The following is a 45,108-nucleotide window of genomic DNA, read 5'->3' on the forward strand; positions in this document are numbered from 1 at the left end:
ACTCCTCTTGAGATGTGCTGGGGTGTCTCCATTGTCGGACCTTTATCCCGGCCCTGCGACCCGACATATACGGTTACAGGATCATGCGTCTGTCCCCCGCCGCGTGGGCCGCCGGGCACGACGGCGCCGGCACCACCGTGGCCGTGCTCGACACCGGCGTCGACGCCACCCACCCCGACCTCACCGGCAAGGTGACCGGACAGCGCGACTTCACCGGCGAGAACGCCACCGGCGACCCCCACGGCCACGGCACCCACGTCGCGGACACGATCGCGGGCGCGGGCGTGGACGGCGGCAAGGGCGTCGCGCCGGGCGCGCGGCTGCTCAACGGCCGCGTCCTGGCCGCCGACGGCTACGGCCAGCTGTCCTGGATCATCGACGGCATGGAGTGGGCGGCCGGCGAGCAGCACGCCCAGATCGTCAACATGAGCCTCGGCAGCCCCGAGGCGGGGGGCCCGCTCACCGAGGCGCTGTCCACGCTCACGCAGGAGCACGGCACCCTGTTCGTGGTCGCGGCCGGCAACGACGGCTGCGAGTCCTGCGTCGGCTCGCCCGGCGACGCCCCCGAGGCGCTGACCGTCGGCGCCGTGGACAAGCAGGACAAGCTGGCCCCCTTCTCCAGCCGCGGCCCGATCATCGCCACCCAGGCGGTCAAGCCCGAGGTGACCGCGCCCGGCGTGGACATCATCGCCGCCAAGACCGGCGGCGGGCAGATCTCCATGTCCGGCACCTCGATGGCCACCCCGCACGTCGCGGGCGCGGCGGCGCTGCTGCGCCAGGCCCGTCCCGGTCTCACCGGCGGCGAGCTGAAGGCGCTGCTCACGGCCACCGCCAAGCCGGGCCAGGACATCCCCGTGGACGCCCAGGGCCTGGGCCGCATCGACGTGGCCGCCGCGCTGCAGAGCACGGTCGTCGCCTCGACCGGCACGCTCGACTTCGGCAGGAACGACGAGGGCGCGGCCAAGACGCTCACGATCGGCTACCGCAACCTCGGCGACCAGCCCGCCGGCCTCGACCTGAGCGCCGGTGACGCGTTCACCGTCGAACCCGCCAGGCTCACCGTCCCCGCGGGCGGCACCGCGGAGGCCAGGGTCACGCTCAAGGCCGACCGGCCCGGCGTGCTGCGCCAGGAGCTCGTCGCGGGCGGCGCCCGCACGCTGCTGACCGGCAGCGTCGAGGAGGAGAAGGTCGAGCTGCGGGTACGCGGCATCGCCAGGGACGGCAGGACAGGCCGCGGCGGCTTCACGGTGCTCAACCTGGACGAGGGCACCCTCGTCGGCCGCGTGCTGCCCGGCGACCCCGCCCAGCCCTGCACCGACGCCAAGTACGGCTCGGGCACCTGCCTGCTGGTCAAGCCCGGCACCTACTCCGTGCTCGGCCACATCTTCACCATGCCCGCCACGCAGGACAGCACCGCCGGCGGCGACCCGCTCAACGAGAGCCTGGTCGGCGACCCCGAGATGAAGATCACCAAGGACACCGAGGTCGTCCTGGACGCACGCAAGGCCATCGAGGTCAAGGTCGAGACCCCCGACCACGAGACCAAGCGCAACACCGGCGCCGCCGCCGCGATCAAGTGGTACCGGGCCGGCGAGCAGGGCACCGCGCTGCGCGGCGGCACCACGATCGCGCCCGGCGGCCAGATCGAGGAACGCCTGTTCATCCAGCCCACCAGGAAGGTCACCAAGGGCACGTTCGTCGTCGCCACCCGCTGGCGGCTCACCGCTCCCGAGATCACCTTCTCCACCCTCGGGCTGAAGCTCGACCCCCAGTACGTCGACCCCGTCCAGTTCAGCGACCACTCCACCGAGTACCCCCGGCTCGACGGCACCCGCCTGCTCCTCGCCGTGGACGCCGGGCGCGGCACCCCCGCCGAGATCAAAGCCCGCGACCTGCGCGGCAAGCTCGCCGTCATCCGCCGCACCGACGGCGTGCCGGTCTCCACGCAGGCCAACGCCGCCGCCACGGCCGGCGCCGCGATGGTCGCCGTCTACAGCGACCAGCCCGGCCCCGACGCCACCACCGGCGGCAACGGCGTCAAGCTGGCCGTCCCGACCGTGCGGCTCACCCACGAGGAGGGGCTGAAGCTCGTCCAGCGGGCGCGCCACCTGCCCGTGCTGATCGTCGCCAAGGGCATCGTGGCCAGCCCGTACGTGTACGACCTGTACCTGCGCGAGAAGGGGCGGGTGCCGGACGACCTCACGTACAAGGTGAGGTCGAAGTCGCTGGCCAGGATCGAGACCGGCTACCACAGCCAGCTCTCCGACGACGTGACCGTCAACGAGGCGCGCTTCGTCTTCGAGCCCTGGGACACCTCGTCCATCTCGACGAACCACCCCATGGCGAAGACGCCGCGCACCCGTACCGAGTACGTCACGCCGGACCCTGAGGTGGTGTGGACCTCGTCGGCGATCACGCCGGAGCGGGCGTACAACAACCTGTGGCCGCACCCCGACACGCCGCGGATCTCGCTGTCGTCGCCGGAGTTCCGGGCGTACAAGTCGGGGGAGCGGGTCAGCCGCACCGCGTTCAAGCAGCCGCTGCTGCCCGGCTTCAACCCGCGCAAACCGACGCGCAGGGAGGGCGACAAGCTGTACCTGTCGCCGCAGGGCTTCGTGGACGCCCAGGGCAACTTCGGCGACGCGTACACCAGCGACTTCGAGCACGGGCTGAAGACCGACTTCCGGCTCTACCAGGGCGACGAGCTGCTGTGGCAGACCAACTACCTGCCCTCGGGGTCGGGCACGCTGCCCGCCGGGAAGGAGACGTACCGGATCACGTACGACGTCGCCAACGAAGCCGAGTGGGCGAAGCTGGCCGTCCGGACGCGCGGCGAGTGGACGTTCGGCTCCGAGCACGCCGCCGAGCCGACCGTGGTGCCGCTGCTGCTGGCCTCCTTCGACGCACCGGTCGACCTGAAGAACCGGGCCGGGGCCCGCAAGCTCGGGCTCACCCTGCGCCACCAGGAGGGCGCCGAGCGGAGCGCGATCAAGGACGTGTCGCTGGAGGTGTCGTACGACGACGGCGCCACCTGGAAGAGCGCCCGGCTGCGCGCCAAGGGCGAGGGCCGCTACGAGACGTCGCTCACCCAGTCGCGGTCCGGGTTCGTCTCGCTGCGGCTGCGGGCCTCCGACGTCAAGGGCAACGCGGTGGCGCAGGAGGTGATCCGCGCCTACGCCCTGCGCTGATCCGCGGAAAGGGGAGCGCCTGACGGGCGCTCCCGGTCGAAGGGGGAGCGCCGCACCGGCGCTCCCCCTTTCGTCATCGCCGGCTCTTCCCGATGACCTCCTCCGTCGTCAGCGGCGACTTCGGGTGCCACGTCAGGCACATCGGGACGCGCGTCTTGGTGAACGCGCTCTCCTCGGACGCCACGGAGAACTGGCCCGCGCCGAGCCGGGAGATGTCCGGCACGTCGCCGCCCTTCTGCTTGGCCATCTCCTTGGCCGCCGTGATCTGGATCGGGGCGTTCAGCAGGCCGAAGAACTGCGTGGCCGCGTTGCCCGGGATGTGGTTGTGCAGGCCCTTCGGCGCCTGGGTGGCGAAGACCAGGCCGAGGCCGTACTTGCGGGCCTGCGAGGCCAGCAGCACCGTGCTGCGGGTGGAGGCCGCGGTGCCCGTCGCCGGGGCGAACGTCTGCGCCTCGTCCGTCACCGGCAGCGCGCCCAGCGGCCGGTCCTGCGCCGGGTGCCGCTTGAACCAGACGAACAGCTCCATCTGCAGCTGGCTCACGAAGCTCTGCCGCTGCTCCGGCGACGGCAGGCCGACCAGCGGCTGGAAGGCCAGCGGGCGGCCGCCCGCGCGGCCCGGCGTCCACACCACCACGTCGGTGTTCTCCAGGTACTCCCGCGCCCGCTCCCGGTCACCCGCCTCCCACCCCGGCGGCTCCTCCGGCCAGGGGTCGCCCAGCCTGGCCAGGTCGTTGTTCGGGTCGATCACGATGGCGGACACGCCGCGCAGCGCACATTCCTCGACCAGCCGCACGTCGCGGGCACGGTCGGCGGCGAACTTGGCGGCCTGCCGGTGGTCGTCGCCGTCGATCTCCACGACGCACCGCTCCCGCTCCCACACCAGGTCGAGCCGGATCGGCACGGCCAGCGGATGCGGCTGGTACCAGCCCGGCCGCCCGCACCTCGGGCCGTAACCTGCTGGGCCCGCCCGCCAGCGCCCGCTCGGCCAGTTCGGCCAGGAACGGTCCATAATGCTCGCTGGCGGCGGCCCTGCGCAGCGCCAGGGCGCGGACGGCGGGCAGGTGCGCGCCGCCCGGCCCCTCTATGCCCTCGGCGCCCGGTAACCAGGCGGGGAACAGCGCGACGGCCGCCGCGTCCAGCTCGCCGAGGACGGCGGCGACCAGCCCGGAGACGGAGGTCACCGGGCCTGGCCGGTAGGTGAGGATGGCGGGGGCGTCCGGCGGCAGCGGGTCGATGCTCACGGCGATCGCCTCGGCGTCGGCGTCGAGCCGGACCACCCGGCCGACCGGCAGCTCTGACCACGACCGCACAGGACACCACTCCATCGAGCATTCAGGGGGCAGCAGCGACCGTATCGGGCCGCCGGCCCGGCTGTCAGCCCCTGAGCGTCAGCGGAAGCCGCGGGCCGCGCGGTCGGAGCGGAAGGCGTCCAGGCGGGCGAAGTCCAGCTCGTGGACCGAGACGGGCGCGTCGGGCGGGCCGGTGAAGAACCCCTCGTGCGTCTCCGGGCAGGGGTTGGCCAGGCCGGTGACGCCCGCGCAGGGATGCCCGTGGTACGTGGTCTCGTGGTGCCAGTCGCTGACCGCCACGTACGTCATGAACTCGTACGCCCGTGCCACGCTCATGTGCTGCCACAGCTCCCTGGCGGGGGCGGGGCCGTCCCAGCGGGTGACGGAGAAGGCGGGCACCAGCACGGCGTCGAGGCCGTCGCGCCCGGCCAGGCCGGCGGAGTACCACAGGTCGGCGCAGAGCAGCACGTGCAGCCGGCGGCCGGCCAGCTCGAAGCCGGCGCTCGGGCGGCCCGGCCGGATGCCGGAGCGCAGCTCCAGCCCGTACGGGTGCACCTTGTCGTACTCCAGCAGCAGCGTGCCGCCCGCGTCGAAGACCGCGCCCCGGTTGACCGGGCCGTCGTAGTGCGAGCCGCCGACGACCGCCATGCCGGAGCCGGTGGCGAGGTCGCGGACCCTGGCCAGGTAGTCGGCGCGGGGCAGGCTGGAGCCGGCGAGCTCGGGCAGCAGCAGCACGTCGGCGGGGGAGCCGGAGGAGCCGATCAGGGTCTCGGCGGCGTCGAAGTTGGCGTGACCGTCGGGGGACCAGTGCGGGGGCTGGACTAAGAGGATCTTCACGTGACTACTGTGGCTCGTGCACGCGCAGCGCGGCCATCTCCTCGGCCCGCACCGGCTTGTCGCAGCTCGCGCAGACCGTGACGGGCTCCAGCACCTTGCCGCAGCTGTGGGTCCAGACGGTGGGCGGCGGGCCGTCGGTGACGTAGCGGTCGCCCCACGACATCAGCGTCAGCAGCACCTCGTGCAGCGCCCGGCCCGACTCGGTGAGCACGTACTCGTGGCGCGGCGGGCGCGACTCGTACGGCCGGCGTTCGAGCAGGCCGGCCTCCTCCAGCTTGCGCAGCCTGGCGGTCAGGATGTCGCGGCTGGCGCCGGTGTTGCGGGCGATCTGGTCGAAGCGGCGCACGCCGAGGAAGATCTCCCGCAGCGCCAGCAGGCTCCACCGCTCGCCGACGATCTCGAGCGCGTTGGCGATCGAGCATTGTCTGGGCATGACCACCCCTCCCACGTGTAAGTCTGAAATTCCAACTTACCTGCCGCCAGGGATCGCGGCGAGCAACTCCTGCGTGTAGCCGTCGGACGGGCGGTCGAAGATCTCGCCGGCCGTGCCGCTCTCCACGACGCGCCCGCCGCGCATGACGTGCACCCGGTGCGAGATCATCCGCACCACGGCCAGGTCGTGGCTGATGAACAGGTAGCTGAGCCCCAGCTCCCGCTGCAGCTCGGCGAGCAGCTCCAGGATCTGCGCCTGCACCAGCACGTCCAGCGCCGAGACGGCCTCGTCCAGCACGACCAGCTCGGGCGACAGGGCCAGGGCGCGGGCGATGGCCACCCGCTGGCGCTGGCCGCCGGACAGCTCGTGCGGCAGCCGCCCGGCCATGGAGGCGGGCAGCGACACCTTCTCCAGCAGCTCGGCGGCCGTCTTCTTCCGGTCGGCCGGGGTGCCGACGCGGTGCACGCGCAGCGGCTCGGTGATCGACTTCTCGACCGTGTAGCGGGGGTCGAGCGAGGCGTACGGGTTCTGGAAGACCGGCTGCACCCGCCTGCGGAAGGCGAACAGCTCACGCCGCCCGAGCCCGGCGAGGTCCGTGCCGTCGAAGCGGATGCTCCCGGCCGTGGGCTCGTCCAGGCCGAGCAGCAGGTTCGCGGTCGTGGACTTGCCGGAGCCCGACTCGCCGACGATCGAGACCGTCTGCCCGCGCGGGATCGTGAACGACACCTCGTCCACGGCGGTGAAGTCGGGGTCGCCGTCCCTGCCGGGGAACACCTTGCGCAGCCCGTCCACCACGACCAGGTCGGGCGCGTCGCGGGGCGGCTCCTGCACCCGTACGGACGACAGGCTCGGCACGGCGCCGAGCAGCCGCCGGGTGTACTCGTGCCCGGGATCGCCCAGGATGCCCGCGGCGGGCCCGGTCTCCACGATCTCGCCGTGGTACATCACGGCCACCACGTCGGCCCGCTCCGCGGCGAGCGCCAGGTCGTGCGTGATGAGGAAGACGGCGGTGCCCATCTCGGCGGTGAGCTGTTCGAGCTGGTCGAGGATGCGCCGCTGCACGGTCACGTCGAGCGCGGAGGTCGGCTCGTCGGCGATGAGCAGCTTGGGCCGGCAGGCCAGCCCCATGGCGATCAGCGCCCGCTGCCGCATGCCGCCGGAGAACTCGTGCGGGTACTGCCTGGCCCGCCGCCGCGCGTCCTGGATGCCCACCATGTCCAGCAGCTCGACCACCCGCTCGCGGGCCGCCTTGCCGGTGGCCACGCCGTGCACCTCCAGGGCCTCGGCGATCTGGTCGCCGATGCGCATGAGCGGGTTCAGGTTCGACATCGGGTCCTGCGGGACCAGCCCGATGCCGGCGCCGCGGATCGCGGTCATCTCCCGCGCCGACGCCTTGACCAGGTCGCGGCCGTCGAACACGACGCGCCCGCTCGTGATGCGGCCGTTGTCGGGCAGCAACCGGTTGACCGCCGCCGCCGTGGTGGACTTGCCCGAGCCCGACTCGCCCACGACGGCGACGGTCTGGCCGGGCAGGACGCTCATGGAGACGTTCTTGACGACGGTGACGTCCTGCTTGCGGGCGCGGAAGGCGACGGAGAGGTCGTCGATCTCCAGAAGCGGGGTCGTCATGCGGTCCTCGATCGCTGTTCGACGGCCTGCAGCAGGCCGGCCCAGAGGGCGTCCGTGGGGGTGGGGGTGCCCTCGACGAGCAGGCGGTTGCTCGCCAGGGCCAGCACGATGTCGCGGCCGGGCACGAACCCGACCGCGCAGCCGACGTAGCCGGGGTGCCCGAGCACGGTGACGGTCTCGCCGGGCAGGTCGAGCGCGTACCTGCGGAAGCCCAGCGCCTGCTCGGGGTCGGGGCCGGGGGAGAGGAACTCGCGCACGACCTCGGGCCGCCACAGGTGGTCGTGCTCCTCGTACCTGGCCAGGGCGGCGCCGTACTTCAGCAGGTCGGGCACCGTCGAGAACAGGCCCGCGTGGCCCGCCACGCCGCCGAAGGCGTGGTGGGCGTTGCCGTCGGCCACCTCGCCCAGCACCGGCCCGGTACGCCAGCCGGCGAAGTCGCCGCTGCGATACGGCACCGGGTACGGCCGGCCGGTGTCCAGCATGGTCATCTCGACCCGGTCGTCCAGCGCGCTCATGGCGACCTCGGAGCCGGCCGGGCGGGCGTACGTGGTGGAGGTCAGGCCGAGCGGCCTGGTGACCAGCTCGGCCAGCGCCCGGTCCAGGCGCAGCCCCGTGACGGCGGTGACGATCCGGCCGAGCAGGATGAAGCCCAGGTCGGAGTAGTGGCGGGCGCGGCCGGGACGGTAGCGCGGCGGCGGCAGCCGGTGCTGGACGTAAAGCGGCCACCACTCCCACAGGCCGCCCCGGTGCAGCAGCAGGTCGCGCACCGTCATGGCCTCGTACGAGTGCGGCAGGTACGCGCTGAGCGGCGCGTCCAGGTCCACCAGCCGATCGGAGACGAGCCGCATGAGCATCGTCGTCGTCGCCATGACCTTGGTCACCGAGGCCAGGTCGTGGTAGGTCTCCAGGGTCATCCTGGCCACCCCCTCAAGCCCGGCGTCGGTGGCGCGCACCGTGCGGTGACCGGTGACCTCGGCGAGCTCGAACCACGGCGTACGAGCCGCCATGATCAGGCCCGGTGGCGGCTGCGCGGTGACGGTCATCGGGTGAGCACCAGCGAGCGCGGTGCCGCCGCGAGCGGCGCGGGCAGCACCAGCGGGCCCGCGCCCGGGGTGAGCGTGCCGAGGACGCGGGCGGCGCTCGCGCCCGTGCCGCCGGGGACGGTGCCCGGCAGGCCGTGCGCGGTCAGCCAGCCGATCAGCGCGAACGCGATGGCCTCCTTGTCGTCGGCGGGGGCGCCGTACTCGTCGGACGGCGCCACCCGGACGCCGGGCAGCGCGGCGCGCAGCCCGTCCATGATCACCGGGTTGCGGGCGCCGCCGCCGGAGACGACCAGCGCGCCCACGCCCGCCGCGCGCACGTCCTGGGCGACGGTCCGCACGGTCAGCTCGGTCAGCGTGGCCACCAGGTCGGCGTCGCCGACCGGGGCGGCGGTCCGCGCCAGCGCCTGCTCGACGTAGCCGGGGTGGAACAGCTCCTTGCCGGTGCTCTTGGGCGGGCCGAGCCGGTAGTACGGCTCGTCGAGCAGCACCGCCAGCAGGCCCTCGTGCACCTGGCCGGAGGCGGCGATGCGGCCGTCCTCGTCGAAGCCGCCCGGGTGCAGGCCCCTGCCGGTCACCACGGCGTCGATCAGGGCGTTGGCGGGGCCGATGTCGTAGGCGTACAGGTCGCCGCCGCGTACCACGGTCATGTTGGAGATGCCGCCGAGGTTGAGCGCCGCCGCGCCGCCCTCGTGCGCGCCGAGCAGCAGGCCGTCCAGCACCGACACCAGCGGCGCGCCGTGCCCGCCGGCGGTGATGTCCCTGATGCGCACGTCCGACAGCACGGGCGCGCCGGTGCGCTCGGCGATCCAGGCGGGCTGGCCGATCTGCAGGGTGCCGCGCGCGTGCGCGCCCTCCACCCAGTGGTAGACGGTCTGCCCGTGCGAGACGATCAGGTCCACGGGCCCGCCCGCGGTGACGGCCGCCGCGGCGGCGTCGGCGAAGCGCTGCCCGATGAGCGTGTCCAGCTCGCACACCTCGGCCAGCGTGGTCGGCGCCGGCGGCAGCGCCGCGATCAGCCGCGCCCGCAGCTCCTCCGGGTACGGCGTGCTCGCGGTGTACCCGACCCTGCCTTCGAGCACGCCCCCGGTGAGCTCGAACTCCGCTGCGAAATCCACGATGGCGGCGTCGATCCCGTCGTGCGAGGTGCCGGAGATCATCCCGAGAACCCTCATGCCGTCTCCCCCAGAGCGATCCGCAGCCGTCCGCCGGCCGCGGCCAGCCGGGCCGCGGCGTCCTGCGGTGACAGGTCGAAGCGCGAGGCCACGACCGCCTGTTTGACGTTGAACCCGTTGGCGTCCAGCGCGGCCAGCGCCTCGTCGCGGCCGGCCCCGGTGATCGTCGCGACCATGCGCATGGCCCGCTCGCGCAGCTTGCCGTTGCTGGCCTTCACATCGACCATGAGGTTGCCGTACGTCTTGCCGAGCCGCACCATCACGATCGTCGAGAACATGTTGAGCACGAGCTTCTGCGCGGTGCCCGCCTTGAGCCGGGTGGAGCCGCTGATCACCTCGGGCCCGACGAGCACCTCGATGCCGTGCTCGGCCGCCGCGCTCAGCGGGGTGCCGGCGTTGCACGACAGCCCCACGGTCAGCGCGCCCAGCTCGCGGGCCCGCCGCACGGCGGCCAGCACGTACGGCGTCCGCCCGCTGGAGGCGATGCCCACCACGGTGTCCAGCGGCCCGATGGCCGCGGACTCGACGGCGGCGGCGCCGGCCGCCTCGTCGTCCTCGGCGCCCTCGCACGGCGAGACGATCGCGCTCTCACCGCCCGCGATGATCGCGAACACCTGGCCGGGCGGCGTGGAGAAGGTCGGCGGGCACTCGGAGGCGTCCAGCACGCCCAGCCTGCCGGGAGTGCCCGCGCCCACGTAGACCAGCCGCCCGCCGGTCTCCATGCGGGCCGCGGCGGCCTCGATGGCGGCGGTGATGCTGGGCAGCGCCGTCTGCACCGCGGCGGGCACGCTCGCGTCGGCCGCGTTCATGGTCGCCGCCAGCTCGCCCACGCTCATGGTGTCGATGCCGGCGAAGCGCGGGTCGGCCGACTCGGTCGTCAGTTCGGAGAGATTCACCGCTTTCCTCAGGTTCCTCGGTGTCCGCGGTTTCTGGGGTCGAGAGTGTCGCGCAGGCCGTCGCCGAGCAGGTTCAGCCCGACGACGAGCAGCACGACGACCGCGCCGGGCGCGATCAGCGTCCACGGGGCGATGAACACCAGGCTGCGCGCCTCGAAGATCATCGAACCGAGTGACGGTGCGGGGGGAGGGGTGCCGAGGCCCAGGAAGCTCAGCGACGCCTCGGTCAGCACCGCCCACGACAGCGAGAGCGCGACCTGGACGACGATGATCGAGGTGATGTTCGGCAGCACGTGGCGCAGCATGATCTGCCAGCGGCTCTGGCCGGTCGAGACGGCCGCCCTGACGTACTCGATCTCCCTGAGCGAGAGCACGGGCCCCCTGGTGACCCTGATGAAGATCGGCACGTAGACGATGGCGATGGCCACGGCGATGGTGAACCAGTTGCGGTTCAGCACCGAGGCCAGCGACAGCGCGAGCAGCAGCGGCGGGAACGCGAACAGCACGTTCGTCACCCCGCCGATCGCGCCGTCGGCGAAGCCCCGGTAGAAGCCCGACACCAGCCCGCCCAGCGTGCCCACCACGGTCGCGAACGCCACCGCGACCACCGCGATCAGCGCCGAGTTGCCCACGCCCGCGGCCACCCGGGAGAACACGTCGCGCCCGAACTGGTCGGTGCCGAAGAGATGCTCGCCCGACGGCCCCAGGAAGCGCGACGGCGGATGCTGCGCGATCGGGTCGTAGGGCAGCATCCCCAGGTACGACAGCACGGCCACGACCGCCAGCACCGCCAGGATCACGATGCCCGCGAGGGCGGCGGGACTGCGCCTCATGACGCCCTCACCCGCGGGTCGATCACCCGGTAGAGCAGGTCGGTCAGCAGGTTGACCAGCACGAACGCCAGCGCGATCACCAGCACGGTGCTCTGCACGACCGCGTACTCCTTCTGCTGGATGCCGAGCAGCACCTGCCGCCCGATGCCCGGCACGGAGAAGATCTGCTCCACCACGACCGCGCCGCCCAGCAGGTAGCCGAACTGCAGCCCGGTCATGGTCACGATCGGCACGAGCGCGTTGCCCAGCACGTGCCTGATCTGCAGCCGCCGCTCGGGCACGCCCTTGGCGCGGGCGGTGCGCACGAAGTCGTCCGAGCGCACCTCCAGCACCGCCGTACGCGTGGTGCGCAGGATCGGCGCCGCGATGCCGAAGCCCAGCACGAGCGCCGGCAGGAACATCTGCTGCAGGTTGAGCAGCGGGTTCTCGAAGAGGGTGGCGAAGCCCTGCCCGTTGGGGTTGAACCCGAACGACGCGGCGAAGACCGACAGCAGCGTGGTGGCCAGCAGGAACGCCGGGATGGACAGGCCCGCCAGGCTCACCACCTGGCCGGCGGCGTCGCGCACCGAGCTCGTCCGCGAGTTGGCCCGTGATGCCGCCAGCATGCCCAGCGGCACTCCGATCAGCAGCGCCAGCACGATCGAGAACACGGCCAGCTCGAACGTGACCGGCAGCGCGTTCATGGTCAGCTCCAGCACGCTCTGCTGGGAGCGGGCCGAGTAGCCGAAGTTGCCGGTGAACATGTTGCCGAGCCACGAGAAGAACTGCGTGACCAGCGGCTGGTCCAGGCCGTAGTACTGCTCAAGGGCCTGCCGCTGGGCCGGGGTGAGCGCGGCGGCCTCCGTGCCCAGCCCGGCCGTGATCTGGTCGCCGGGCAGCGCCCGCAGCATCACGAAGACGACCACGGCCACCCCGAACAGGATCCCGATCGTCTCCGCGACGCGGCGCAGCGCCCGGTTGCGTACGAACCTCATCCGGTGCCTCATCCGGTGCCTCAGCCGACGGACGTCGTCCGCAGGTACTGCAGGGAGCCGCTGGCCATCGGCACGAAGCCCTGCACGTTCTGGGTGGTCGCGGTGTAGGTGTAGCCGGCGAACAGCCAGATCCAGGCGGCGTTGTCCTCCAGCTCGGCGGCCACCTTGTCGTAGATCGCCTTGCGGGCGGCCTGGTCGTCGGTGGCCTTGCCCTCCGCGAACAGCTTGTCCAGCGCGGGCGAGCTGTAGCCGGCGACCTTGTTGAGGTTGCCGTCGCTGGTGAAGTAGCGGCCGTAGGAGCCGTCGGGGTCGGGCCTGCCGCCGTTCAGCGCCACGGCCGCGTCGAAGTCGGCGGCGACCCAGCGGTCCACGAACGCGCCGGACTCCAGCACCTCCAGGTCCAGGTTGATCTTGGCCTCGGCGAGCTGGGCCTTGAGGTTCTGGGCCTCGTTGACGGAGGTGGCGTACTCGCCCTGGGAGACGATCGTCTTGACCGTCACGCCGCCCGGCTTGCCGGCCTTGGCGAGGTAGTCGGCGGCCTTGGCCAGGTCGCGGGTGGGGCAGGGGCGCTTGTCCGGGTCGGACTTGAACGCGGGCGCGGTCATCGGCCCGGTCACCTCGCCCTCGCCGAGCGCGGCGGTGTCGAGCACCTGCTTGCGGTCGATCGCGCACTGCATGGCCAGGCGCACGTTGACGTCCTTGAGCTCGCCGCGCTGCGCGTTGAGCTGCAGGACGTGGTAGTTGAGCTGCGGCGTCTTGGCCACGCTGATCGTGCCGCCGCCCTCGGCGGTCTGCGCGACGAGCGGGTCGTTGAAGACCGCGAGCTGGACGTTGCCCGACTGCATGGCCGAGACGATGGACGACTCGTCGGGGATGACCCGGAACTCGACCGAGCCCACCTTCGCCTTCTCCGCGCCCCAGTACTTGTCGTTCCTGGTCAGCGTGAGCGACTGGCTGGGCACCCGCTTGCCGAGGGTGAACGGGCCGGTGCCGTTGGGCGTGGCGGTCAGCTTCTCCTCGGTGTCGTCGGAGGAGAGCATGGCCATGTTGACGGTGGCCAGGTTGGCCGGCAGCGCGGCGTCGGGGCCGCTCAGCTCCAGCACCACGGTGTTCTTGTCGGGCGCCTTCACCGACTTCACCGACGACAGGGAGGCGCGGGCGACCGCGGCCGTCTTCTCGTCCATGATCTTGTCGAGCGACGCCTTGACGTCCTCGGAGTCGAACGCGCTGCCGTCGGCGAACGTCACGCCCTGGCGCAGCTTGAACGTCAGCTCCTTGCCGTCCTTGCCGGTCTCCCAGGATTCGGCCAGGCCAGGGACCACGTTGAGGTCCTTGTCGAACTCGGTCAGCGTGCCGTAGAGGTTCTGCAGCACGTTGACGGCGGTGAACTGGGTGGCCTTCCAGGGGAAGAGCGTGTCAGGGTCGGAGGTGACGCCGACGACGAGGGAGCCGCCGCCCTGGGCGGTGGCGCCCGGGTCGGAGGCGGGGGCTCCGCCGGAGGACGAGCAGGCGGTCAATGCGACGGACAGCGCAGCGGCGACGCCGACCGCGGAGAAGGCGCCACGGGGCATGTGCTCTCCTTGGGGCAGTAGGTCATAAAATTACACAGACCCTACCACCTGGGTATTTATTTTCCTTCGACGGGGATGAGTGATGACGGGCGAGGACGCGGAGACCCTGCTGATCCGGATCCGCGCGGCCATGCCCGCGCTGCGTCCCTCCGAGCGGCGCATCGCCGAGGAGTTCACCGGAGAGCCCGCCGCCGCGGCCAACCTGTCGATCGCCGAGCTGGCCGCCCGCTGCCAAACCTCCACGACCTCCGTCGTCCGCTTCTACCGCCGCATGGGCTACAGCCACTACCGCGACTTCAGGATCGACCTCACCCGGGCCGTCGCCAGGGAGGAGCTGGCCACGGCCAGCCTGCCCGAGGTCTCCGGCGACATCGACAGGAACGACAGCCTGGCCGGCATCGTCTCCAAGGTCGCCATGAACGAGACGCTCTCCATCGCCGACACCGCGCGCTACCTCGACATGGACGCCCTCGGCCGGGCGGTCGAGCTGCTGCTCGGGGCCCGCAGGATCGACACCTTCGGCGTCGGCGCGAGCGCGCTCGTGGGGCTCGACCTGCAGCAGAAGCTGTCGCGCATCGGGCGTACCGCGATCAACTGGCACGACTCCCACTCCGCGTGGACCTCCGCCGCCACGCTCGGCCCCGGCTGCGTGGCGGTGGCCGTCTCCCACACCGGCGCCACCGTGGACACCGTCGAGTTCCTCGCCATCGCCCGCAAGCCGGGGGCCGCCACGATCGCGATCACCAACTTCGGCGACTCGCCGCTGGCCCGCGCGGCGGACGTGACGCTCACGACGGCCGCGCGGGAGACCAGGTTCCGCTCCGGCGCGCTGGGCAGCCGCATCGCCCAGCTCATGGTGGTGGACTGCCTGTTCACCGGGGTCGCGCAGGCCTCCTACGACGCGTCGATGGAGGCGCTGCGCAACACGTACGCGGTGGTGCACGACCGGCGCGTCACCCGCGAGTGAGCCACTCATGCCGGACGCTCTCGCAGTCCACGCCCACCCGGTCGCGCGCCCCGGGGCCGATCAGCGCGACGTCCTGGCCGTCGCCGCAGAACGACAGGTGGTCGCCGGTGGTGTCGCGCAGGTCGATCAGGTCCGCGCCGCGCACAGGTGCACGGATGAGCTGTCATCTCGGCGACACCTTCACAGCCCCGATTCACCTGCGGTTCACGGGAGGCCCCTACCTTGTGGGGCCATGAACTGGAGGTATCGGGCCAACGCCACGCTCGAAGGGCTGACGGGATACACGCTCACGCGCCGGCCGCGCAGGCAGCCGCAGAAACCGCCGCCCAAGACGCCGCCCAAGACGCCGCTGGAGCTGCAGCGCCTGCCGGGCGACCAGGTGCGGGCCCCGGCGGACCCGGCGCACGACCGGCTGCTGCGCGCGCCGGTCTTCCTGCTGTCGTCCGTACGCTCGGGCTCCACGCTGCTGCGCGTCATGCTGAACAGCCACTCCCAGGTGCACGCGCCCATCGAGACCCACTTCAGGCGGGTGAGCGTGGGCCTCGGCACCGACCCCGTACGCCAGGCCATGGAGCTGCTCGGCCACACCCACAGCGACATCGAGCACCTCGTCTGGGACCGGCTGCTCCACCGCGAGCTGACCCGCAGCGGCAAGCGGGTGCTGGCCGAGAAGACGCCGAGCAACGTCTTCGCCTGGCGGCGCATCGCCGCCTGCTGGCCGGACGCCCGCTTCGTCTTCCTGCTGCGCCACCCCATGTCGATCGTGCAGTCCTGGCACGAGGCCGACCCCGGCAAGCGGCCCATGGAGGAGGCGGTGCCGCGCACGCTCAGCTACATGACCTACCTCCAGGAGGCCCGCACCCACCTGGAGGGACTCACCCTGCGCTACGAGGACCTGGTCGCGGGCCCCGAGGCCGAGCTGCGCCGCCTGTGCGCGTTCCTCGGCCTGGAGTACGAGCCCGCCATGCTCGACTACGGCCGGCAGGACCACGGCGGCTTCGTCAAGGGCATCGGCGACTGGCGCGACAAGATCCGCGCGGGCACCGTCGTCGAGGGCCGCCCGCTGCCCGAGCCGGAGGAGATCCCCGAGGAGTTGCACGGCATCTGCCGGACATGGGGATACCTTTCGTGATGGTGTGACAGAGTTCGCCGGTCATTCGCCCACCATTCGCCATGGCCTCCGATATGTTGCCCCTCGTGATCAACGGGCCTTCGCGCCGTGCCTTACTCGCCGGTACCTTCGCCGGCCTCGCCCTGCCCGCGGCCGCCTCCGCGGGCGCACCGGCGAGCGCCGAATCGTCCATCAGCCGCGGCACCCTGCCCGAGCGGCCGAACATCCTGCTCATCCTGGCCGACGACCTGGGATGGGGAGAGATCGGCAGCAACGGGCAGCGCTCCATCCGCACCCCCAACCTCGACCGGCTCGCCGCCGAGGGGGTCAAGTTCGCGACCGCGTACTCGGGGGCGCCGCTGTGCGCGCCGTCCCGCTGCGCCCTGCTCACCGGCCTGCACGCCGGGCACGGCACCGTACGCGAGAACCCGGAGGGCGGGCCGCAGCACGCGCTGACCGACGCCGACCTCACCTTCGCCGAGCTGCTGCGGCTGGCGGGCTACCGGACGGCGTGCATCGGCAAGTGGGGGTTCGGCCCCGAGGAGCCTGACCACGTCTCGCACCCGAACGCCCGCGGCTTCGACGAGTTCTACGGCTACATCGGCCACAAGCACGCCCACCAGTACTTTCCCCAGTACCTGTGGCACAACGGCAAGAAGGTGCAGCTCGGCGGCAAGTCGTACGCGCCGCACCTGTTCCGTGAGCGCGCCGTCGAGTTCATCAACGACGACAGCGACAAGCCGTTCCTGCTGTACTTCGCCACCAACCTCCCGCACGCGCCCAGTGTCATCCCCGGCGACGCCGGCCCCTACGAGAGCCGCCCGTGGAGCGGTCCGAACCGGCGGCACGCCGCCCAGGTGGCCCGCCTCGACACCGACGTGGCCGCACTCATCAGGGCGCTGCGCGACGCGGGCGTGGCAGAGCGCACGCTGGTGCTGTTCACCAGCGACAACGGCCCGCACCACGAGAAGGGCGTGACGCCCGAGCTGTTCGACTCCAACGGCCCCTTCCGCGGCGACAAGCGCGACGTGTACGAGGGCGGCATCCGCGTCCCCATGATCGCCTGGTCGCCCGGCCTGCGGCACCGCGTGGTCAGGCAGCCGGTCGCGTTCTGGGACGTGCTGCCCACCCTCGCCGACCTGGCCGAGGTGCCGGTGCCCGCCCGCATCGACGGCCTGTCCTTCCGCGGCCTGTTCACCGGCGGCAGCGCGCCCAAGCACGACCACCTGGTGTGGAACCGCCCGCGCAAGGCCCAGGCCATCCGCAGGGGCCGGTGGAAGGCGGTCAGGTTCAGCCCGCACATCGCGGGGGCGGGCCCGCAGGGCAGGATCGAGCTGTACGACCTCGGCACCGACCCGTACGAGCGCCGCGACCTGGCCGAGGCCCGCCCCGAGCTGGCCGAGCAGCTGCTGGCCAGGCTCGACCGGTCGATCGGCCCCGACCCGCGCCTGCCGTACGGGCTGCGCACGGAGGTGACGGGGGACCAGGTCGTGGTGACCCTGCACAACGGCTCCGCCGAGCCCTGGAGGGACGTGCGGCTCAGCCTCGACGGCGAGCGGGGCGCGCGGGCGCGCAAGGTGGCCTCGGTGGCCCCCGGCATGGCGATCTCGGTGGGCTTCCCCGTGCCGTCCGGCCGGATCACCGCGCGCGCCGACTTCAGGGCCGCCGGCAGGAAGCAGGTCTTCCGGCACGCCCACAGGGCGCTCACGCCCGGCTGACCACCCTCACCTGGACGGCAGCCCACTCTAGTCACGAAGAGTGATGGCACAACTACAGAAAGTTGACATTCTGGTGACCAGGACATTCCTGCGAAGAGAGGCCCGCATGAACCTGGTCACCAGAGCCGAATGGAACGCCAAGAAGCCGAGCAGCCCCTACACCCGCCTGCGCTCCACCAAAGGCGTGAAGATCCACTACACCGGCGGCGAGGTGCCCGCCGACCTCGCCGACGCCGGCAACCATGACCGCTGCGCCGACCTCGTCCGCGACATCCAGCGCATGCACATGGCGGGCGGGCGCGGCGAACGCTACATCGACCTCGGTTACAACATGGTCTGCTGCCCCCACCGGCAGGTCTTCGTCGGGCGCGGCCCGCACCACCTGCCGGCCGCCAACGGCGCCGGCCTCAACTCTGACCACTACGCGGTGCTCGCGCTGCTCGGCAGCTCGGGCCTGACCGAGCCCAACGACGACCTGCTGCACGCCCTGGTCGACGCCATCGAATACCTGCGCGAGCACGGCGACGCCGGCCGCGAGGTCAAGGGACACCGCGACGGTTACGACACCTCCTGCCCCGGCGACCCGCTCTACCGCTGGGTCGAAGCCGGGGCGGAGCGTCCCTGACCTCAGACCAGCCGGCCCACGTGGGCCAGCGCCTGCTTGAGCAGCACGCCCTGACCGTTGGCCATCTCCTGCTGCACCACCGGCGAGGCCGCCTCCTCCGGCGTGAACCACACCAGGTCGAGCGCGTCCTGACGGGGCCGGCAGTCACCGGCCACCGGCACGATGTAGGCCAGCGAGACGGCGTGCTGGCGCGGGTCGTGGTAGGGGGTGACGCCGGGCGTCGGGAAGTATTCGGCCACCGTGAACGGCTGCGGCGAGGCCGGGATGCGGGGAAGGGCCACGGGGCCGAGGTCCTTCTCCAGGTGACGCATGAGGGCGTCGCGGATCCGCTCGTGGTGCAGCACCCGGCCGGAGACCAGTGCCCGGCTGACCGTGCCGTCCGACGAGATGCGCAGCAGCAGCCCGACGTGGGTCACCACGCCGGTGTCATCGACGCGCACCGGCACGGCGTCGATGTAGAGGATCGGCATCCGGCCCCGCACCGACTCCAGGTCCTCGGGTGCGAGCCAGGCGGGCGTCGTTTCGGTCTTTTCGGTCATCTGCTGATCGTAAGGCCAGCGGGCTCAGCGCCGTACCCTGGCCTTGCCCCATGGGACGCCCCACGGGACGCCCTCCGGCTGCGTACGGCCCGCCAGCCACGACGCCGTGCAGACGACGAACACGATGCCGAGGAACGGCAGATATTCCGCGACTTTCCGCTTCATGTGAGATCACGCTCCGCTCTCGCCTTGGCCAGCCGCCTGCGCTGCGGCTGGACGGTGTAGCGGGGGTCGCGGGCCGACTCCATCCCCGCCTGGAAGATCCCGAACCGGGTGCACGCCGACCCCGCCAGCAGCGCCGCGCCCGCCGCCATCGCGGCGACCCTGCTGCGCCGGCCCACGGTGGCCCCCGCGACCGCCCCCGCCACCGACAGCGCCTCGCCCAGCCGCAGCAGCCTGCTGCGCTTGAGCGGCTCGGCCAGCGGCCCCAGCCTGCGCTCCATGCGCAGCGCGGCCACGCACTCCACCGCCGCGCCCAGCACCGCCGCCCGCCGTGCCGGCCCCGCCTCGTCCAGCGGCGCGGCGAACATGCCGAGCCCGCCCGCCGAGGCCGTCGCCGACCCGGCGAACAGGAACGGCATCTCCCGGTAGCCCTCGTGCCAGGCCGGCACCGCCGTGTCGCTGATCAGCGCCGCCGTGTACGTCGCCACCGCCGGCCCCACCAGCCCCGCCCCCACGGTCGCCGCCCGGCCCACGCCCGGCGCCACCCCCGTGAGGCTCGCCGCCGCCGCGAGCCCGGCCTGCGGCCCGTACGCGCTCAGGAGCCACGTGCCGACGCTCATCGGCGAGGTCACCTTGAACACCCGCAGCATGTTGACGAACCGCTCGGGCCTGCCCAGGTCGTGGATGAGCGTGTACAGCGAGCCGCCCAGAGCGCACACCGCCCCCACCTTGCCCGCTCTGGCCAGGCGCGGCCTGCCGGTCAGCTCGGCGGCGGCGGCCAGCGTGGACGACGCGCCCGCCAGGCCGCCGAGGAACAGGTAGCCGGCGATGTCCGGCGCCTGCCAGGTCGGCTCGTTCAGCACCGGCCGCCCGTAGTAGGAGTCGAACTCCGCCTTCGGCACCAGCAGCCGCTCGCGCCTGCGGCCCGCCGAGCCCGGCGTCGCCTCGCGCTCGCCGCGCAGCTCCGCCGAGCCGTCCATCCGCACGTCGGTCTGGCTCATCAGCGCCGCCCTCCCCATGTCACCGCCGCGAGGCCGGCGACCAGGCCAAGCGCCGCCACGGCCGCGTGCCGCCACATCGACGGCAGGTCCCTGGTCGTCACCACCGGGTCCGGCGGCAGGCCGTACACCTCGGGCTCGTCCAGCAGCAGGAAGAACGCGCCCGTGCCGCCCACGCCGTCGTCCGGGTCGTGGCCGTACAGACGGGCCGACGTCGTGCCCGCCTCCCGCAGCTGCGCGAGCCGCCGATCGGCGCGCTCGCGCAGCTCGTCGAGGTCGCCGAACTGGATCGAGTCGGTCGGGCACGTCTTCGCGCAGGCCGGCTCCTCACCGGCGCCCAGCCGGTCGTAGCACATCGTGCACTTGGCCGCCGTGCCGCTCGTCTCGCGCTTGCCGATCACCCCGAACGGGCACGCCGGCACGCAGTAGCCGCAGCCGTTGCAGACGTCCTCCTGCACCACCACGGTGCCGAACTCGGTGCGGAACAACGACCCCGTCGGGCACACGTCGAGGCAGGCCGCGTGCGTGCAGTGCTTGCACACGTCGGAGGACATCAGCCAGCGGAAGTCCATGTCGCCGACGCCGGGCTCCTGGTGGCCGAGCGGCCTGCGCTGCTCCACGAACGCCACGTGCCGCCAGGTGTCGGCGCTCAGCCCCACCGTGTTGTCGTAGGACATGCCGGTGAACTCCATGCCGTCGTCCGGCACGCCGTTCCACTCCTTGCAGGCCACCTCGCACGCCTTGCAGCCGATGCAGATGCTGGTGTCGGTGAAGAAGCCGACCCTGCGCCCGTCGAGCTGCTCCCTCAGGTCGAAGGACACGGCTCACACCTCCGTTCCTGTGCGCTCGTCGATGCCGGCCCGCCGCTGGTACGCCTTCACCAGCTCGGGCAGCGCCGGACCCCGGGGACGGCGGCCCGGCCTGATGTCCGCCGACAGCGCCTTGACCTCCTGGATGTGCGAGTTGGGGTCGAGCGAGATCGACGACAGCTCGTTGGCCGCGTCACCCGTGACCACCCCGTTGGGCCCGAAGTGGAACGGCAGCCCGATCTGGTGCAGCACCCTCCCGTTCAGGTGCAGCGACGGGATGCGGTCGGTGACCAGCACCCGCGCCTCGATGGCATTGCGCGCCGTGATGATCGTCGCCCAGTCGCCGTGCACCAGCCCCCGCTCGGCCGCCAGCGCCGGCGACACCTCACAGAACATCGCCGGCTGCAGCTCCGACAGGTACGGCGTGAACCGGCTCATCCCGCCCGCCGTGAAGTGCTCGGTCAGCCGGTACGTCGTCACCACGTACGGATAGACCGACGCCCCCGGCTCGTCCCCGCTCGGCTGGTAGCGGTTGTGCTCGTGCGGATAGACCTTGCGCACCGGGCTGCGCTGCCGGCCGTACAGCGGGTTGACCACCGGAGAGTCCTGCGGCTCGTAGTGGGTGGGCAGCGGCCCGTCCACCACCCCGGTCGGCGCGAACAGCCAGCCCTTGCCGTCGGCCTGCATGATGAACGGGTCGATGCCCGACAGCGCCTCCACGCCCTGCGCGCCCGGCGGCGGCCGGTAGCCGGGGCTCTTGCCGGCCTCGAAGTCCGGCACGTCGTGGCCGGTCCAGCGCCGCGCCTCGTCGTCCCACCACACCAGCCGCTTGCGCTCGCTCCACGGGCTGCCGTCCGGCCGTGCCGAGGCCCGGTTGTAGAGGATGCGGCGGTTGGCCGGCCAGGCCCACGCCCACTCGGCGGAGATCCAGTCCTGCTCGGACGCCGGCTTGCGGCGGGCCGCCTGGTTGACGCCGTCGGCGTACACGCCGCAGTAGATCCAGCAGCCGCACGCGGTGGAGCCGTCGTCCTTGAGCGCGTGGTAGCCGGGCAGCGGGCCGCCCTGGGCGTCCCAGCCGTTGATCTCGGCCAGCACCGCCTCGGCCGACGGCTCCGCCGTCTCGCCCTCCACCGGGTAGTCCCAGGTGAGGTCGAGGACGGGCTGGTCCATCGGGTCCTGCGAGCCGGCCAGCTTGCGGCGGATGATGCGGCCGAGGTGGTACATGAACCACAGGTCGCTGCGGGCGTCGCCGTGCGGCTCGACCGCCTGGTGGTGCCACTGCAGCAGCCGGTTGGTGTTGGTGAAGCTGCCGCTCTTCTCGGTGTGGCTGGCCGCCGGCAGGAAGAACACCTCCGTACCGATGTCCTCCGTCTTCAGCTCGCCCGTCTCGATCTCCGGGCCGTCCTTCCACCAGGTGGCGCTCTCGATCAGGCTGAAGTCGCGCACCACCAGCCAGTCGAGGTTCGCCATGCCGAGCCGCTGCATCTTGGAGTTGGCCGACCCCACCGCCGGGTTCTCGCCCAGCAGGATGTAGCCCTTGCAGGCGCCCTCCAGCTGCGCCAGCACCGTGTCGTACGTGCTGTGCGAGCCGGTCAGCCTGGGCAGCCAGCCGAAGCGGTAGTCGTTGTCCGGCTGCGCCGACTCGCCCCACCACGCCTTGAGCAGGCTGATGAGGTAGGAGGGCATGTTGGCCCAGAAGCCCTTGTGCGGCGCGTCGGCCAGCAGGAAGTCGTGCAGCCGCTCGTTCTCGTGGGCGTGCGGCATCGGGATGTAGCCGGGCAGCAGGTTGAACAGCGTCGGCACGTCGCTGGAGCCCTGGATGCTGGCGTGCCCGCGCAGCGCCTGGATGCCGCCGCCCGGCCGGCCGATGTTGCCGAGCAGCAGTTGCAGGATGCTCGCCGCCCGGATGAACTGCGAGCCGTCGCTGTGCTGCGTCCAGCCCACCGCGTAGACGAACTCCGCCGTCTTGTCGGGCCCCGAGTTCTCGGTCAGGTGGCGGCAGACCTCCTCGAACAGGTGGCGCGGCACCCCGCACACCCGCTCCACCATCTCCGGCGTGTAGCGGGCGAAGTGGCGGCGCAGCACCTGCAGCACGCAGCGCGGGTGCCGCATCGTCTCGTCGCGCTGCGGCGACCCGTCCAGCGGCATCCCGGCGGAGCCCTGCACCTCGGGCCGGCCCGGCGGGGTGCGGCCCTCGCGCCGCTCGAAGTCGGCGTCCCGATCGCCCGACGCGGCGACCGTGGACATGCCCTCGTACTGCCAGGAGTCGGTGTCGTAGGTGCGGCTCTCCTCACCGAAGCCGGAGAACAGGCCGTCGAGGTCCTCGGCGTCGCGGAAGTCCTCGCGCAGGATGGTCGCGGCGTTGGTGTAGTTGACCACGTACTCGTGGAAGTACAGCTCGTTCTCCAGGACGTGGTTGATGATCGCGCCGAGGAAGGCCACGTCGGAGCCGGCCCTGATGGGCACGTGCACGTCGGCGACGGCGCTCGTCCTGGTGAAGCGGGGATCGACGTGGATGACGACCGCGCCGCGCGCCTTGGCCTCCATCACCCACTGAAAGCCCACGGGATGGCACTCGGCGAAGTTCGAGCCCTGGATGACCACGCAGTCGGAGTGCTGAAGGTCCTGCATGAACGTGGTGGCGCCGCCGCGCCCGAACGACGTGCCGAGCCCCACCACGGTCGAGCTGTGGCAGACGCGGGCCTGGTTCTCGATCTGCACCACGCCGAGCGCCGTCAGCAGCTTCTTGATGAGGTAGTTCTCCTCGTTGTCCAGCGTCGCGCCGCCCAGGCTGGCGATGCCCATGGTCCGCGCGGTGCGCCGCCCGCCGTGCTCCCACTCCCACGTCTCGCGGCGGGTCGCGATGATCCGGTCGGCGATCATCTCCATCGCCGTGCCCAGGTCGATCTCCTGCCAGCCGGCCCCGCCCGGCGGCCGGTAGAGCGCCTTGTGCATGCGGCCTTCGCCGGTGGTGAGCTGGAGACTGGCCGCGCCCTTCGGGCACAGCCGGCCCAGGCTGATGGGGGAGTCGGGGTCGCCCTCGATCTGGATGACCTTCTCGTCCCGCACGTACACGTTCTGGCCGCAGCCCACCGCGCAGTACGGGCAGACCGACTTCACCACCCGGTCGGCCGTCGTCGTACGGGCCCGCAGCGCCTCCGTCTTGGCCGACCTGGCCGCCGGACCCCGTGCCGTGCGGTCCGCCCTCGTGAGCTGCCGCAGCAGCGGCCACGCGAGATCCATGGCATCCCCCCGATGTCCCCGGCCCGAGTCCTGCCCTGGACAGGCCGGAGGAAAACCGGCAGGTCAGGACAGCCGGGAGGCCGCCTCGTCCCAGGCGCGCAGGTCGCCGGACGGCTCGTAGCGGCGCAGCGGCTGCGTCCCGGCGATCAGCGCGCGCATCTCGCCGAGGTCGGAGACGAGCCCGGCCGCGCGCGCCTGCACCAGCACGTTGCCGAACGTGGTCGCCTCGGCGGGCCCGGCCACCACGGGCAGCCCGCAGGCGTCGGCGGTGAACCGGCACAGCAGCTCGTTCCGCGACCCGCCGCCCACGAGGTGCACCACCTCGACGTCGCGGCCGGACAGCTCCATCGCCTGCCGCACCGCCGTCCTGTGCCCGATCGCCAGGCTCTCCAGCACGCACCGCACGTAGCCGGCGGGGGAGAAGGGCGGCCGCTGGCCGGTGCGGCGGCACTCGGCGGCGATCCTGGCCGGCATGTCGCCCGGCGGCAGGAAGACCGGCTCGTCCGGGTTGACCACGGCGGCGAACGGCGGCTCCTGAGCCGCGGCGGCCAGCAGCTCGCCCAGGTCGGAGCCGGGCCAGGCGCGCAGGCACTCCTGCAACAGCCACAAACCCATGACGTTGCGCAGGTAGCGGACGGTGCCGTCGATGCCGGCCTCGTTGGTGAAGTTCGCCGCCCGGCTCTCGGGGGTCAGCACCGGGCCGGGCAGCTCGACGCCGGCCAGCGACCAGGTGCCGCAGGAGACGTACGCGAAGGCGGAGCCGGCGGCGGGCACAGCGGCGGGCACAGCGGCGACGGCGGATGCGGTGTCGTGCGAGCCGACCGCCCTGACCGGCGCCGACCAGCCGATCTCGGCGGCCACGTCACGCCGCAGCCCGCCCACCGCGTCGCCGGGGTCGCGCAGCGGCGGCAGGATGCCCGCGGGCAGCCCGAGCTGCTTGACCAGCGGTAACGCCCACGACCTCGTGCGGACGTCGAGCAGCCCCGTGGTGGAGGCGTTGGTCACCTCGGCGCCGATCTCGCCGGTCAGCCAGTAGCCGATCAGATCGGGGATCAGCAGCATCGTGGCGGCGTCGTCGAGCCGGTCGGCCAGCAGCTGGTAGAGGGTGTTGAACGGCAGCACCTGCAGGCCGTTCACGTCGTACAGGGCCTCGGCGCCGACCGCCCGCGCCACCTGCTCGGGCACGCCGCGTGTGCGGTCGTCGCGGTAGTGCACCGGGTTGCCCAGCATGTTTCCCGACGCGTCGAGCAGCGCGTAGTCGACGGCCCACGAGTCGACCCCGATGGAGGAGACGGGCCCCGCCGCGCGCAGCCCGGTCAGGATCTCCCGGTAGAGGCCGAGCACGTCCCAGTAGAGGCGGTCCGCCACGCGTACGGGACCGTTGGGGAAGCGGTGGGCCTCGGTCAGAGTCAGCCCGTCGGACAGGTCGGCGAGCATCACCCGCCCGCTGCTTGCCCCCAGGTCGACGGCGGCGAAACGGCGGCTCGTCCTGCTCATTGCGTGGACTCCCTGGCGACGAGCTCAGGCTGGAACATGATGTGCTGGTGCGCGTGCGTGTCGGGGTTGTCGCACTCGTCCAGCAGCAGCTCGGTGGCGATGCGCCCGAGCTGGTACGTCGGCTGCCGCATCGAGGTGAGCGACACCGTCGAGGCGGCGGCGAAGTCGATGTCGTCGTAGCCCATGAGCACGACGTCCTCGGGCACCCGCACCCCTGAGCGCAGCAGCGCGCGCAGCACGCCGAGCGCGAGCAGGTCGTTGGCGCAGAAGACGGCCTCGGGCAGCCCGGCGGCGGCCAGCTCGCCGGCCGCCTTCTCGCCGGCCTTGGCGGTCATCGTGGCCGCCTCGACCACCCGCAGCGCGGCGGGGTCGAGCCCGGCGCCGGTCATGGCCATCTTGGCGCCCTCGCGGCGCTCCACGCACTGGCGGATGGTCAGCGGCCCCGTCACGTACGCGAGGCTGCGCGCGCCCTTGCCGAGCAGGTGGGCCACGGCCGCGCGGCCGCCCGCGACGTCGTCCACGGCCACCGCGCACTGGTCGGGCCGGTGGGCGGGATGGTCGACCAGCACCACGCTGATGCCGTGCTCGCGCAGCCGGTCGAGCCTGGCAGGGTCCTCGCCCGAGGGGGTGATGAGCACGCCGCGCACCCGGTGCTCGGCCAGCACGCGCAGGTTGCGGTCCTCCTTGTCGGTGGAGCCCGCCGAGTTGCCGAGGATCACCGCGTAGCCGAGCTCGCTGGCGACGTCCTCGACGCCGGCGGCGACCTCGGTGAAGAACGGGTTGCCGATGTCGATCACGCTCAGGCCGATCGTCCTGCTGTGCCCGGCGCGCAGCGTGGAGGCCGAGCCGTGCCGGACGAACCCCAGCTCGCTGATGGCGGCCTCCACCCGCTCCCGGGTGGCGGGCGCGACTTTGCCCGGCCGGTTCAGTACGTTGGAGACCGTGCCCGGGGAGACGCCGGCGAGTGCGGCGACGTCCTTGATGCTGACCATGGCCATGAAGAGCAATTAAAACGTACAAACGTGCGCTTGGCCAGTCGCGCCCCCGCTAGGAGCGCCAGTCTCCGCCACAAGTCGCCGCCGATTGAGCGGTGAGACGAAAAACGTTCAACCAAAATCGCCCCGCGAGGCGACGCGCCGCGCCCGCGCGCGTGGACACCACCGCCCGACGAGGACCGCCACCCGGCCTGAGCAGCGGCGACCATCGCAAGGCGCTTGACGGGACTTGTGCCTCGCGCTGTGGAAACGTTTTAATCCCCAGGTACACCACCCATCGAAAGGCAGGCTTCATGCCGGATGTCATCGCGTACGGCGGCGACTGGAACCCCGAGCAGTGGCCCGAGGAGATCTGGGAACAGGACGTCGCGCTGATGCGTGAGGCCGGCGTCAACAGGGTCAGCCTCGGCATCTTCTCCTGGTCCCTGCTCGAACCCGTCGAAGGCGTCTTCGACTTCGGCCGGCTCGACCGGGCGATGGACCTGCTGGCCGCGAACGGCATCCGGGCCAACCTGGCCACCCCCACCGCCTCGCCGCCGCCCTGGTTCGGCGACGCCTACCCCGAGGCGCTGCCGGTGGACGCCGACGGCCGGCGGCTGCACCACGGCAGCAGGCAGGGCTTCTGCCCCAGTTCGCCGATCTACCGGGAGAAGGCGCTGCGCATCGCCGAGCAGGTGGCCTTGCGCTACCGCGAGCACCCCGCGCTGGCCCTGTGGCACGTGCACAACGAGTACGGCTGTCACAACGCCCGCTGCTACTGCGACGCCTCCGCCGCCGCCTTCCGCGCCTGGCTGCGCTCCCGCTACGCCACGCTCGACGAGCTCAACGACGCCTGGGGCACCGCGTTCTGGTCGCAGCACTACAGCGACTGGGCGCAGATCCTGCCGCCGCGCGCCACCCCCAGCCTCCCCAACCCCGGCCAGCTGCTCGACTTCCGCAGGTTCAGCTCCGACGCCCTGGTCGAGCTCTACCTGGCCGAGCGCGACCTGCTCAGGCAGCTCACCCCCGGCGTGCCCGCCACCACCAACCTCATGGCCGGCGCCCACTGGGACATGGACTGCTGGGCCTTCGCCGCCGAGCTGGACGTCGTCTCCACCGACCACTACCTCATCGGCGCCCGCCCCGAGCCGCACATCGACCTGGCCTTCGCCGCCGACTACGCCCGCTCGCTCAACGGCGGCCGGCCCTGGCTGCTCATGGAGCACTCCACCAGCGCCGTCAACTGGCAGCAGCCGCGCAACCTCGCCAAGACGCCCGGCGAGCTGCGCCGCAACTCACTCGCCCACCTCGCGCGGGGCGCCGACGGCATCATGTTCTTCCAGTGGCGCCAGTCCAGGGCGGGCGCCGAGAAGTGGCACTCGGCGATGCTGCCGCACGCCGGTCCCGACACCAAGGTCTTCCGCGCGGTGAAGGCGCTCGGCGCCGAGCTGGACGGGCTCGCCGAGGTGGCGGGCAGCCGGGTCGAGGCCGAGGTGGCGCTGCTCGTCGACCACTCCAGCGTGTGGGCCCAGGACCACCCCGCCCAGCCCAGCTCGGAGCTCGACCCGGTGGAGGAGGCCAAGCGCTGGCACGCGGCACTCTGGCGGGCCGGAGTGACCTGCGACATCGCGCACCCCGAGGGCGATCTCAGCGCGTACCGGCTGGTGCTGGTGCCGCAGCTCTACCTGGTGAGCGACGCGGGGGCGGCCAACCTGGAGGCGTTCGTACGGCGGGGCGGGGTCGTGCTGGTGGGGCCGTACAGCGGGGTCGTGGACGAGCACGACCGGGTGCGGCTCGGCGGCTACCCGGGCGCCTGGCGGGAACTGCTCGGCGTGAGCGTCGAGGAGTTCTTCCCGCTGGCCGCGCCGATCCGGCTGGCGTCGGGCGCGACGGGCCGGGCCTGGAGCGAGGCGGCGCGGGTCACGACGGCGAAGGTGCTGGACACGTACGCGAGCGGGGAGCCCGCCTGGACCCGCAACGAGTTCGGTGACGGCGCCGCCCACTACCTGACGACCCTGCTCGACGACGCCGCGCTGGCCGAGGTCGTCGCCACCGTGTGCGGCGAGTCGGGCGTCACGCCCGCCGCCACGGCGGAGCCGGGCGTCGAGGTGGTCCGCCGCGCGCACGAGGACGGCCGCTCGTTCCTGTTCGCGATCAACCACACCGCCGCCGACGCCACGGTGACCACCCGCGACGGCCGCACCGTGACGGTCGCGGCCGGCGACGTCGCCGTGATGCGGGGTTGATGCGGGTTGATGGGGGGTTGAAACGTGTCAGCGCCCTGGTCGGGCCTGGTCGGGCCTGGTCGGGCCCTGCCTTCCGAGGCCGGGGCCTGACCGCGCATTGACAGCGGGCAACGGGAATCATAGTTTCCTGCACAGAGAATTAAAACGTTTTGAAAGGAGTGTCAGTGCAACGCGTCTGCTTCCTGCTGAAAGTCCGCCCGGAGCGGCTGGCGGAATATCGCGAGCGGCACCGCGACGTCTGGCCGGAGATGCGCGCGGCGCTGTCACGCACCGGCTGGCACAACTACTCGCTCTTCCTCAGGGACGACGGCCTGCTCGTCGGCTACCTGGAGACCGACGACTTCGAGGCCGCCAAGAAGGCGATGGCCGAGACCGAGGTCAACGCCCGCTGGCAGGCGGAGATGGCGCCGTTCTTCGAGGACCTCGACGGCCGGCCCGACGAGGGCATGACACCGCTGACCGAAGTGTTCCACCTGGACTGATCGGGGAGTAATGACTGACATCAAGGCCGTGCTGCGGGCGCAGCACATCGAGACGCCGTCCTGGGCCTACGGCAACAGCGGCACCCGGTTCAAGGTGTTCGCGCAGCAGGGCGTGCCGCGCGACCCGTACGAGAAGCTCGCCGACGCCGCCCAGGTGCACGCCCACACCGGCATCGCCCCCACGGTCGCCCTGCACATCCCGTGGGACAAGGTGGACGACTACGCCGACCTGGCCAGGCACGCCCGCGAGCTGGGCGTCGGCATCGGCGCCATCAACTCCAACGTCTTCCAGGACGACGACTACATGCTGGGCAGCGTCACCAACCCCGACGCCCGCGTCCGCCGCAAGGCCACCGACCACCTGCTCGAGTGCGTCGACATCATGGACGCCACCGGCTCCGGCACGCTCAAGCTGTGGTTCTCCGACGGCATCAACTACCCGGGCCAGGACGACATCAGGGCCCGCCAGGACCGCCTGGCCGAGTCGCTCGCCGAGGTCTACGACCGGCTCGGCGACGGCCAGCGCTTCCTGCTGGAGTACAAGCTGTTCGAGCCCGCCTTCTACGCCACCGACGTGCCCGACTGGGGCACCGCGTACGCCCACTGCGTCAGGCTCGGCCCGAAGGCCCAGGTCGTCGTGGACACCGGCCACCACGCGCCGGGCACCAACATCGAGTTCATCGTGGCGTTCCTGCTGCGCGAGGGCAAGCTCGGCGGCTTCGACTTCAACTCCCGCTTCTACGCCGACGACGACCTGATGGTCGGCGCCGCCGACCCGTTCCAGCTCTTCCGCATCATGTATGAGGTCGTGCGCGGCGGCGGGCTCGGCCCCGAGGCGGGCGTGGCGTTCATGCTCGACCAGTGCCACAACATCGAGCCCAAGATCCCGGGCCAGATCCGCTCGGTCATGAACGTGCAGGAGGCCACCGCCAAGGCGCTGCTGGTCGACCGCGACGCGCTGACCGCCGCCCAGGCCGCGGGCGACGTGCTGGGCGCCAACGCCGTCTTCATGGACGCCTTCAACACCGACGTACGGCCGCTGCTCGCGGAGCTGCGCGAGGAGATGGGCCTGGCGCCCGACCCGATGGCCGCCTACGCGAAGTCCGGATACTTCGAGAAGATCGCCGCCGAGCGCATCGGCGGCCAGCAGGCCGGCTGGGGGGCCTGAACCGTCATGTCCAACGTCATCAACGAGCTGCTCGACCGCTCGCACCGCCTGGGCTCCGACCCGCGCAACACCAACTACGCCGGCGGCAACACCTCCGCCAAGGGCGCCGCGCCCGACCCGGTCACCGGGGCCGACGTCGAGCTGCTGTGGGTCAAGGGCTCCGGCGGCGACCTCGGCACGCTCAAGGAGTCCGGCCTCGCCGTGCTCCGCCTCGACCGGCTGCGCGCGCTCAAGGACGTCTACCCGGGCGTCGAGCGCGAGGACGAGATGGTCGCCGCGTTCGACTACTGCCTGCACGGCAGGGGCGGCGCCGCCCCGTCGATCGACACCGCCATGCACGGCCTGGTCGAGGCCGCCCACGTCGACCACCTGCACCCCGACGCGGGCATCGCGCTGGCCGCCGCCGCCGACGGCGAGGAGCTGACCGGGCGCGTCTTCGGCGACCGCGTGGTGTGGGTGCCGTGGCGCCGGCCCGGCTTCCAGCTCGGCCTCGACATCGCCGCCATCAAGGACGCCAACCCGCAGGCCATCGGCTGCATCCTCGGCGGGCACGGCATCACCGCGTGGGGCTCGACCTCGCAGGAGTGCGAGGAGCGCTCGCTGGAGATCATCCGCACGGCTGAGGCGTACCTGGCCGAGCACGGCCGCCCCGACCCGTTCGGCCCGGTCGTCCACGACACGCTGCCCGAGGCCGAGCGGCACGCGCGGGCCGCCGCGCTGTTCCCGATCGTGCGCGGCCTGGCCTCCACCGACGTGCGCGTGGTCGGCCACTACACCGACACGCCCGAGGTGCTCGACTTCGTGGCGCGGGCCGAGCACCCGAGGCTGGCGGCGCTGGGCACGTCCTGCCCCGACCACTTCCTGCGCACGAAGGTCGCGCCGCTGGTGCTCGACCTGCCGCCGGAGGCGCCGCTGGAGCAGGCCGCCGAGCGGCTGCGCGAGCTGCACGCCGCCTACCGCGCCGACTACACCGCCTACTACGAGCGGCACGCCGAGCCGAACTCGCCGCCCATGCGCGGCGCCGACCCGGCGATCGTGCTGGTGCCCGGCGTCGGCATGTTCTCCTTCGGCAAGGACAAGCAGACCGCCCGGGTGGCCGGCGAGTTCTACGTCAACGCCATCAACGTCATGCGCGGCGCCGAGTCCGTCTCCAGCTACGCCCCCATACCCGAGTCGGAGAAGTTCCGCATCGAGTACTGGGAGCTGGAGGAGGCCAAGCTCCGCCGCATGCCCAAGCCGAAGCCGCTGGCCACCAGGGTCGCGCTGGTCACCGGCGGCGGCTCGGGCATCGGCGCGGCCACCGCGCGCCGGCTGGCCGCCGAGGGCGCCTGCGTGATCGTGGCCGACCGCGACCTCGCCGCCGCCGAGAAGGTGGCCGCCGAGATCGGCGGGCACGCCCACCGGGCCTCCGACGTCGCCGTGGCGGTCGGCGTGGACGTCACCTCCGAGGAGCAGATCGCCGCCGCCGTACGCGCGGGCGTGCTCGCCTTCGGCGGCGTGGACCTGGTCGTCAACAACGCCGGCCTGTCGCTGTCGCGCTCGCTGCTGGAGACCACGGTCTCCGACTGGGACCTGCAGCACGACGTCATGGCGCGGGGCTCGTTCCTGGTCTCCAGGGAGACCGCCAAGGTCATGATCGACCAGGGCATGGGCGGCGACGTCGTCTACATCTCCTCCAAGAACTCCGTCTTCGCCGGCCCCAACAACGTCGCGTACGGCGCCGCCAAGGCCGATCAGGCCCACCAGGTCCGGCTGCTCGCGGCCGAGCTGGGCGCCCACGGCATCCGGGTCAACGGCGTCAACCCCGACGGCGTTGTGCGCGGCTCCGGCATCTTCGCCTCAGGGTGGGGCGCGAACCGGGCGGCCGTGTACGGCGTGGAGGAGGAGAGGCTGGGCGAGTTCTACGCCCAGCGCACGCTGCTCAAGCGCGAGGTGCTGCCCGAGCACGTGGCGGCGGCCGTCTTCGCGCTCACGGGCGGCGAGCTGACCCACACCACCGGCCTGCACATCCCGGTGGACGCCGGCGTCGCCGCCGCGTTCCTGCGCTGATCAGCGCTGATTCCGGTGGGGTGAGCGAAGCCCCGGGCCGTACGGCTCGGGGCTTTTTACGTGTGGCCAACCGGAAAACGGACAAGAACTGGTGCATGGCTTGCATCGGGCCCGCATGTTTTCGGCACCCAAAGGCGGGGTGACAAGTCTCACGATACGGTCAATAGTCCCAGCCTGGCTTGCATGCTCATCCTCTAGAGTGCATCATCTTCACAAGCAAGGTCATAAGCTATGATGCATATTCATGCAGCAGGAGGAAGTTGAATGAGGGCAGCGATCGCGGGAGCCAGTGGCTACGCGGGAGGGGAGCTGCTCCGCCTCCTCCTCGCTCATCCCGAGTTCGAGATCGGCGCGCTCACCGCCGCCTCCAGCGCCGGCACCAGGCTCGGCGCCCATCACCCCCACCTCGCCCCGCTGGCCGACCGCGTCATCTCCGAGACCACGGCCGAGGAGCTCGGGGCGCACGACGTGGTCTTCCTGGCCCTGCCGCACGGCCATTCCGCCGCCGTCGCCGCCCAGCTCGGCGACGAGACGCTGGTGGTCGACTGCGGCGCCGACCACCGTCTCGCCGACCCCGCCGCCTGGCAGGAGTTCTACGGCGGCGAGCACGCCGGCACCTGGCCCTACGGCCTGCCCGAGCTGCCCGGCCAGCGCAAGGTGCTCATGGGCGCCACCCGCATCGCGGTCCCCGGCTGCTACCCGACCTCCGTGCTGCTCGCCCTCGCCCCCGCCTACGCCGCCGGCCTGGCCGGACCCGACGTCGTCGTGGTCGCCGCCAGCGGCACCAGCGGAGCCGGCAAGTCGCTCAAGCCCCACCTGCTCGGCAGCGAGGTCATGGGCTCGGTCAGCGCCTACGGCGTGGGCGGCGTCCACCGCCACACCCCCGAGATGGAGCAGGGCCTGTCGGCCGTCGCCGGGCAGCAGGTCCGCGTCTCGTTCACGCCGACGCTGGCCCCCATGAGCCGCGGCATCCTCGCCACCTGCACCGCGCCGGCCGCCCCTGGGCTCACCAAGGAGGCGCTGCGCACCGCGTACGAGGTCGCGCTCAAGGACGAGCCCTTCGTCCGCCTGCTGCCCGAGGGCACCTGGCCGGCCACCTCCATGACCTACGGCGCCAACACCGCCGCACTCCAGGTGACGCTCGACGAGCGCGCGGGCCGCGTGGTCGCCGTCATCGCCATCGACAACCTCACCAAGGGCACGGCCGGAGGCGCGATCCAGAGCGTCAACCTCGCCCTCGGCCTGCCGGAAGAGCTCGGCCTCCCCACGACAGGAGTTGCTCCGTGAGAGAGCGCAGCGAAGCAAGCAGCAAGCACGGGTGCCCGGCATCCCTGCCGAAGGCAGGGGAGGAGGCATGAGCGTGACCGCCCCTCTGGGCTTCAGAGCCGCCGGCGTCGCCGCCGGCATCAAGTCCGGCGGCTCCCGTGACCTGGCACTCGTCGTCAACGACGGGCCGAGCCGCGCCGCCGCGGGCGTCTTCACCGCCAACCGCGTGCAGGCCGCCCCCGTGCTGTGGTCGCGCCAGGTCCTGTCCGGCGGCCGGCTGCGCGCCGTCGTGCTCAACTCCGGCGGCGCCAACGCCTGCACCGGTCCCGAGGGCTTCCAGGACACCCACGCCACCGCCGAGAAGGTGGCCGAGGTGCTCGACGACTCCGCGGGCGAGGTGGCCGTGTGCTCCACCGGCCTCATCGGCGAGCGGCTGCCCATGGACGCGCTGCTGTCCGGCGTCGAGACCGCGGCGGGCCAGCTCTCCCGCGACGGCGGCCTGGCCGCCGCCGACGCCATCCGCACCACCGACACCGTCTCCAAGATCTCCTTCAAGCGCGGCAGCGGCTACATGGTCGGCGGCATGGCCAAGGGCGCCGGCATGCTCGCCCCCGCCCTGGCCACCATGCTCTGCGTGATCACCACCGACGCCGAGGTCAGCGCGGAAGAGCTCGACACCGTGCTGCGCGCGGCCACCTCCAAGACCTTCGACCGGCTCGACACCGACGGCTGCATGTCCACCAACGACACCATGCTGCTGCTGGCCAGCGGCGCCGCCGAGGTGCGTCCCGACCTCGCCGAGTTCGAGGAGCGGGTCACCGAGGTCTGCGCCGACCTCGCCAGGCAGCTGCTCGTGGACGCCGAGGGCGCGTCCAAGGCGATCGCCATCGAGGTGGTCGGCGCCGCCGACGAGGACGACGCCGTCAAGGTCGGCCGGGCGGTCGCCCGTTCCAACCTGCTGAAGTGCGCCATCCACGGCGAGGACCCCAACTGGGGCCGCGTGCTCGCCGCCGTCGGCACCACCGACGCCGAGTTCGAGCCCGACCGGCTCAACGTCGCCATCAACGGCATCTGGATCTGCCGCGGCGGCGCCGTCGGCGACGACCGCTCCAAGGTGGACATGCGTCCCCGCGACGTCACCATCACCATCGACCTGTCGGCGGGGCCGCACACCGCGACCGTGCACACCACCGACCTGACCGCCGACTACGTCCACGAGAACTCGGCGTACTCCTCATGAGACTCACCACCGCGCAGAGCAAGGCCCAGGCGCTCATCGAGGCACTGCCCTGGCTCACCCGCTTCCACGGCGCCACCATCGTCGTCAAGTACGGCGGCAACGCCATGACCGACGAGTCGCTCAAGCACCGCTTCGCCGAGGACGTCGTCTTCCTGCACCACGCCGGCCTGCGCCCGGTCGTGGTGCACGGCGGCGGCCCGCAGATCAGCAGCGCCCTCGACAAGCTCGGCATCGAGTCCACCTTCACCGCCGGGCTGCGGGTCACCACCCCCGAGGCCATGCAGGTCGTCAGGATGGTGCTCACCGGCCAGGTCAACCGCGAGATCGTCGGCATGGTCAACCACCACGGCCCGTTCGCCGTCGGCATGTCCGGCGAGGACGCCCATCTGTTCACCGCCGTGCGCAAGCACGCCCTCGTCGACGGCGAGCCCGTCGACATCGGCCAGGTCGGCGAGATCATCAAGGTCGAGCCGGGCGCCGTGCGCGCGCTGCTCGACGACGGGCGCATCCCCGTCGTCTCCAGCGTCGCCAGAGGCGACGACGGCGAGATCTACAACGTCAACGCCGACACCGCAGCCGCCGCGCTCGCCGTGGCGCTCGAAGCGCACAAGCTGATCGTGCTGACCGACGTCGAGGGCCTCTACGCCAACTGGCCCGACGACACCGACGTCATCGACCAGCTCACCGCCGACGAGCTGGCCACCCTGATGCCCACCCTGTCCAGCGGCATGGTCCCGAAGATGGAGGCGTGCCTGACGGCCGTCCAGGGCGGGGTGCCGCAGGCCCACGTCCTCGACGGCCGCGTGCCCCACTCGCTGCTGCTGGAGATCTTCACCAATGAAGGAATCGGAACGATGGTGATCCCGTCATGAACCTGCACGAGCGCTTCGGCAACGCCTTCATGCCCAACTACGGCGTCCCGCCGATCGCGCTGGCCCGCGGCGAGGGCACCCGCGTCTGGGACGCCGACGGCAGGCCCTATCTCGACTTCATCGCCGGCATCGCCACCAGCTCGCTCGGCCACGCCCACCCGGCGCTGGTCGAGGCGGTCTCCCGGCAGGTCGCCACCATCGCCCACACCAGCAACCTCTTCCTGCACGAGCCCGAGGTGCGCCTGGCCGAGAAGCTGCTCGACCTGCTCAACGCGCCCGCCCGCGTCTTCTTCGCCAACTCCGGCACCGAGGCCAACGAGGCCGCCTACAAGCTGGCGCTCAAGTACGGCCGCCGCGAGGGCCGCTCCTACTTCGTGGCCGCCGAGAACGGCTTCCACGGCCGAACCATCGGCGCCCTGTCGCTGACCGGCAAGCCCTCCATCCGCGACCAATTCGGACCGTTCCCGGTGGACGTGCGCTTCGTCCCGTACGGCGACGCCGCAGCACTCAAGGAGGCCGTCACCGGCGACTGCATCGCGGTCTTCCTGGAGCCCACCCAGGGCGAGGCCGGCGTCGTGCCGCCGCCCGAGGGCTACTTCGAGGCCGCCCGCGAGATCTGCGACTCCACCGGCGCGCTGCTGGTCGCCGACGAGATCCAGTCGGCCATCGGCCGCACCGGCCACTGGTTCGCCCACCAGGCCGAAGGCGTCACCCCCGACATCGTCACCCTCGCCAAGGGCCTCGGCGGCGGGCTGCCCATCGGCGCCTGCATCGGCTTCGGCGAGATCGGCAGCCTGTTCGAGAAGGGCGACCACGGCTCCACGTTCGGCGGCAACCCGGTCTCGTGCGCCGCCGCGCTGGCCGTGCTCGACACCCTCGACCTCGACCACGTCAAGTCCGTCGCCGCCCGGCTGCGCACCGGCCTCGAGTCCGCTAGCCACCCGCTGCTCAAGGGCGTCCGCGGCCGCGGCCTGTGGCTGGCCGCCGTGCTCGCCGAGCCGCGCTCGGCGCAGGTGCAGCAGGCCGCCGCCGACGCCGGCTTCCTGGTCAACGCGCTGCAGCCGGACGCCGTACGCATCGCGCCGCCCCTCGTGGTGAGCGCGGACGAGGTCGACGCGTTCGTCGCCGCGTTCCCGTCGATCCTCGCGGAGGCGGCGAAGTGAGCACCAGGCACTTCCTGCGCGACGACGACCTGAGCCCCGCCGAGCAGGCCGAGGTCCTCGACCTGGCCGCCGCGATGAAGAAGGACCGCTTCGGTTACCGCCCCTTCGAGGGGCCGCGGACCGTCGCCGTGCTGTTCGACAAGCCGTCGGCCAGGACCCGCGTCTCCTTCCACACCGGCATCGGCGAGCTGGGCGGCCTGCCGCTGGTCGTCGACAACGTCTCGGTCCTCATGGGCCGCGGCGAGCCGGCCGCCGACATCGCCCGCGTGCTCGACCGCCAGGTGGCCGCCATCGTCTGGCGCACCACCGGCCAGGAGCTCATCGAGGAGATGGCCGCGCACTCCAGGGTGCCCGTCGTCAACGCGCTCACCGACGACTTCCACCCCTGCCAGATCCTCGCCGACCTGCAGACCGTGCGCGAGCGGCTCGGCCGCACCGCCGGCCTCACCTTCACCTACCTCGGCGACGGCGCCAACAACATGGCGCACTCCTACCTGCTCGGCGGCGCCACGGCCGGCATGCACGTCCGCATCGCCGCGCCCGCCGGCTACCAGCCCGACGCCGTCATCCTCGACCAGGCCGCGGCCATCGCCGCCAAGACCGGCGGATCGGTCATCGCGCTGACCGACACCGAGGCCGCGGTCCAGGGCGCCCACGTCGTCGCCACCGACACCTGGGTCTCGATGGGCCAGGACGGCAAGGAGCAGCGCGTCGCCGCGCTCAAGCCGTACCAGGTGAACGACGAGCTGCTCGAACACGCCGCGTCCGACGCGATCGTGCTGCACTGCCTGCCCGCCTACCGCGGGCTGGAGATCACCGAAGAGGTGCTCGAAGGACCCCGCAGCGTCGTGTGGGACCAGGCCGAGAACCGCCTGCACGCCCAGAAGGCGCTGCTGCACTGGCTGGTGTCCCGGCGATGATCCCGATGACCAAGGCGGCCCGGCAGGCGAAGATCACCGAGCTGCTGCAGCGCAAGGCCGTACGCTCCCAGCCCGAGCTGGCCAAGCTGCTGTCCGAGAGCGGGGTCGAGGTCACCCAGGCCACGCTCTCCCGCGACCTCGACGAGCTCGGCGCGCTCAAGCTGCGCGCCGACGACGGCTCGCTCGTCTACGCGCTGCCCGGCGAGGGCGGCGGCCGCATCCCGCTCGCCCGCCTCGGCACCGGCGAGACACCCGCCGCCCGGCTGCACCGCATCGCCGAAGAGCTGCTGGTCGGCGCCGAGGCGTCGGCCAACCTGGTCATCGTGCGCACGCCGCCGGGCGCCGCGCAGTTCCTCGCCTCCGCCATCGACCACGCCGACTGGGAGTCCATCCTCGGCACGGTGGCGGGCGACGACACCATCCTGGTCATCAGCCGCGACCCCAGCGGCGGGCAGGCCGTCGCCGACGCACTGCTCAAGGTCGCCGACCGGCGCGCCTAACCCCCGGACGCCCGCCCGCGGCTAGGATCGCGGCGGCCCACGAGGCGACCCGACGCCAAGCTGGACCGACTTGCACTAAGGTCGCGCAGGAGCTCGGGGGGAGCGCGCGAGGGCACGCCCGGCCACCGATGCCGGGACCACCGGCGCGGGCGCGTCCAGCGAAAACGTATATGGAGGACACAACGGTGAGTGATGGCAAGCCGATGCGGCTGTGGGGCGGACGCTTCGAGAGCGGCCCGTCCGACGCGCTGGCCCGGCTGTCGGTGAGCGTGCACTTCGACTGGCGGCTGGTGCCGTACGACCTGGCGGCGTCCAGGGCGCACGCCCGCGTGCTGCACCGGGCGCAGCTCCTGACCCACGAGGAGCTCGAGCGCATGATCGGCGCGCTCGACGACCTCGAGCAGGCCTGCAAGGACGGTGAGTTCCGCCCGACGGTCGCCGACGAGGACGTGCACACCGCGCTCGAACGCGGCCTGCTCGAACGGCTCGGCTCGCTCGGCGGCAAGCTGCGCGCCGGCCGTTCGCGCAACGACCAGATCGCCACCGACCTGCGGCTCTACCTCCGCGACCACGCCCGCTCGATCGTCTCCCGCCTGGTCGAGCTGGAGACCGCGCTCATGGCGCAGGCCGAGCAGCACGCCGAGACCGCCGCGCCCGGCATGACCCACCTGCAGCACGCGCAGCCCGTCTCGTTCGGCCACCAGCTGCTGGCCCACGTGCACGCCTTCGCCCGCGACATCGACCGGCTCACCGACTGGGACAAGCGCGCCGCGATCTCCCCGCTCGGCTCCGGCGCCCTGGCCGGCTCGTCGCTGCCGCTCGACCCGCAGGCCGTGGCCGAGGAGCTGGGCTTCTCCGCCGCCGCGCCCAACTCGATGGACGCCGTCGCCGACCGCGACTTCGCCGCCGAGTTCCTCTTCGACGCCGCCATGATCGGCGTGCACCTGTCGCGGCTGGGCGAGGAGATCGTCCTGTGGGCCTCGCAGGAGTTCCGCTGGATCGAGATGGACGACGCCTACTCCACCGGCTCGTCGATCATGCCGCAGAAGAAGAACCCCGACGTGGCCGAGCTGGCCCGCGGCAAGTCGGGCCGCCTCATCGGCAACCTGATGTCGCTGCTCACCACGCTCAAGGGCCTGCCGCTGACCTACAACCGCGACCTGCAGGAGGACAAGGAGCCGGTCTTCGACGCCGTCGACACCCTGCTGCTGGTGCTGCCCGCCATGGCCGGCCTGGTCGCCACCATGCGCGTCAACACCGCCCGCATGGAGGCCTCCGCCCCCGACGGCTACGCCCTCGCCACCGACCTGGCCGAGCTGCTGGTGCGGCGCGGGGTGCCGTTCCGCGAGGCGCACGAGGCCGTCGGCCATCTTGTCGTCTGGTGCCAGGTCAACGACAAGGACCTCGGCGAGTTGACCGACGACGAGCTCGGCAAGGTCTCGCCCCACCTGACCCCCGACGTGCGCGACGTGCTCAGCGTGCCCGGCGCCCTCGCGGCCCGCAAGGCCCACGGCGGCACCGCGCCCGACCGCGTACGCGACCAGCTCATCGCCCTCCGCGAGGCGGTCGACGCTCAGGCGGCATGGGCAGCGGGCAGCTGAGCTCCGCACCGCTGCCGCGGAGCTTCTTCGACCGGCCGTCCCACGAGGTCGCGCCCGACCTGCTCGGGCGCGTGCTCGTGCACGGATCGGTCGCCGTACGCCTGACCGAGGTCGAGGCGTACGGCGGCCCCGGTGAGGATCCGGCCGCCCACACCTACCGCGGCAAGACCCCGCGCAACGCCGTCATGTTCGGCCCGCCCGGCCACATCTACGTCTACTTCACCTACGGCATGCACTTCTGCGCCAACCTCGTGTGCCTGCCCGAGGGCTCCGGCTCGGCGGTGCTGCTGCGCGCGGGCGAGGTGGTCGAAGGGGTGGCCGAGGCCCGCGCCCGGCGCTCGTCCGGCCGGCCGGTGCCCGATCGCGACCTGGCCCGCGGTCCCGCCAGGCTGGCCGTCGCCCTCGGCCTGCTGCGCGAGCACAACGGCCTCGACGCCGTGCTCGACGGCTCGCCCGCGGGCCGCCCCCGTCAGTCGGCCACCGTGCTCGCCGGCCGGCCCGCCGACCCCGCGACGATCAGGTCAGGCCCCCGCACCGGCGTCTCGACCGCCAAGGAGACCCCATGGCGGTTCTGGATCGACGGCGACCCGACCGTCTCCCCCTACCGCGCTCACGTGCCACGGCGCCGCAACGCCGCGGCCACCTCCGTCGGCGAGGCACCCAAGTCGTGAGGGCTGAAGATGTGCAGGTAGTCGCCGGTGTCGATCTCCAGCATCTCGCTGCGCAGCCCCCACCGCCTGCGCACGTCCACCTTGATGTCCCAGATCGACTCCCACGGCACGTGCCGCCGCCCCGCGAACCCGTGCACCACCGTGATGCCGCTCTCGTCGGCCGCCAGCCGCACCGGTGCCAGCACGTCACGCAGCCCCATCGCGCCCAGCAGAACCGCCGCGGGAACCGCCAGGATCACGCCGCGGAAATCGTCCCCCGCCCACCAGTGAACGCCGAGCCCGGCACACACCAGAGCCCCTAAGATCTTGAAAACGGCCAGCTCGCGACGGACCCTCCACATGGGCACCCAGCGTATCCAAGTGGCGCGCATCCGCACCGATCGGGCAGGCTAAAGGCACCGACATCCGACAGGAAAGCCAGATCACCGTGACCGACTTCCTTGACGACCTCGCGTGGCGAGGCCTGATCGCCCAGTCCACCGACCTCGACGCGCTGCGCGCGTCCATGGCCAAGGGACCGATCACGCTCTATTGCGGTTTCGACCCGACCGCGCCGTCCCTGCATGTCGGTCACTTCGTGCCGCTGCTGACGCTGCGCCGCTTCCAGCAGGCGGGCCACCGCCCGATCGGCCTGGTCGGCGGCGCCACCGGGCTCATCGGCGACCCCAGCGGCCGCAACACCGAGCGCTCGCTCAACGCCGCCGAGGTCGTCGAAGGTTGGGTCGAGCGGCTGCGCGGCCAGGTCGGGCGCTTCCTCGACTTCGACGCCCCGTCCAACCCCGCCCTCATGGTCAGCAACCTCGACTGGACCGGCGAGCTGAGCGCCATCGGCTTCCTGCGCGACATCGGCAAGCACTTCCCGGTCAACCGCATGCTCGCCAGAGAGTCCGTCTCGGCGCGGCTGGCCGGCGAGGGCCTCAGCTACACCGAGTTCAGCTACCAGATCCTGCAGTCCAACGACTTCCTCGAGCTCTACCGCCGCTACGACTGCACGCTGCAGATCGGCGGCAGCGACCAGTGGGGCAACATCACCGCGGGCGCCGACCTGATCCGCCGCGTCGAGGGCGGCCACGTGCACGTGCTGACGCTGCCGCTCATCACCAAGGCCGACGGCACCAAGTTCGGCAAGACCGCCGGCGGCGCGCTCTGGCTCGACCCCGAGATGACCTCGCCGTACGCCTTCTACCAGTACTTCCTCAACTCCGACGACCGCGACGTGATCCACTACCTCAAGGTGTTCACGTTCCGCGGCCGCGAGGAGATCGACGCGCTGGAGAAGGCCGTCGCCGAGCGGCCCTTCGCCCGCGAGGCCCAGCGCGCGCTCGCCGAGGACCTCACCGAGCTGCTGCACGGCAAGGAGGAGCTCGACGCCGTGGTCGCCGCCTCCAAGGCGCTGTTCGGTCAGGGCTCACTGGAGGAGCTGCCGGCCGCCACGCTCGGCGCCGCGCTGGCCGAGGTGCCCAAGGCCGACATCCCGGCGCTCGGGGTGCCCTTCGTCGACCTGCTCACCGACAGCGGCCTCGTCGAGACCAAGTCGGCGGCCCGCCGGGCGGTCAAGGAGGGCGGCGCCTACCTCAACAACCGCAAGATCACCGACGAGGCGTACGTGCCGGGCGCCGAGGACCTGCTCGCCGGGCGCTACATGGTGCTGCGGCGCGGCAAGAAGTCGATCGGCGGCGTCGAGGTCGGCTGACCTCTACGTCTCCGGGGCGGGCGCTTCATCGGGAGCGCCCGCCTGGCTCCCGGCCTTGCCTGCGCTGTTCCGTCCCCTCCGCCGGGGTCTTCGTGGCGGTTCTGCGAGTGGCCCGGGTGGGGCGCGTGGGCCGGTCGGTGCGGGTGAACAGGGCGACCGTCAAGCCGGGCAGGTCGGCCGAGTGCTTGGCCGTCTCCAGCTCGTACCCGGCCTGCCGGACCTCCTCGACCCGAGGCAGCCCGTCCTCCTCGAGCCCGGAGTCCTTCGTCCCGCGCCACACCACCCACACCCGCTCGCGCCCGGCCAGCGCCGCCGCGACGTCGGGCTGCTCCGCGTAGCCGAACCCCTCGGGGTCCGGCGCGTCCCCCGAGCGCAGGACGTCCACCGGCATGAGCGAGTCGGCGTAGTAGTCGAAGCCGGCACGCAGCTGGCTCTGCCCGTAGACGATGGCGTCGTCCGGCTCCGCCTTGATCACCCGCAGCGCCCAGGGGATGTTCTCCATCCGCCCGTTCTCCTCGCGTACGTCCACGTGCTCGGGCAGCGCGACCAGGCAGCCCAGCACCACGACCGCCACGCCGGCCACCACCTGGAGTCGTGGCAGGCTCGCCACCGCCAGCCCGGCCAGCAGCGCCAGCGCGGGTGCGGTGACGAAGAGGTAGCGGTCCACGTACACGGGAGTGACGAGCCAGGAGACCATCAGCAGCAGCACCGGCGGCAGCACCAGCCACCCCGCGAGCGCCGCGGCCCAGGCGCGCACGCCGTTCGCCCGCCACAGCAGCACGGCGCCGGCCACAGCGATCGCGAACAGCGCGACGCCCAGCCCCTCCGCCTCCGCCGCCATCTTCGGGAACGTCAGCAACACCTCGGGCCCGCGCTGCGGGATCCAGCTGATGGCGTGCCGCTCCCCGTACCCGATCAGCCCCAGCACCGCCGCGGGCACGCACCCCACGGCGAGCGCGGCCGCCATCCTGCCCAGCACCTCCCGCCGCACCAGCAGCGCGTGGGCGGGCAGGACGAGCACCGCGAACAGGTGCGTGCAGCACACGAGGGCCACCGCCACCCCGTACGCCACCCACCTGCGCCCGCCCGGCCGCTCCAGCGCCCGGTGCAACGCCCAGAACGCGAACACCACCGCGGCCGCCGCGAACGCGTACGACCTGGCGAAGGCCCCGTAGTAGGACACCGACGGCAGGATCGCGAACACCCCCGCCGCCACCACGCCCGCGCGCGTGCTGTGCAGCCGCCGCCCCAGATCGACCAGCAGCCACGCCGCCACACCGATCGCCACCGCCGACGGCAACCGCAGCCACAGCTCCGCCGTGCCCACCTTCATCCAGAAGTGCATGAAGAGGTAGTAGGGCAGGAAATGCCCGTCGATGTGGCGGGCCAGCTCGACCATGCCGGCGAGCGAGCGCGAGGCGGCGCTCATGGTGGCCAGCTCGTCGCCGTTCAGGGTGCTGGCGCCGGTGCCGGAGAAGGCGGCGATCCCGCCGAACAACCCCATCCACCATGCGGTGAACGTGCGCCCGCGTGTGGCTGGAGGTGCTGGAGGTGTGAGAGTGGCGACGGAGTTCACCCGAGCCAGGATACGTCCGGTTATGGTCGGAGACATGGCGAATGTGATCGTTTTCGACCTGTACGGGGTGATCGCTCGTACGCAGGGGGACGCGGCGAGGCTACGGATCGAGGAGCTCGCCGGGGTGGCGGGGGAGCCGTTCTGGGAGGCGTACTGGGCCTGCCGGCCTCCGTACGACGCCGGACAGGACGGCACCGCCTACTGGACCGCCGTCGCCGACCGGCTGGGCGTGCGCTTCGCGGACATCCCCGCGCTCATCGCCGCCGACCTCGACAGCTGGTGCCACGTCGATCCCGCGATGGTCGAGCTGATCCACGAACTCGCTGACCGGGGGCACCGCCTGGGGCTGCTGTCCAACATCATCGCGGAGCTGGTGCCCGTCTGGGAGTCCCGGCACAGCGGGTGGCTCGATCGCTTCGAGTCGCTGACGTTCTCGTGCCGGGTGGGGGTGGCGAAGCCGGATCCGCGGGCGTACGAGATCTGCGCGGAGCGGATGGGGGTGGCGCCGGGGGAGGTGCTGTTCATCGACGACCGCGAGGAGAACGTGGTGGCGGCGCGGGCCGCGGGCATGAAGGCCGAGGTGTTCGTATCGGCTGAGCAGGTACGCGAGCTGGCCGGCGCCCTCGCCCGGTGACGCCGCCCTTACCCCCGTGGCGGCCACTTCTCACCTGCCCGGGCGGGGCGATTTGACGAGTCGCGGATCGCCACCTAATCTTTCACTTCGCCCCGGGGAGTGAGCCGGACGCCGGTCAGGCGGACGGGCCTCCAGGGCAAACCCCTTGAAGTAACGAGCCAACTCGGCGAAGCCGCCTCGGCGTGCTGTCGCATGGGTCCGTCTTCAGGCGCGCCGACATCACCGGAAAACCGGTTGATTCGACACGGGCCTGATGACACGGTAAGTTACGAGGGTTGCCCCAGATCGGGGCAGACAATCTTGGAAGTTCGCACCACTTCCCGCTCAAGTCGCAAGATTTGACACGGAGTCGGATGAACTGATAAGATTGAGAAGGACGAGATAGCGCCTTCTGGCTGATATTCACTGCACGTGAATCTGCAGTCGGATGTACGCGTCCGTTTCTTGAGAACTCAACAGTGTGTTAAAAGCCAGTGCATGATGCACAACCCCGTCATATTTTGACGGATTCCTTTGGTT

General features: G+C 72.0%; 39 protein-coding genes. 19 read left to right on the forward strand and 20 right to left on the reverse strand.

From position 1 onward, the window contains the following. Positions 1–83 precede the first annotated feature (83 nt). Positions 84–3,188, forward strand: a complete 3,105-nt coding sequence (locus ABZW11_RS39300) for a S8 family serine peptidase (RefSeq protein WP_355429180.1) — start codon at positions 84–86, stop codon at positions 3,186–3,188. A 73-nt stretch (positions 3,189–3,261) separates the two neighbouring features. Here ABZW11_RS39300 and ABZW11_RS39305 read toward each other — a convergent pair whose 3' ends face one another. From ABZW11_RS39305 to ABZW11_RS39350, 10 genes are all read right to left on the reverse strand, one after another. Beyond that, positions 3,262–4,197 (reverse strand): hypothetical protein, encoded by a 936-nt coding sequence (locus tag ABZW11_RS39305; RefSeq protein WP_355429183.1) that lies wholly within the window; start codon positions 4,195–4,197, stop codon positions 3,262–3,264. A gap of 379 nt (positions 4,198–4,576) precedes the next feature. After that, positions 4,577–5,314 carry a carbon-nitrogen hydrolase family protein gene (locus tag ABZW11_RS39310; RefSeq protein ID WP_355429186.1) on the reverse strand — a complete coding sequence of 246 codons (738 nt, stop codon included), beginning with the start codon at positions 5,312–5,314 and terminating at the stop codon, positions 4,577–4,579. Between the two features lie 4 nt (positions 5,315–5,318). Beyond that, positions 5,319–5,747 (reverse strand): helix-turn-helix domain-containing protein, encoded by a 429-nt coding sequence (locus tag ABZW11_RS39315; RefSeq protein ID WP_355429189.1) that lies wholly within the window; start codon positions 5,745–5,747, stop codon positions 5,319–5,321. A 36-nt stretch (positions 5,748–5,783) separates the two neighbouring features. Continuing rightward, positions 5,784–7,376: an ABC transporter ATP-binding protein gene (locus ABZW11_RS39320; protein ID WP_355429192.1), complete on the reverse strand. Its 1,593-nt coding sequence runs from the start codon at positions 7,374–7,376 to the stop codon at positions 5,784–5,786. After that, positions 7,373–8,419 (reverse strand): serine hydrolase domain-containing protein, encoded by a 1,047-nt coding sequence (locus ABZW11_RS39325; RefSeq protein ID WP_355429195.1) that lies wholly within the window; start codon positions 8,417–8,419, stop codon positions 7,373–7,375. Before ABZW11_RS39325 ends, ABZW11_RS39320 begins: the two co-directional genes overlap by 4 nt. Next, positions 8,416–9,591, reverse strand: coding sequence for an anhydro-N-acetylmuramic acid kinase (locus ABZW11_RS39330; RefSeq protein WP_355429198.1), 1,176 nt, complete (start codon positions 9,589–9,591; stop codon positions 8,416–8,418). Before ABZW11_RS39330 ends, ABZW11_RS39325 begins: the two co-directional genes overlap by 4 nt. Beyond that, positions 9,588–10,487, reverse strand: a complete 900-nt coding sequence (gene murQ / locus ABZW11_RS39335) for an N-acetylmuramic acid 6-phosphate etherase (protein ID WP_355429201.1) — start codon at positions 10,485–10,487, stop codon at positions 9,588–9,590. Before murQ ends, ABZW11_RS39330 begins: the two co-directional genes overlap by 4 nt. Before the next feature lie 8 nt (positions 10,488–10,495). Further along, entirely contained in the window at positions 10,496–11,320 is an 825-nt protein-coding gene (locus ABZW11_RS39340) for an ABC transporter permease (RefSeq protein WP_355429204.1), read from the reverse strand. Continuing rightward, positions 11,317–12,294: an ABC transporter permease gene (locus ABZW11_RS39345; protein ID WP_355429207.1), complete on the reverse strand. Its 978-nt coding sequence runs from the start codon at positions 12,292–12,294 to the stop codon at positions 11,317–11,319. Before ABZW11_RS39345 ends, ABZW11_RS39340 begins: the two co-directional genes overlap by 4 nt. 20 nt (positions 12,295–12,314) lie before the next feature. Next, a complete protein-coding gene (locus ABZW11_RS39350; RefSeq protein WP_355429210.1) occupies positions 12,315–13,865 on the reverse strand; it encodes an ABC transporter substrate-binding protein in 1,551 nt (516 codons plus the stop codon). Positions 13,866–13,947: 82 nt separating this feature from the next. Here ABZW11_RS39350 and ABZW11_RS39355 point away from each other — a divergent pair, with 82 nt between their 5' ends. Further along, positions 13,948–14,832 carry a MurR/RpiR family transcriptional regulator gene (locus ABZW11_RS39355; RefSeq protein ID WP_355429213.1) on the forward strand — a complete coding sequence of 295 codons (885 nt, stop codon included), beginning with the start codon at positions 13,948–13,950 and terminating at the stop codon, positions 14,830–14,832. Here the strand turns inward: ABZW11_RS39355 and ABZW11_RS39360 are convergent. Further along, the gene (locus ABZW11_RS39360; RefSeq protein WP_355429216.1) at positions 14,819–14,977 is read right to left on the reverse strand and encodes a hypothetical protein; all 159 of its coding nucleotides are present in this window, start codon (positions 14,975–14,977) and stop codon (positions 14,819–14,821) included. The genes ABZW11_RS39355 and ABZW11_RS39360 overlap by 14 nt on opposite strands. 87 nt (positions 14,978–15,064) lie before the next feature. Here ABZW11_RS39360 and ABZW11_RS39365 point away from each other — a divergent pair, with 87 nt between their 5' ends. The 3 genes from ABZW11_RS39365 to ABZW11_RS39375 all read left to right on the forward strand — a co-directional run bounded on the left by ABZW11_RS39365 (position 15,065) and on the right by ABZW11_RS39375 (position 18,286). After that, positions 15,065–15,964 carry a sulfotransferase gene (locus ABZW11_RS39365; RefSeq protein ID WP_355429219.1) on the forward strand — a complete coding sequence of 300 codons (900 nt, stop codon included), beginning with the start codon at positions 15,065–15,067 and terminating at the stop codon, positions 15,962–15,964. 65 nt (positions 15,965–16,029) lie between these two features. Then, the gene (locus ABZW11_RS39370; RefSeq protein WP_355429222.1) at positions 16,030–17,661 is read left to right on the forward strand and encodes an arylsulfatase; all 1,632 of its coding nucleotides are present in this window, start codon (positions 16,030–16,032) and stop codon (positions 17,659–17,661) included. 106 nt (positions 17,662–17,767) lie between these two features. Further along, entirely contained in the window at positions 17,768–18,286 is a 519-nt protein-coding gene (locus ABZW11_RS39375; protein ID WP_355429225.1) for a peptidoglycan recognition family protein, read from the forward strand. A gap of 2 nt (positions 18,287–18,288) precedes the next feature. Here the strand turns inward: ABZW11_RS39375 and ABZW11_RS39380 are convergent, their stop codons facing one another. The 7 genes from ABZW11_RS39380 to ABZW11_RS39410 form a co-directional block, all read right to left on the reverse strand. Further along, positions 18,289–18,825: an NUDIX hydrolase family protein gene (locus ABZW11_RS39380; RefSeq protein WP_355429228.1), complete on the reverse strand. Its 537-nt coding sequence runs from the start codon at positions 18,823–18,825 to the stop codon at positions 18,289–18,291. A 24-nt stretch (positions 18,826–18,849) separates the two neighbouring features. Beyond that, the gene (locus tag ABZW11_RS39385) at positions 18,850–18,990 is read right to left on the reverse strand and encodes a hypothetical protein (protein ID WP_355429231.1); all 141 of its coding nucleotides are present in this window, start codon (positions 18,988–18,990) and stop codon (positions 18,850–18,852) included. Then, on the reverse strand, positions 18,987–19,988 hold the full coding sequence (gene nrfD / locus ABZW11_RS39390; protein ID WP_355429234.1) for an NrfD/PsrC family molybdoenzyme membrane anchor subunit: 1,002 nt from the start codon (positions 19,986–19,988) through the stop codon (positions 18,987–18,989). The genes ABZW11_RS39385 and nrfD overlap by 4 nt, the downstream gene beginning before the upstream one ends. Further along, positions 19,988–20,806, reverse strand: coding sequence for a 4Fe-4S dicluster domain-containing protein (locus ABZW11_RS39395; protein WP_355429237.1), 819 nt, complete (start codon positions 20,804–20,806; stop codon positions 19,988–19,990). The genes nrfD and ABZW11_RS39395 overlap by 1 nt, the downstream gene beginning before the upstream one ends. A 3-nt stretch (positions 20,807–20,809) precedes the next feature. Next, positions 20,810–24,037, reverse strand: coding sequence for a formate dehydrogenase (gene fdh, locus ABZW11_RS39400; RefSeq protein WP_355429239.1), 3,228 nt, complete (start codon positions 24,035–24,037; stop codon positions 20,810–20,812). A gap of 63 nt (positions 24,038–24,100) precedes the next feature. Then, positions 24,101–25,534: a rhamnulokinase family protein gene (locus ABZW11_RS39405; RefSeq protein WP_355429242.1), complete on the reverse strand. Its 1,434-nt coding sequence runs from the start codon at positions 25,532–25,534 to the stop codon at positions 24,101–24,103. Then, positions 25,531–26,532 (reverse strand): LacI family DNA-binding transcriptional regulator, encoded by a 1,002-nt coding sequence (locus ABZW11_RS39410; RefSeq protein WP_355429244.1) that lies wholly within the window; start codon positions 26,530–26,532, stop codon positions 25,531–25,533. The genes ABZW11_RS39405 and ABZW11_RS39410 overlap by 4 nt, the downstream gene beginning before the upstream one ends. A 290-nt stretch (positions 26,533–26,822) precedes the next feature. Between ABZW11_RS39410 and ABZW11_RS39415 the strand changes: the two genes are divergently transcribed. From ABZW11_RS39415 to ABZW11_RS39470, 12 genes are all read left to right on the forward strand, one after another. Further along, complete coding sequence (locus ABZW11_RS39415) at positions 26,823–28,754, forward strand: beta-galactosidase (protein ID WP_355429247.1); 1,932 nt, start codon at positions 26,823–26,825, stop codon at positions 28,752–28,754. Positions 28,755–28,918: 164 nt separating this feature from the next. Then, positions 28,919–29,236, forward strand: a complete 318-nt coding sequence (locus ABZW11_RS39420) for an L-rhamnose mutarotase (protein WP_345386222.1) — start codon at positions 28,919–28,921, stop codon at positions 29,234–29,236. 10 nt (positions 29,237–29,246) lie between these two features. Then, positions 29,247–30,404, forward strand: a complete 1,158-nt coding sequence (gene rhaI, locus ABZW11_RS39425) for an L-rhamnose isomerase (RefSeq protein ID WP_355429250.1) — start codon at positions 29,247–29,249, stop codon at positions 30,402–30,404. A 6-nt stretch (positions 30,405–30,410) separates the two neighbouring features. Continuing rightward, positions 30,411–32,453 carry a bifunctional aldolase/short-chain dehydrogenase gene (locus ABZW11_RS39430; protein WP_355429253.1) on the forward strand — a complete coding sequence of 681 codons (2,043 nt, stop codon included), beginning with the start codon at positions 30,411–30,413 and terminating at the stop codon, positions 32,451–32,453. A 264-nt stretch (positions 32,454–32,717) separates the two neighbouring features. Beyond that, the gene (gene argC, locus ABZW11_RS39435; RefSeq protein ID WP_355429256.1) at positions 32,718–33,740 is read left to right on the forward strand and encodes an N-acetyl-gamma-glutamyl-phosphate reductase; all 1,023 of its coding nucleotides are present in this window, start codon (positions 32,718–32,720) and stop codon (positions 33,738–33,740) included. Between the two features lie 67 nt (positions 33,741–33,807). Continuing rightward, positions 33,808–34,959 (forward strand): bifunctional glutamate N-acetyltransferase/amino-acid acetyltransferase ArgJ, encoded by a 1,152-nt coding sequence (gene argJ, locus ABZW11_RS39440; protein ID WP_355429259.1) that lies wholly within the window; start codon positions 33,808–33,810, stop codon positions 34,957–34,959. Beyond that, complete coding sequence (gene argB / locus ABZW11_RS39445) at positions 34,956–35,831, forward strand: acetylglutamate kinase (RefSeq protein WP_355429262.1); 876 nt, start codon at positions 34,956–34,958, stop codon at positions 35,829–35,831. The genes argJ and argB overlap by 4 nt, the downstream gene beginning before the upstream one ends. After that, entirely contained in the window at positions 35,828–36,994 is a 1,167-nt protein-coding gene (locus ABZW11_RS39450; protein ID WP_355429265.1) for an acetylornithine transaminase, read from the forward strand. Before argB ends, ABZW11_RS39450 begins: the two co-directional genes overlap by 4 nt. Beyond that, the gene (gene argF / locus ABZW11_RS39455; protein WP_355429268.1) at positions 36,991–37,914 is read left to right on the forward strand and encodes an ornithine carbamoyltransferase; all 924 of its coding nucleotides are present in this window, start codon (positions 36,991–36,993) and stop codon (positions 37,912–37,914) included. Before ABZW11_RS39450 ends, argF begins: the two co-directional genes overlap by 4 nt. Next, positions 37,911–38,414 (forward strand): arginine repressor, encoded by a 504-nt coding sequence (locus tag ABZW11_RS39460; RefSeq protein WP_345386209.1) that lies wholly within the window; start codon positions 37,911–37,913, stop codon positions 38,412–38,414. Before argF ends, ABZW11_RS39460 begins: the two co-directional genes overlap by 4 nt. A gap of 170 nt (positions 38,415–38,584) precedes the next feature. Beyond that, positions 38,585–40,015, forward strand: a complete 1,431-nt coding sequence (argH, locus tag ABZW11_RS39465) for an argininosuccinate lyase (protein WP_355429272.1) — start codon at positions 38,585–38,587, stop codon at positions 40,013–40,015. Continuing rightward, on the forward strand, positions 39,997–40,686 hold the full coding sequence (locus ABZW11_RS39470; RefSeq protein ID WP_355429274.1) for a DNA-3-methyladenine glycosylase: 690 nt from the start codon (positions 39,997–39,999) through the stop codon (positions 40,684–40,686). The genes argH and ABZW11_RS39470 overlap by 19 nt, the downstream gene beginning before the upstream one ends. Here ABZW11_RS39470 and ABZW11_RS39475 read toward each other — a convergent pair. Beyond that, entirely contained in the window at positions 40,626–41,027 is a 402-nt protein-coding gene (locus ABZW11_RS39475; protein WP_355429277.1) for a PH domain-containing protein, read from the reverse strand. The two genes, ABZW11_RS39470 and ABZW11_RS39475, sit on opposite strands and share 61 nt — an antisense overlap. Before the next feature lie 86 nt (positions 41,028–41,113). Between ABZW11_RS39475 and tyrS the strand changes: the two genes are divergently transcribed. Next, positions 41,114–42,379: a tyrosine--tRNA ligase gene (tyrS, locus tag ABZW11_RS39480; RefSeq protein ID WP_355429280.1), complete on the forward strand. Its 1,266-nt coding sequence runs from the start codon at positions 41,114–41,116 to the stop codon at positions 42,377–42,379. 25 nt (positions 42,380–42,404) lie between these two features. On the opposite strand, the gene ABZW11_RS39485 is transcribed toward tyrS, so the two are convergent. Continuing rightward, complete coding sequence (locus ABZW11_RS39485) at positions 42,405–43,883, reverse strand: glycosyltransferase family 39 protein (protein WP_355429283.1); 1,479 nt, start codon at positions 43,881–43,883, stop codon at positions 42,405–42,407. Positions 43,884–43,989: 106 nt separating this feature from the next. On the opposite strand from ABZW11_RS39485, the gene ABZW11_RS39490 reads away from it, so the two are divergent. Next, a complete protein-coding gene (locus ABZW11_RS39490; protein WP_355429285.1) occupies positions 43,990–44,589 on the forward strand; it encodes an HAD family phosphatase in 600 nt (199 codons plus the stop codon). The last annotated feature ends 519 nt before the right edge of the window (positions 44,590–45,108 follow it).

Source organism: Nonomuraea sp. NPDC004580 (assembly GCF_040609855.1).
In the GTDB taxonomy this organism is placed as follows: Bacteria; Actinomycetota; Actinomycetes; order Streptosporangiales; family Streptosporangiaceae; genus Nonomuraea; species Nonomuraea salmonea.

Bases quoted from the DNA above. Each gene is read 5' to 3' on its own strand.
- nrfD (WP_355429234.1), bottom strand. From the start codon at position 19,988: ATGAGCCAGACCGACGTGCGGATGGACGGCTCGGCGGAGCTGCGCGGC.
- ABZW11_RS39330 (WP_355429198.1), bottom strand. From the start codon at position 9,591: ATGAGGGTTCTCGGGATGATCTCCGGCACCTCGCACGACGGGATCGAC.
- argB (WP_355429262.1), top strand. From the start codon at position 34,956: ATGAGACTCACCACCGCGCAGAGCAAGGCCCAGGCGCTCATCGAGGCA.
- fdh (WP_355429239.1), bottom strand. From the start codon at position 24,037: ATGGATCTCGCGTGGCCGCTGCTGCGGCAGCTCACGAGGGCGGACCGC.
- ABZW11_RS39450 (WP_355429265.1), top strand. From the start codon at position 35,828: ATGAACCTGCACGAGCGCTTCGGCAACGCCTTCATGCCCAACTACGGC.
- ABZW11_RS39320 (WP_355429192.1), bottom strand. From the start codon at position 7,376: ATGACGACCCCGCTTCTGGAGATCGACGACCTCTCCGTCGCCTTCCGC.
- ABZW11_RS39475 (WP_355429277.1), bottom strand. From the start codon at position 41,027: ATGTGGAGGGTCCGTCGCGAGCTGGCCGTTTTCAAGATCTTAGGGGCT.
- ABZW11_RS39415 (WP_355429247.1), top strand. From the start codon at position 26,823: ATGCCGGATGTCATCGCGTACGGCGGCGACTGGAACCCCGAGCAGTGG.
- ABZW11_RS39300 (WP_355429180.1), top strand. From the start codon at position 84: ATGCGTCTGTCCCCCGCCGCGTGGGCCGCCGGGCACGACGGCGCCGGC.
- ABZW11_RS39325 (WP_355429195.1), bottom strand. From the start codon at position 8,419: ATGACCGTCACCGCGCAGCCGCCACCGGGCCTGATCATGGCGGCTCGT.
- ABZW11_RS39470 (WP_355429274.1), top strand. From the start codon at position 39,997: ATGGGCAGCGGGCAGCTGAGCTCCGCACCGCTGCCGCGGAGCTTCTTC.
- ABZW11_RS39355 (WP_355429213.1), top strand. From the start codon at position 13,948: ATGACGGGCGAGGACGCGGAGACCCTGCTGATCCGGATCCGCGCGGCC.
- ABZW11_RS39385 (WP_355429231.1), bottom strand. From the start codon at position 18,990: ATGAAGCGGAAAGTCGCGGAATATCTGCCGTTCCTCGGCATCGTGTTC.
- ABZW11_RS39340 (WP_355429204.1), bottom strand. From the start codon at position 11,320: ATGAGGCGCAGTCCCGCCGCCCTCGCGGGCATCGTGATCCTGGCGGTG.
- argC (WP_355429256.1), top strand. From the start codon at position 32,718: ATGAGGGCAGCGATCGCGGGAGCCAGTGGCTACGCGGGAGGGGAGCTG.
- ABZW11_RS39305 (WP_355429183.1), bottom strand. From the start codon at position 4,197: ATGGACCGTTCCTGGCCGAACTGGCCGAGCGGGCGCTGGCGGGCGGGC.
- ABZW11_RS39490 (WP_355429285.1), top strand. From the start codon at position 43,990: ATGGCGAATGTGATCGTTTTCGACCTGTACGGGGTGATCGCTCGTACG.
- ABZW11_RS39410 (WP_355429244.1), bottom strand. From the start codon at position 26,532: ATGGCCATGGTCAGCATCAAGGACGTCGCCGCACTCGCCGGCGTCTCC.
- rhaI (WP_355429250.1), top strand. From the start codon at position 29,247: ATGACTGACATCAAGGCCGTGCTGCGGGCGCAGCACATCGAGACGCCG.
- ABZW11_RS39365 (WP_355429219.1), top strand. From the start codon at position 15,065: ATGAACTGGAGGTATCGGGCCAACGCCACGCTCGAAGGGCTGACGGGA.
- argH (WP_355429272.1), top strand. From the start codon at position 38,585: ATGGAGGACACAACGGTGAGTGATGGCAAGCCGATGCGGCTGTGGGGC.
- ABZW11_RS39430 (WP_355429253.1), top strand. From the start codon at position 30,411: ATGTCCAACGTCATCAACGAGCTGCTCGACCGCTCGCACCGCCTGGGC.
- ABZW11_RS39375 (WP_355429225.1), top strand. From the start codon at position 17,768: ATGAACCTGGTCACCAGAGCCGAATGGAACGCCAAGAAGCCGAGCAGC.
- argJ (WP_355429259.1), top strand. From the start codon at position 33,808: ATGAGCGTGACCGCCCCTCTGGGCTTCAGAGCCGCCGGCGTCGCCGCC.
- ABZW11_RS39380 (WP_355429228.1), bottom strand. From the start codon at position 18,825: ATGACCGAAAAGACCGAAACGACGCCCGCCTGGCTCGCACCCGAGGAC.
- ABZW11_RS39405 (WP_355429242.1), bottom strand. From the start codon at position 25,534: ATGAGCAGGACGAGCCGCCGTTTCGCCGCCGTCGACCTGGGGGCAAGC.
- ABZW11_RS39345 (WP_355429207.1), bottom strand. From the start codon at position 12,294: ATGAGGTTCGTACGCAACCGGGCGCTGCGCCGCGTCGCGGAGACGATC.
- ABZW11_RS39460 (WP_345386209.1), top strand. From the start codon at position 37,911: ATGATCCCGATGACCAAGGCGGCCCGGCAGGCGAAGATCACCGAGCTG.
- ABZW11_RS39315 (WP_355429189.1), bottom strand. From the start codon at position 5,747: ATGCCCAGACAATGCTCGATCGCCAACGCGCTCGAGATCGTCGGCGAG.
- ABZW11_RS39350 (WP_355429210.1), bottom strand. From the start codon at position 13,865: ATGCCCCGTGGCGCCTTCTCCGCGGTCGGCGTCGCCGCTGCGCTGTCC.
- ABZW11_RS39485 (WP_355429283.1), bottom strand. From the start codon at position 43,883: ATGGGGTTGTTCGGCGGGATCGCCGCCTTCTCCGGCACCGGCGCCAGC.